48 protein-coding genes and 3 pseudogenes are annotated in these 57,027 nt (G+C 71.6%); 31 read left to right on the top strand and 20 right to left on the bottom strand.

The features are described from left to right. Positions 1–157: 157 nt before the first annotated feature. The 3 genes and pseudogenes from lepA to hemW all read left to right on the top strand — a co-directional run bounded on the left by lepA (position 158) and on the right by hemW (position 5,481). Positions 158–2,020, top strand: a complete 1,863-nt coding sequence (gene lepA / locus ADK55_RS24815; protein ID WP_053681997.1) for a translation elongation factor 4 — start codon at positions 158–160, stop codon at positions 2,018–2,020. 273 nt (positions 2,021–2,293) lie between these two features. Next, positions 2,294–4,169: pseudogene (locus tag ADK55_RS24810) on the top strand (AMP-dependent synthetase/ligase). Between the two features lie 79 nt (positions 4,170–4,248). Then, entirely contained in the window at positions 4,249–5,481 is a 1,233-nt protein-coding gene (hemW, locus tag ADK55_RS24805; protein ID WP_053681996.1) for a radical SAM family heme chaperone HemW, read from the top strand. A gap of 35 nt (positions 5,482–5,516) precedes the next feature. Here the strand turns inward: hemW and ADK55_RS24800 are convergent, their stop codons facing one another. After that, positions 5,517–6,314 (bottom strand): DUF3097 domain-containing protein, encoded by a 798-nt coding sequence (locus ADK55_RS24800; RefSeq protein WP_053681995.1) that lies wholly within the window; start codon positions 6,312–6,314, stop codon positions 5,517–5,519. 27 nt (positions 6,315–6,341) lie between these two features. Beyond that, positions 6,342–7,073, bottom strand: coding sequence for an MBL fold metallo-hydrolase (locus ADK55_RS24795; RefSeq protein ID WP_053681994.1), 732 nt, complete (start codon positions 7,071–7,073; stop codon positions 6,342–6,344). Positions 7,074–7,235: 162 nt separating this feature from the next. Here ADK55_RS24795 and hrcA point away from each other — a divergent pair, with 162 nt between their 5' ends. The 6 genes from hrcA (at position 7,236) to ADK55_RS24765 (ending at position 12,744) form a co-directional block, all read left to right on the top strand. Next, positions 7,236–8,252, top strand: a complete 1,017-nt coding sequence (gene hrcA, locus ADK55_RS24790; protein ID WP_053681993.1) for a heat-inducible transcriptional repressor HrcA — start codon at positions 7,236–7,238, stop codon at positions 8,250–8,252. Continuing rightward, the gene (gene dnaJ, locus ADK55_RS24785; RefSeq protein ID WP_053681992.1) at positions 8,253–9,389 is read left to right on the top strand and encodes a molecular chaperone DnaJ; all 1,137 of its coding nucleotides are present in this window, start codon (positions 8,253–8,255) and stop codon (positions 9,387–9,389) included. A 168-nt stretch (positions 9,390–9,557) separates the two neighbouring features. Continuing rightward, complete coding sequence (locus tag ADK55_RS24780) at positions 9,558–10,649, top strand: nitronate monooxygenase (RefSeq protein WP_053681991.1); 1,092 nt, start codon at positions 9,558–9,560, stop codon at positions 10,647–10,649. Continuing rightward, positions 10,646–11,389, top strand: a complete 744-nt coding sequence (locus ADK55_RS24775; RefSeq protein ID WP_053681990.1) for a 16S rRNA (uracil(1498)-N(3))-methyltransferase — start codon at positions 10,646–10,648, stop codon at positions 11,387–11,389. The genes ADK55_RS24780 and ADK55_RS24775 overlap by 4 nt, the downstream gene beginning before the upstream one ends. An 86-nt stretch (positions 11,390–11,475) precedes the next feature. Further along, a complete protein-coding gene (locus ADK55_RS24770; RefSeq protein WP_053681989.1) occupies positions 11,476–11,835 on the top strand; it encodes a histidine triad nucleotide-binding protein in 360 nt (119 codons plus the stop codon). A gap of 3 nt (positions 11,836–11,838) precedes the next feature. Then, entirely contained in the window at positions 11,839–12,744 is a 906-nt protein-coding gene (locus ADK55_RS24765; protein ID WP_053681988.1) for a ribonuclease Z, read from the top strand. Between the two features lie 11 nt (positions 12,745–12,755). Here ADK55_RS24765 and ADK55_RS24760 read toward each other — a convergent pair whose 3' ends face one another. After that, positions 12,756–14,132 carry an MFS transporter gene (locus ADK55_RS24760; RefSeq protein WP_234350225.1) on the bottom strand — a complete coding sequence of 459 codons (1,377 nt, stop codon included), beginning with the start codon at positions 14,130–14,132 and terminating at the stop codon, positions 12,756–12,758. 275 nt (positions 14,133–14,407) lie between these two features. Between ADK55_RS24760 and ADK55_RS24755 the strand changes: the two genes are divergently transcribed. The 6 genes from ADK55_RS24755 to ADK55_RS24730 all read left to right on the top strand — a co-directional run bounded on the left by ADK55_RS24755 (position 14,408) and on the right by ADK55_RS24730 (position 19,364). Beyond that, positions 14,408–15,472, top strand: a complete 1,065-nt coding sequence (locus ADK55_RS24755; protein WP_053681987.1) for a carbohydrate kinase family protein — start codon at positions 14,408–14,410, stop codon at positions 15,470–15,472. A 164-nt stretch (positions 15,473–15,636) separates the two neighbouring features. Further along, a complete protein-coding gene (locus ADK55_RS24750; RefSeq protein ID WP_053681986.1) occupies positions 15,637–16,689 on the top strand; it encodes a PhoH family protein in 1,053 nt (350 codons plus the stop codon). A 13-nt stretch (positions 16,690–16,702) separates the two neighbouring features. Further along, positions 16,703–17,200, top strand: coding sequence for an rRNA maturation RNase YbeY (gene ybeY / locus ADK55_RS24745; RefSeq protein WP_053681985.1), 498 nt, complete (start codon positions 16,703–16,705; stop codon positions 17,198–17,200). Continuing rightward, positions 17,197–18,510: a hemolysin family protein gene (locus ADK55_RS24740; protein ID WP_053681984.1), complete on the top strand. Its 1,314-nt coding sequence runs from the start codon at positions 17,197–17,199 to the stop codon at positions 18,508–18,510. Before ybeY ends, ADK55_RS24740 begins: the two co-directional genes overlap by 4 nt. Then, positions 18,507–18,860, top strand: a complete 354-nt coding sequence (locus ADK55_RS24735) for an MmcQ/YjbR family DNA-binding protein (RefSeq protein ID WP_053681983.1) — start codon at positions 18,507–18,509, stop codon at positions 18,858–18,860. The genes ADK55_RS24740 and ADK55_RS24735 overlap by 4 nt, the downstream gene beginning before the upstream one ends. A gap of 141 nt (positions 18,861–19,001) precedes the next feature. Further along, positions 19,002–19,364 carry a cytidine deaminase gene (locus tag ADK55_RS24730; RefSeq protein ID WP_053681982.1) on the top strand — a complete coding sequence of 121 codons (363 nt, stop codon included), beginning with the start codon at positions 19,002–19,004 and terminating at the stop codon, positions 19,362–19,364. Between the two features lie 73 nt (positions 19,365–19,437). Here the strand turns inward: ADK55_RS24730 and ADK55_RS24725 are convergent, their stop codons facing one another. After that, entirely contained in the window at positions 19,438–20,748 is a 1,311-nt protein-coding gene (locus ADK55_RS24725; RefSeq protein WP_053681981.1) for an MFS transporter, read from the bottom strand. Between the two features lie 70 nt (positions 20,749–20,818). Between ADK55_RS24725 and ADK55_RS24720 the strand changes: the two genes are divergently transcribed. From ADK55_RS24720 to era, 4 genes and pseudogenes are all read left to right on the top strand, one after another. Then, on the top strand, positions 20,819–21,904 hold the full coding sequence (locus tag ADK55_RS24720) for a GlxA family transcriptional regulator (RefSeq protein ID WP_078999359.1): 1,086 nt from the start codon (positions 20,819–20,821) through the stop codon (positions 21,902–21,904). Positions 21,905–21,982: 78 nt separating this feature from the next. After that, positions 21,983–23,374 (top strand): beta-xylosidase, encoded by a 1,392-nt coding sequence (locus ADK55_RS24715; RefSeq protein ID WP_053681980.1) that lies wholly within the window; start codon positions 21,983–21,985, stop codon positions 23,372–23,374. Then, positions 23,371–23,793 (top strand): annotated as a pseudogene (locus tag ADK55_RS40085) (WxL protein peptidoglycan domain-containing protein); the annotation flags it as partial. The gene ADK55_RS24715 and the pseudogene ADK55_RS40085, both read left to right, overlap by 4 nt. A gap of 498 nt (positions 23,794–24,291) precedes the next feature. Next, complete coding sequence (gene era, locus ADK55_RS40080; RefSeq protein WP_053682004.1) at positions 24,292–25,242, top strand: GTPase Era; 951 nt, start codon at positions 24,292–24,294, stop codon at positions 25,240–25,242. Between the two features lie 26 nt (positions 25,243–25,268). Here era and ADK55_RS24705 read toward each other — a convergent pair whose 3' ends face one another. The 4 genes from ADK55_RS24705 to ADK55_RS24690 form a co-directional block, all read right to left on the bottom strand. Beyond that, positions 25,269–25,937, bottom strand: coding sequence for an SAM-dependent methyltransferase (locus tag ADK55_RS24705; RefSeq protein WP_053681979.1), 669 nt, complete (start codon positions 25,935–25,937; stop codon positions 25,269–25,271). 189 nt (positions 25,938–26,126) lie between these two features. Beyond that, positions 26,127–26,939: a GNAT family N-acetyltransferase gene (locus tag ADK55_RS24700; protein WP_053681978.1), complete on the bottom strand. Its 813-nt coding sequence runs from the start codon at positions 26,937–26,939 to the stop codon at positions 26,127–26,129. 91 nt (positions 26,940–27,030) lie between these two features. Next, complete coding sequence (locus ADK55_RS24695) at positions 27,031–27,300, bottom strand: protealysin inhibitor emfourin (protein ID WP_053682003.1); 270 nt, start codon at positions 27,298–27,300, stop codon at positions 27,031–27,033. 82 nt (positions 27,301–27,382) lie between these two features. Continuing rightward, entirely contained in the window at positions 27,383–28,447 is a 1,065-nt protein-coding gene (locus ADK55_RS24690) for a M4 family metallopeptidase (RefSeq protein ID WP_053681977.1), read from the bottom strand. 365 nt (positions 28,448–28,812) lie between these two features. Between ADK55_RS24690 and leuA the strand changes: the two genes are divergently transcribed. The 6 genes from leuA (at position 28,813) to ADK55_RS24660 (ending at position 36,153) form a co-directional block, all read left to right on the top strand. After that, positions 28,813–30,576: a 2-isopropylmalate synthase gene (gene leuA / locus ADK55_RS24685; RefSeq protein ID WP_053681976.1), complete on the top strand. Its 1,764-nt coding sequence runs from the start codon at positions 28,813–28,815 to the stop codon at positions 30,574–30,576. Positions 30,577–30,969: 393 nt separating this feature from the next. Continuing rightward, on the top strand, positions 30,970–31,665 hold the full coding sequence (locus ADK55_RS24680; protein WP_053681975.1) for a TerB family tellurite resistance protein: 696 nt from the start codon (positions 30,970–30,972) through the stop codon (positions 31,663–31,665). 627 nt (positions 31,666–32,292) lie between these two features. Next, positions 32,293–33,870 carry a nucleobase:cation symporter-2 family protein gene (locus tag ADK55_RS24675; protein ID WP_234350224.1) on the top strand — a complete coding sequence of 526 codons (1,578 nt, stop codon included), beginning with the start codon at positions 32,293–32,295 and terminating at the stop codon, positions 33,868–33,870. Between the two features lie 121 nt (positions 33,871–33,991). Beyond that, entirely contained in the window at positions 33,992–34,738 is a 747-nt protein-coding gene (gene recO, locus ADK55_RS24670) for a DNA repair protein RecO (protein ID WP_053681973.1), read from the top strand. Positions 34,739–34,749: 11 nt separating this feature from the next. Then, positions 34,750–35,574 carry an isoprenyl transferase gene (locus ADK55_RS24665; RefSeq protein WP_053681972.1) on the top strand — a complete coding sequence of 275 codons (825 nt, stop codon included), beginning with the start codon at positions 34,750–34,752 and terminating at the stop codon, positions 35,572–35,574. Between the two features lie 27 nt (positions 35,575–35,601). Further along, positions 35,602–36,153 (top strand): YcxB family protein, encoded by a 552-nt coding sequence (locus ADK55_RS24660; protein WP_053681971.1) that lies wholly within the window; start codon positions 35,602–35,604, stop codon positions 36,151–36,153. On the opposite strand, the gene ADK55_RS24655 is transcribed toward ADK55_RS24660, so the two are convergent. From ADK55_RS24655 to ADK55_RS24640, 4 genes are read right to left on the bottom strand one after another with little or no spacing between them, the layout of a single operon-like run. Further along, complete coding sequence (locus ADK55_RS24655) at positions 36,150–36,581, bottom strand: Fur family transcriptional regulator (RefSeq protein WP_078999356.1); 432 nt, start codon at positions 36,579–36,581, stop codon at positions 36,150–36,152. The two genes, ADK55_RS24660 and ADK55_RS24655, sit on opposite strands and share 4 nt — an antisense overlap. Positions 36,582–36,632: 51 nt before the next feature. Then, a complete protein-coding gene (locus ADK55_RS24650) occupies positions 36,633–37,496 on the bottom strand; it encodes a metal ABC transporter permease (protein ID WP_078999354.1) in 864 nt (287 codons plus the stop codon). Continuing rightward, positions 37,496–38,287, bottom strand: a complete 792-nt coding sequence (locus ADK55_RS24645) for a metal ABC transporter ATP-binding protein (RefSeq protein ID WP_053681969.1) — start codon at positions 38,285–38,287, stop codon at positions 37,496–37,498. Before ADK55_RS24645 ends, ADK55_RS24650 begins: the two co-directional genes overlap by 1 nt. 29 nt (positions 38,288–38,316) lie before the next feature. Then, on the bottom strand, positions 38,317–39,309 hold the full coding sequence (locus tag ADK55_RS24640) for a metal ABC transporter substrate-binding protein (RefSeq protein ID WP_053681968.1): 993 nt from the start codon (positions 39,307–39,309) through the stop codon (positions 38,317–38,319). Between the two features lie 177 nt (positions 39,310–39,486). On the opposite strand from ADK55_RS24640, the gene ADK55_RS24635 reads away from it, so the two are divergent. Beyond that, positions 39,487–40,869 carry a glycine--tRNA ligase gene (locus ADK55_RS24635; protein WP_053681967.1) on the top strand — a complete coding sequence of 461 codons (1,383 nt, stop codon included), beginning with the start codon at positions 39,487–39,489 and terminating at the stop codon, positions 40,867–40,869. 116 nt (positions 40,870–40,985) lie between these two features. Here ADK55_RS24635 and ADK55_RS24630 read toward each other — a convergent pair whose 3' ends face one another. The 4 genes from ADK55_RS24630 to ADK55_RS24615 form a co-directional block, all read right to left on the bottom strand. Beyond that, the gene (locus tag ADK55_RS24630) at positions 40,986–41,708 is read right to left on the bottom strand and encodes a VC0807 family protein (RefSeq protein WP_053681966.1); all 723 of its coding nucleotides are present in this window, start codon (positions 41,706–41,708) and stop codon (positions 40,986–40,988) included. 242 nt (positions 41,709–41,950) lie between these two features. Further along, positions 41,951–42,544 (bottom strand): TetR family transcriptional regulator, encoded by a 594-nt coding sequence (locus ADK55_RS24625; RefSeq protein ID WP_053681965.1) that lies wholly within the window; start codon positions 42,542–42,544, stop codon positions 41,951–41,953. Between the two features lie 21 nt (positions 42,545–42,565). Next, positions 42,566–43,603: an aldo/keto reductase gene (locus tag ADK55_RS24620; protein ID WP_053681964.1), complete on the bottom strand. Its 1,038-nt coding sequence runs from the start codon at positions 43,601–43,603 to the stop codon at positions 42,566–42,568. Between the two features lie 96 nt (positions 43,604–43,699). Beyond that, positions 43,700–44,044 carry a DoxX family protein gene (locus ADK55_RS24615; protein WP_063839607.1) on the bottom strand — a complete coding sequence of 115 codons (345 nt, stop codon included), beginning with the start codon at positions 44,042–44,044 and terminating at the stop codon, positions 43,700–43,702. A gap of 90 nt (positions 44,045–44,134) precedes the next feature. On the opposite strand from ADK55_RS24615, the gene ADK55_RS24610 reads away from it, so the two are divergent. After that, positions 44,135–44,590: a MarR family winged helix-turn-helix transcriptional regulator gene (locus ADK55_RS24610; protein ID WP_053681962.1), complete on the top strand. Its 456-nt coding sequence runs from the start codon at positions 44,135–44,137 to the stop codon at positions 44,588–44,590. A gap of 148 nt (positions 44,591–44,738) precedes the next feature. On the opposite strand, the gene ADK55_RS24605 is transcribed toward ADK55_RS24610, so the two are convergent. Then, positions 44,739–46,178: an MFS transporter gene (locus ADK55_RS24605; protein ID WP_053681961.1), complete on the bottom strand. Its 1,440-nt coding sequence runs from the start codon at positions 46,176–46,178 to the stop codon at positions 44,739–44,741. A 51-nt stretch (positions 46,179–46,229) separates the two neighbouring features. Between ADK55_RS24605 and dusB the strand changes: the two genes are divergently transcribed. From dusB to ADK55_RS24590, 3 genes are all read left to right on the top strand, one after another. Beyond that, the gene (gene dusB, locus ADK55_RS24600; protein WP_053681960.1) at positions 46,230–47,372 is read left to right on the top strand and encodes a tRNA dihydrouridine synthase DusB; all 1,143 of its coding nucleotides are present in this window, start codon (positions 46,230–46,232) and stop codon (positions 47,370–47,372) included. 365 nt (positions 47,373–47,737) lie between these two features. Next, positions 47,738–50,446: a pyruvate, phosphate dikinase gene (gene ppdK, locus ADK55_RS24595; RefSeq protein WP_053681959.1), complete on the top strand. Its 2,709-nt coding sequence runs from the start codon at positions 47,738–47,740 to the stop codon at positions 50,444–50,446. A gap of 438 nt (positions 50,447–50,884) precedes the next feature. Beyond that, the gene (locus ADK55_RS24590) at positions 50,885–51,937 is read left to right on the top strand and encodes an ArsR/SmtB family transcription factor (RefSeq protein ID WP_078999349.1); all 1,053 of its coding nucleotides are present in this window, start codon (positions 50,885–50,887) and stop codon (positions 51,935–51,937) included. Between the two features lie 113 nt (positions 51,938–52,050). Here ADK55_RS24590 and ADK55_RS24585 read toward each other — a convergent pair whose 3' ends face one another. Further along, positions 52,051–53,211 carry an alkaline phosphatase PhoX gene (locus ADK55_RS24585; protein ID WP_053682000.1) on the bottom strand — a complete coding sequence of 387 codons (1,161 nt, stop codon included), beginning with the start codon at positions 53,209–53,211 and terminating at the stop codon, positions 52,051–52,053. Between the two features lie 341 nt (positions 53,212–53,552). Between ADK55_RS24585 and ADK55_RS24580 the strand changes: the two genes are divergently transcribed. Next, complete coding sequence (locus ADK55_RS24580; RefSeq protein ID WP_053681958.1) at positions 53,553–53,960, top strand: VOC family protein; 408 nt, start codon at positions 53,553–53,555, stop codon at positions 53,958–53,960. 153 nt (positions 53,961–54,113) lie between these two features. Here the strand turns inward: ADK55_RS24580 and nirD are convergent. Both nirD and nirB read right to left on the bottom strand, forming a co-directional pair. Continuing rightward, a pseudogene (nirD, locus tag ADK55_RS24575) lies at positions 54,114–54,428 on the bottom strand (nitrite reductase small subunit NirD); the annotation flags it as partial. Next, a complete protein-coding gene (nirB, locus tag ADK55_RS24570; protein ID WP_063839606.1) occupies positions 54,425–56,968 on the bottom strand; it encodes a nitrite reductase large subunit NirB in 2,544 nt (847 codons plus the stop codon). The pseudogene nirD and the gene nirB, both read right to left, overlap by 4 nt. Positions 56,969–57,027: the final 59 nt, after the last annotated feature.

Genomic DNA, 57,027 nt, shown 5'->3' with positions numbered 1-57,027 from the left:
TTGCGTCCCGAACAGCTTGAGGCCATACGAGACACAGCTGCTCAGGCTACCAGGCACGCTCCGGGCGGCCCAAACCGGTCGCATGCCCCCGTCCATGGGACCATGGAGCGTATATAGAGACGACTTCCCGACTGCGACCCGAGAATCAGGACACTGCGTGCCCGCGATCCCCAGCCACGTGCCCGAGCCGAGCCGTACCGACCCGGCGCTGATCCGCAATTTCTGCATCATCGCGCACATCGACCACGGCAAGTCGACGCTTGCCGACCGGATGCTCCAGCTCACCGGTGTGGTGGACTCGCGGCAGATGCGCGCCCAGTACCTCGACCGCATGGACATCGAGCGTGAGCGCGGCATCACGATCAAGTCCCAGGCGGTCCGTCTGCCCTGGGCCCCGAACACGGGCGAGGACGAGGGCAAGACCCACGTCCTCAACATGATCGACACCCCGGGGCACGTCGACTTCACCTACGAGGTCTCGCGCTCCCTCGCCGCCTGCGAGGGCACGGTCCTGCTCGTGGACGCCGCGCAGGGCATCGAGGCCCAGACCCTCGCCAACCTGTACCTGGCGATGGAGAAGGACCTCGCGATCGTCCCCGTGCTGAACAAGATCGACCTGCCGGCCGCCCAGCCGGAGAAGTTCGCCGAGGAGCTCGCGAACCTGGTCGGCTGCCAGCCCGAGGACGTGCTGCGGGTCTCCGCGAAGACCGGTCTCGGCGTGGACGCGCTGCTCGACAAGATCGTCGCCACGGTTCCGGCCCCGGTCGGTCCCAAGGACGCCCCCGCCCGCGCGATGATCTTCGACTCGGTCTACGACTCGTACCGCGGTGTCGTCACCTACGTGCGTGTCGTGGACGGTCAGCTCAACAAGCGCGAGCGCATCCGGATGATGTCCACCGGCGCGACCCACGAGCTGTTGGAGATCGGCGTCTCCTCCCCGGAGATGACCCCCTCCGACGGCATCGGCGTCGGCGAGGTCGGCTACATCATCACCGGCGTGAAGGACGTCCGTCAGTCCAAGGTCGGTGACACCATCACCAGCCTGCACAACGGCGCGACCGAGGCCCTCGGCGGCTACAAGGACCCGCGTCCGATGGTCTTCTCGGGCCTGTACCCGCTCGACGGTTCGGACTACCCCGACCTGCGCGAGGCCCTCGACAAGCTCCAGCTCAACGACGCCGCGCTCGTCTACGAGCCGGAGACCTCGGCGGCGCTGGGCTTCGGCTTCCGCGTGGGCTTCCTCGGCCTGCTGCACCTGGACGTGGTCCGCGAGCGCCTGGAGCGCGAGTTCGGCCTCGACCTGATCGCCACCGCGCCCAACGTGATCTACCGCGTCGTCCTGGAGGACGGCAAGGAGGTCAACGTCACCAACCCGAGCGAGTTCCCCGAGGGCAAGATCTCGGACGTGTTCGAGCCGGTCGTGCGGGCCACCCTGCTCGCGCCCTCCGAGTTCATCGGCGCGATCATGGAGCTCTGCCAGCAGCGCCGCGGCACGCTCCTCGGGATGGACTACCTCTCCGAGGACCGGGTCGAGATCCGCTACACGCTCCCTCTCGCGGAGATCGTGTTCGACTTCTTCGACCAGCTGAAGTCCAAGACGCGCGGTTACGCCTCCCTCGACTACGAGCCCACCGGCGAGCAGGCCTCCGGGCTGGTCAAGGTCGACATCCTGCTGCACGGCGACAAGGTCGACGCCTTCTCCGCCGTCACGCACAAGGACGCGGCCTACGCCTACGGCGTGCGCCTGGTCGCGAAGCTGCGCGAGCTCATCCCGCGCCAGGCCTTCGAGATCCCGATCCAGGCGGCCGTCGGCTCCCGCGTCATCGCCCGCGAGACCATCCGCGCCATCCGCAAGGACGTCCTCGCCAAGTGCTACGGCGGTGACATCTCCCGTAAGCGGAAGCTGCTGGAGAAGCAGAAGGAAGGCAAGAAGCGGATGAAGATGGTCGGCTCCGTGGAGGTCCCGCAGGAGGCCTTCATCGCCGTCCTCTCCAGCGACGAGTCCGGCAAGAAGAAGTAGCGGACGCCGGACGGGTGTAAAGGGCAGGTCAAGAAGCGCGCCTGTCCCATGTCGTGAGGAACGGGCCCACATGCATCCGCATGGGGGCCCGTTTCGTTATGAAGCGGCTGCTCGCCGCCTCTTACGCGCCGGGCGGGCGGCCTCTAGTCTGATCACTGCTTGATGGTTACTCGCCAGTCACAAACTCGCCAGCCGTAACGCGCAGGTCCCCACCCGCCCGTCCCAAGCGCCCCACGCCCACGCACTGCCGCGTGGACCGGTCCGGAGGATGTCGTGAGCGACACACAGACCTTGATCGAGAACCGCCCGCCCACCGTGGCGGCCCTCTTCCTTGAGCGCGTCGCGGCCACGCCGAACGCCGAGGCCTACCGCTATCCGGTCCCCGCGGCCGGCGGCTCGGGGGGCCCCGACGACTGGAAGTCGCTCAGCTGGGGGCAGGCGGCCGAGCGGGTGTTCGCCATCGCCGCCGGCCTCGCGGACCTCGGACTCCAGTCGGAGGACCGGGTCGCGCTCGCCTCCAACACCCGGGTCGAATGGATCCTGGCCGACCTCGGCGTGATGTGCGCCGGCGCCGCGACCACCACGATCTACCCGAGCACCAACGGCGAGGAGTCGGCGTTCATCCTGGCCGACTCCGAGAGCCGGGTGCTGATCGCCGAGGACGCCAAGCAGCTGGCCAAGGCCCGCGCCCCGCCTCGCCCACGTGGTGGTGCTGGAGGCGGAGGACGCGGTCGCGCACGAGAGCGACCCCGAGGGCTGGGTGCTCTCCCTCGCCGACCTGGAGGCGCGCGGCAAGGAGTACCTCGCCAAGCACCCCGAGGCGATCAAGGAGCGGATCGCGGCGATCACCGCCGACCAGCTCGCCACCCTGATCTACACCTCCGGCACCACCGGCCGCCCCAAGGGCGTGCGGCTGCCGCACGACAACTGGTCGTACATGGCCAAGGCCACCGTCGCGACCGGCATGATCAACTCGGACGACGTCCAGTACCTGTGGCTGCCGCTCGCGCACGTCTTCGGCAAGGTGCTGACCTCCGGCCAGATCGAGGTCGGCCACGTCACCGCCATCGACGGCCGGATCGACAAGATCATCGAGAACCTGCCGATCGTGCAGCCGACCTACATGGCCGCCGTTCCGCGCATCTTCGAGAAGGTCTACAACGGCGCCGCCGGCAAGGCGCGCGCCGCCGGCGGGGCCAAGTACAAGATCTTCAAGTGGGCGGCCGGCGTCGCCCGCGAGTACGCCAAGGTCAGCCAGGACAACTTCCGGCGCACCGGCAACGCGTCCGTCCCCCTCGGCCTCGCCACCCGCCACAAGGTCGCCGACGCGCTCGTCTACTCCAAGCTCCGCGACGCCTTCGGCGGAAAGCTGCGCGCCGCGATCTCCGGCTCCGCGGCCCTCGCCCCCGACATCGGCTACTTCTTCGCCGGCGCCGGCATCCACATCCTGGAGGGCTACGGCCTCACGGAGTCCAGCGCGGCCTCCTTCGTCAACCCCGGCGAGGCCTACCGCACCGGCACCGTTGGCAAGCCGCTCCCCGGCACCGAGGTCCGCATCGCCGACGACGGCGAGATCCTGCTGCGCGGCCCCGGGATCATGCAGGGCTACCACGGGCTGCCGGACAAGACCGCCGAGGTGCTGGAGGCCGACGGCTGGCTGCACACCGGCGACATCGGCGAGCTCTCCCCGGACGGCTTCCTGCGCATCACCGACCGCAAGAAGGACCTGATCAAGACCTCGGGCGGCAAGTACGTCGCCCCGGCCGAGATCGAGGGCCGGTTCAAGGCGATCTGCCCGTACGTCTCCAGCATCGTGGTGCACGGCGCCGACCGGAACTTCTGCTCCGCGCTGATCGCCCTGGACGGGCCCGCCATCCTGACCTGGGCCGCCGACCACGGCCTTGAGGGCAAGACGTACGCCGAGGTCGTGGCCGCGCCCGAGACGGTACGGCTCGTCGAGACCTACGTGCAGACCCTCAACGAGGGCCTCCAGCGTTGGCAGACGGTCAAGCAGTTCCGGCTGCTGCCCCGCGACCTCGACGTCGAGCACGGCGACCTCACCCCGAGCCTCAAGCTCAAGAGGCCGGTCGTGGAGCGAGAGTTCAAGTACCTCATCGACGAGATGTACGCGGGCTCGAACGAGGCGTGACCCCTGGCGGCCCGAGCCTCCGGGTCGGCCGCGGTCGCGGAGCGTAAACGACCTTCGGGCGGTGCGGGACAATGGGCTCATGCCTTCCGCACTGCCCGACGGTGAACCCATGCCCGAAGACGGCTCGCTGCCGTCGCACGCCCTGGCGGGTGCCGGCGAGCGGCCGCTCGGCTTCTACCTGCACGTCCCCTACTGCGCGACGCGCTGCGGGTACTGCGACTTCAACACCTACACGGCCACCGAGCTGCGGGGTACCGGTGGCGTGCTCGCCTCCCGCGAGAACTACGCCGACACCCTGATCGACGAGGTCAGGCTGGCGCGCAAGGTCCTCGGGGACGACCCGCGGGCCGTGCGCACCGTGTTCGTGGGCGGCGGCACGCCCACCCTGCTGCCCGCCGGGGACCTCGTGCGGATGCTCGGGGCGATCCGGGACGAGTTCGGATTGGCCGAGGACGCCGAGATCACCACCGAGGCCAACCCGGAGTCGGTGGACCCGCGGTACCTCGCGGAACTGCGCGCGGGCGGCTTCAACCGGGTCTCCTTCGGCATGCAGAGCGCCAAACAGCACGTCCTGAAGGTGCTCGACCGCACCCACACGCCGGGGCGCCCCGAGGCGTGCGTGGCGGAGGCGCGGGCGGCCGGCTTCGAGCACGTGAACCTCGACCTGATCTACGGCACGCCCGGCGAGTCCGACGAGGACTGGCGGGCCACGCTGGCGGCCGCGCTGGGGGCCGGTCCGGACCACGTCAGCGCCTACGCGCTGATCGTGGAGGAGGGCACGCAGCTGGCCCGGCGGATCCGTCGCGGCGAGGTCCCGATGACGGACGACGACGTGCACGCCGACCGGTACCTGATCGCCGACTCGGTGATGGCCGAGGCCGGCTACTCCTGGTACGAGGTGTCGAACTGGGCGACCTCCGAGGCCGGGCGCTGCCTGCACAACGAGCTGTACTGGCGCGGCGCCGACTGGTGGGGGGCCGGCCCCGGCGCCCACTCGCACGTGGGCGGGGTGCGCTGGTGGAACGTGAAGCACCCCGGCGCCTACGCCGCGGCGCTGGCCGAGGGCCGCTCCCCGGGCGCGGGCAGGGAACTCCTGTCGGACGAGGACCGGCGCGTCGAGCGGATCCTGCTGGAGCTGCGGCTCGTGGACGGCGTCCCGCTGTCGCTGCTGGCCCCCGCGGGCCTGGCGGCGTCCCGACGCGCCCTGGCGGACGGACTGCTCGCCCCCGGCCCGTACGAGGCCGGGAGCGCCGTGCTGACCCTGCGGGGGCGGCTGCTGGCCGACGCGGTCGTCCGCGACCTGGTGGACTAGGGCCGGCCCAGGGCGTCCGCGGCCGTCCGGCCCCGTCAGGCGGTGACGTGGTCGATCAGGTGCTCCACCGCGCCCAGCAGGGTCGGCTCCAGATCGCGGTACGAGGTCACCTTGGACAGGATGTGCTGCCAGGCGGCGCCCGTGTTCGGCGGCCAGCCCAGCGCCCGGCAGACGCCCGTCTTCCAGTCCTCCCCGCGCGGGATCACCGGCCAGGCCGCGATGCCCAGGGCGGACGGTTTCACCGCCTGCCAGACGTCCACGTAGGGATGGCCCACGATCAGGACGTGCGCAGAGGTGACCTCGGCGGCGATCCGCGACTCCTTCGAACCCGGCACCAGGTGGTCCACCAGGACCCCCAACCGGGCGTCCGCGGCCGGCGCGAAGTCCGCCACGATCGTCGGCAGGTCGTCGATGCCCTCCAGGTACTCCACGACCACGCCCTCGATGCGCAGGTCGTCGCCCCAGACCCGCTCCACCAGCTCGGCGTCGTGGCGGCCCTCGACGTAGATCCGGCCCGCCCGGGCCACCCGGGCCCGGGCCCCGGGGACCGCGAGCGAGCCCGAGGCCGTACGGGCCGGGGCGGTCGGGGCGCGGGACGGGCGGGTCAGGGTGACGACCGCCCCGTCCAGCAGGAAGCCGCGGGGCTCCAGCGGGAACACCCGCCGCTTGCCGAAGCGGTCCTCCAGGGTCACCGTGCCGGCCTCGCAGGCCACCACGGCGCCGCAGAAGTCCGTACCGGCCACCTCGACCACCAGGTCGCGGTCCGCCGACACCTCGGGCACGGCCTTGGCGCGCTTCCACGGCGGGGTCAGGTCGGGGGAGTACTCACGCATCCGGCGACCGTACGAGAGAGCCCGGGCTCACGCCGTCGACACGCCGAACCTCGTTGCCAGTGTGTCGCGTTGCGCACGGACGAAGGCCGCGTCGACCACCGCTCCGTGACCCGGCACGTACAGTGCGTCGTCGCCGCCCAGCGAGAGCAGCCGGTCCAGGGCCGCCGGCCACTGGCCGGGCACCGCGTCCGAGCCGGCCTGGGGTTCGCCCGACTCCTCGACCAGGTCCCCGCAGAAGACGACCTCCCGTTCGCCCGGCACGAAGACCGCCAGGTCGTGCTGGGAGTGCGCGGGCCCGAGGTTCGCGAGCAGCACCTGCACGGCGCCCAGGTCCAGCGTCCGTTCGCCCGACACCGGGTGCCCCGGCGCCACGACCAGGTCGGCGGCCTCCTCGGCCTCCGCCGCGTCCAGACCCTGCGCGGTCGCGCTGTACCGCAGCTCCTCGCGGCCGGTGGGCGTCGACAGCACCTTGTCCAGGCCGACCGCGCCGAGGAACTCGGCGCCCGTGAAGGCGGAGCCACCCAGAACGTGGTCGAAATGTCCGTGCGTGAATGCGATATGGGTCACGTGCCGGCCGGTGAGCCGCTCCGCTTCGGCCCGCACCCGCGCACCCTCGCGCACGCACGAACCGGGGTCGACGAGGAGGACCGAATCGTCGCCCACCACCAGCCCCACGGTGCAGTCCCACACCGGCAGTCGACGGCGTCCGACCCGTCCGGTCAGCCGTTCCCAGCCCGCCTCTTCCCATCGCACGTCCATGCCGCGACGCTACCCTGGCGGGCCGCCCTTGCCTCCCGCGTACCACCCGGCCGTACACTGACCGGGGGATCTCTGGCACTCGAATGCGCAGAGTGCCAACAAGGCCCGCAACGGGACCGACCGACGACCGAAGACGACCGACCGCATCTGGAGGTGTGCGCGATGCTCAGCGAACGCAGACTCGAGGTGCTGCGCGCCATCGTCCAGGACTACGTCGGGACGGAGGAGCCGGTCGGCTCCAAGGCGCTCACCGAGCGGCACCGGCTCGGCGTCTCGCCCGCCACCGTGCGCAACGACATGGCGCTGCTGGAGGACGAGGGCTACATCGCCCAGCCCCACACCAGCGCCGGTCGGATCCCCACCGACAAGGGTTACCGGCTCTTCGTGGACAAGCTGGCGGGGGTCAAACCGCTGTCCACGCCGGAGCGGCGGGCCATCCAGAACTTCCTCGACGGCGCCGTCGACCTCGACGACGTCGTGGGGCGCACCGTACGGCTGCTCGCGCAGCTCACCCGGCAGGTGGCCGTGGTGCAGTACCCGTCGCTGACCCGTTCCACCGTCCGGCACGTCGAGCTGCTGTCGTTGGCGCCCGCGCGCCTGATGCTCGTGTTGATCACGGACACCGGGCGGGTCGAGCAGCGGCTGGTCGACTGCCAGACGCCCTTCGGGGAGACCTCGCTCGCCGACCTGCGGGCGCGGCTCAACAGCCGGGTGGTCGGCCGTCGGTTCACCGACGTGCCGCCGCTGGTACAGGACCTTCCGGAGTCCTTCGAGACCGAGGACCGGGCGACGGTCAAGGCCGTCCTCGACACCCTTCTCGAAACGCTCGTGGAGGAGGCGGAGGAGCGGCTGATGATCGGCGGCACCGCCAACCTCACACGGTTCGGACATGACTTTCCCCTGACGATCAGGCCGGTGCTCGAGGCGCTGGAGGAGCAGGTCGTGCTCCTCAAGCTGCTGGGCGAGGCCAACGAGTCGGGGATGGCCGTGAAGATCGGGCATGAGAATGCCTACGAGGGACTGAACTCCACGTCCGTCGTCTCGGTCGGCTACGGTTCGGGCGGCGAAGCAGTCGCCAAACTCGGCGTGGTCGGACCGACCCGCATGGACTACCCCGGAACGATGGGAGCGGTACGCGCAGTGGCACGTTACGTCGGACAGATCCTGGCGGAGTCGTAAGTGGCCACGGACTACTACGCCGTTCTCGGCGTGCGCCGCGACGCATCGCAGGACGAGATCAAGAAGGCCTTCCGTCGCCTCGCCCGCGAACTCCACCCGGACGTGAATCCGGACCCGAAGACGCAGGAGCGCTTCAAGGAGATCAACGCGGCCTACGAGGTGCTCTCGGACCCGCAGAAGAAGCAGGTCTACGACCTCGGCGGCGACCCGCTGTCCTCCTCGGGCGGCGGCGGCGCGGGCGGATTCGGGGCGGGTGGCTTCGGCAACTTCTCCGACATCATGGACGCCTTCTTCGGCCAGTCCCAGCAGCGCGGACCGCGCTCGCGGACCCGCCGCGGCCAGGACGCCATGATCCGCCTCGACCTGGAACTGGACGAGGCGGCCTTCGGGACGACCAAGGACATCCAGGTCGACACGGCCGTGGTCTGCACGACCTGCTCCGGTGAGGGCGCCGCCCCCGGCACCTCGGCGCAGACGTGTGACATGTGTCGCGGTCGCGGCGAGGTCTCACAGGTCACCCGGTCCTTCCTGGGCCAGGTCATGACCTCGCGACCCTGCCCGCAGTGTCAGGGCTTCGGCACCGTGGTCCCCACCCCGTGCCCCGAGTGCGCGGGCGACGGCCGGGTGCGGTCCCGCCGCAGCCTCACGGTCAAGATCCCCGCCGGTGTCGAGAACGGCACCCGCATCCAGCTCGCGGGCGAAGGCGAGGTCGGCCCCGGCGGCGGCCCCGCCGGCGACCTGTACGTGGAGATCCACGAGCTGCCGCACCCGACCTTCCAGCGGCGCGGGGACGACCTGCACTGCACGGTCACCCTCCCCATGACGGCGGCGGCCCTGGGCACCAAATGCCCGCTGGAGACGCTGGACGGCCTGGAGGAGATCGACATCCGGCCCGGCACCGGCTCCGGGCAGGCGATCCCGCTGCACGGGCGCGGCGTCACGCACCTGCGCGGCGGCGGGCGCGGCGACCTGATCGTCCACGTCGAGGTCACCACCCCCGGCAAGCTGGACGCCCAGCAGGAGGAACTGCTGCGCCAGCTCGCGAAGCTGCGCGGCGAGGAGCGGCCGATGGGCCAGTTCGCGCCGGGCCAGCAGGGTCTGTTCAGTCGCCTGAAGGACGCGTTCAACGGCCGCTGACCGGCCGCCCGCACCCTCTCGCACGAGCCCGATCCGGGGATGTCCCGGGTCGGGCTCGATGCCGTGCGGGGCGGGGCGCGACACGGGGTCGAGCGACTTCGCAGGCGGACTATGCCAGGCGAATGCGATGATTCGGCCCGGTGCGCGGGACGTGGCACGATGCAGTCCATGCCCTCCTCGCCGAACGGTCTCACCCCCTACCCGATCGTGCAGGCGCCCATGGCGGGCGGCGCCTCCTGTCCGCCGCTGGCCGCCGCCGTGTGCGAGGCGGGCGGGCTGGGCTTCCTGGCCGGCGGCTACAAGACCGCCGACGGGATGTACCAGGAGATCAAGCGGCTGCGCGCGCTCACCCGACGTCCGTTCGGCGTCAACCTCTTCATGCCGCAGACCGGCTACGTGGACCCGGCCGCGATCGAGACGTACCGGGGACAGCTCGCCGGCGAGGCCAACTGGTACGAGGTGTCGCTCGCCGAGGAGGACATCATCGGCACCTCCGACGACGGCTACGAGGCCAAGCTGGCCATCCTCGTCGAGGACCCCGTCCCCGTCGTCTCGTTCACCTTCGGCTGCCCACCCGCCACCGTCTGCGCCCGGCTGCGCGAGGCCGGCACGTACACCGTCGTCACGGTGACCTCGGTGGAGGAGGCGCGGGCCGCCGAGGCGGCGGGAGCCGACGCCGTCTGCGTCCAGGGCGTCGAGGCGGGCGGCCACCAGGGCACGCACCGCGACGACCCCGAGATCGACGGCACGGCCGGGGTCGGACTGCTCGTGCTGGTCGCCCGGGTACGGGAGGCCGTGGCCCTCCCGATCATCGCGGCGGGCGGGCTGATGCGCGGCGCGCAGGTCGCGGCGGTGCTCGCGGCGGGCGCGGAGGCGGCCCAGCTCGGCACGGCCTTCCTGGCGTGTCCGGAGTCGGGGGCGCACCCCCTGCACAAGAAGGCGCTGACGAACCCGCTCTTCCCGCACACGGAACTCACCCGAGCCTTCTCGGGCCGGCCCGCGCGGGGCCTGGTCAACCGCTTCATGCGGGAACACGGCCCGTACGCCCCGGCCGCCTACCCGCAGGTCCACCACCTGACCTCGGGCCTGCGCAAGGCGGCGGCCGCCGCCGGGGACCCGCAGGGCATGGCCCTGTGGGCGGGCCAGGGCCACCGGCTGGCGCGGACGCTGCCGGCCGGGGAGCTGACGGAGCTGCTCGCGGCCGAACTGGCCGAGGCGCAGAGCGCGTTGAAGGTGTTGCAGATGAGGAGAGCATCATGACGGCCCCCGTGTTCGTGGTCGAAGAGGTCCCCGCGGGGCCGGAGTTCACCCTGGAGGGCCCCGAGGGCCGGCACGCGGTGTCGGTCAAGCGGCTCAACCCCGGCGAGGCGGTGGTCCTCACGGACGGCCGGGGCCGCTGGGCCGACGCCGTCGTGAAGGCGGCCGAGGGCAAGGACCGCCTCGTCGTGTCCGTGTCCGGGGCCTTCGAGGAGCCGGCGCCCGCCGTCCGGATCACCGTCGTGCAGGCGCTGCCGAAGGGCGACCGGGGCGAGGTCGCCGTGGAGACCATGACCGAGACCGGCGTCGACGCGATCGTGCCCTGGCAGGCCTCGCGCTGCATCACCCAGTGGCGCGGCGACCGGGGCGCCAAGTCCCTCGCCAAGTGGCGCAACACGGCCCGGGAGGCGGGCAAGCAGTCCCGCCGGGTCAGCTTCCCGGAGGTGGCCGAGGCCCTCTCCACGAAGCAGGTGGCGGCGCTGCTCGCCGAGGCCGACCTGGCCGTGGTCCTGCACGAGGACCGGGACGCCCCGTCCGGAGCCCTGGCGACGGCCGAACTGCCCTCGTCCGGGTCCGTCGTCGTGGTCGTCGGCCCCGAGGGCGGGGTCTCCCCGGAGGAACTCGCGGCCTTCGCGGAAGCCGGCGCCCTGCCGTTCCGGCTGGGGCCCTCCGTGCTGCGCACCTCCACCGCCGGCACCGCCGCGGTCGCTGTCCTGCTGGCCCGCACGGGACGCTGGGGCTGACCGGGCCGCGCCACAAACCCCTGGCCGGGGCGCGGGCGCCGGCGGATACGATGCCGGGACCGATCACCTTCACGGGAGGCTCAGCAATGGCCGGGGAACCCCAGGCGGACTGCCTGTTCTGCAAGATCGTCGCGGGCGACATCCCGGCGACCGTCGTCCGGGAGACCGAGACGACCGTCGCCTTCCGGGACATCAGCCCGAAGGCGCCCACGCACGTGCTCGTCATCCCCAAGGTGCACTACCCCGACGCCGCCACCCTCGCGGCCGCCGAGCCGGGTGTCGCCGCCGACGTGCTGCGCGAGGCCGGTCGGGTCGCCGCGGACGAGAAGATCGACGACCAGGGCTACCGCGTCGTCTTCAACACCGGCGCCGGCGCCGGGCAGACCGTCTTCCACGCGCACGCGCACGTCCTCGGCGGCCGCGGCCTCGAGTGGCCCCCCGGATAAGCCGTGTCCGTAAGAGAGTTCGTGGTGCTGGGCACCGCCAGCCAGGTGCCCACCCGAAGCCGCAACCACAACGGCTACCTGCTGCGCTGGGACGGCGAGGGCATCCTCTTCGACCCGGGCGAGGGCACCCAGCGCCAGATGCTGCGCGCCGGGGTGGCCGCGCACGACATCAACCGGATCTGCGTCACCCACTTCCACGGTGACCACAGCCTCGGCCTGGCCGGGGTGATCCAGCGGATCAACCTCGACCGGGTTCCGCACCCGGTCACCGCGCACTACCCGGCCTCGGGGCAGAAGTTCTTCGACCGGCTCCGATACGCCACCGCCTACCGCGAGACCGTCCCGCTCCGCGAGGAACCGGTGTCCGCCGACGGGACGTTGGCGCGCGAGGCCGCGTACGCCCTGGAGGCGCGACTGCTCTCGCACCCGGTGGAGGCCTTCGGCTACCGGCTCGTCGAGCAGGACGGGCGCCGCATGGTGCCGGGGCTGCTCGCGGAACGCGGGATCAAGGGGCCGGACGTGGGCCGGCTGCTGCGCGAGGGGGAGTTGAACGGCGTCACCCTGGACGACGTCAGCGAGCACAGGCCCGGGCAGCGGTTCGCCTTCGTCATGGACACCCGGCTCTGCGAGGGCGTGTACGCGCTCGCGGAGGGCTGCGACATGCTCGTCATCGAGTCGACCTTCCTCGACGAGGACGAGCGACTCGCCACCGACCACGGCCACCTGACCGCCGGTCAGGCCGCCCGGGTGGCACGCGACGCGGGCGTCCGGCACCTGGTGCTGACGCACTTCTCGCAGCGCTACTCCGACCCGACCGAGTTCGAGCGACAGGCCCGCGCGGCCGGCTACACGGGCGAACTGACGATCGCCGCCGACCTCGTACGGGTACCGGTGCCCAAGCGGAGCTAGCAGGAGACGGCTCAGACGCGCGCCCTGTCCTCGGTCCGGGCACGGGCGCGCCGGGCCGCGGGGGAGAGCAGCAGCACTCTGCGGGGCATTCGGCGCACGGGGCGCACCGAGATCTCGGCGACCTCCAGCTCCGGAGCGCCGACCCGGGGCACCGCGCCCGTCGGGGCGCCCGCGCTCGCGGCCAGCACGGCCGCCGGCGCGCCGCCGCGGCGTCGGACCGACCCCGGCACCAGCGGGCGGCCGCCCGCGTGCAGCGCCACGGCGGTCATCGGCCAGGCCACCGCCAGCAGCAGGGCGCCCAGGATCAGACCCATGCCGGGGAAGCCGAGGGCCTCGGCGAGCAGGCTGCCGGTGACGGGTCCGCAGGCCACCCCGAGGGAGGAGGCGGAGCCGGCCAGCACCGCCCACCGGCCGCGCGGGTCCAGGGCCGCCGCCAGACCGATGACGTACGAGAGGACCACCGGGTAGAAGGCGTTCCAGAGGATCTCCCCGGCCGCGAAGCCGCCCAGGCCCCGAGCGGAGGTGGCCGCCACCACGCAGCAGGCGATCACCGCGGTGCCCGCGCCGATCGGGACGGCCCGGCCCCACCGGGAGCCGAGGGCGGAGGCGGCCGTGACGCCGACCAGGCCGGCGCCCAGCGCCGTGGCGAAGACCATGCCGAGGGTGACCTCGGACAGGCCCGCCTGCTCGGCGCCGATCCGGCCGCTGACCCCCCACAGCGAGTTCTGGGCGAGCGACCACAGCAGCAGGCCGCCCGCCAGGACCACCCCGGCGCGCGGGTAGGGAAGGCGCCCGGAGGTCCGTACGGCGGGGCCGGCGCCGGCCGGGCCGCCGAGCCGGGAGGTCGCGGGCCAGACCGCCGCGGCGACCAGCGCTATGGCCGCGAACGGCAGCCCGTGTCCGAGCAGGTCGCCGCCGAACCGGGGCAGCGTCAGGTAGAGCGCGCCCGCGGTCGCCGACACCGACAGCAGTCCGAGGGCGGAGGTGCGGTGCGGATCGCGCGTCCCGGCGATCCCGGAGGCGGCCACGGCGGTCGCCGTCCCGGAGCCGAAGCCGCCGACCACGGCGCCCACCACGACCAGGGGCAGCAGGGAGGTCGACGCCGCGGTTCCGTAGCCCGCGACGGCGAGCAGCAGCCCGAGCCGGGCCAGGGCGCGGGGCCCGTGGTGGGGGATGCGGGAGGCCAGGGTGAACCCGGCGCCGGCGGATCCGAGCAGCAGGGCCGAGCCGATCAGACCGGCCTGGGCGGGACTCAGCGGAAGGTACGCGTCGAGCCGGCCGACCACGGTCGGGAGGAGGTAGGGCGCCGCGTATCCGGCTGTGAAAAGGGCCACCAGGGGCCAGGCGGCGGGGTGCGCGGACGAGGGCGCGGGGGAGGTGATCGACACGGGTGTTTCCGTTGCTGCGCAGCTGGAACGAGGGTTCCGGAGAGTGGGCGGTGCACCTGTTTATCAAGCGCTCGACGGTCGACAGAAGAGCCACCCGGTGGTGATGTGCGTCACACTGGGGTTTGCGTCTGCCGAACCGGGGCAGGGGTCGCTGCTTTCCACCTCAAGCCGACTTGCAGAAACGACTCTTCGACACATCCACGAGACTTCGATCCGCACACGCACGAAACGGGGAGCACACCGTGACCAGTCGGGACAGCCGCATCAGCCGACCCATGAAACTGGACCCGCTCGGTCCGGTGCGGGATCCCCAAGAACCGGGCTGCGACGTCTTCCTGACGGGAACGGTCTTCCTCGACATCATCTTCACCGGCCTCGACTCCGCCCCGGTCCGCGGCACGGAATCCTGGGCGCGCGGCATGGGCTCCAGCCCCGGCGGCGTCGCCAACATGGCCGCCGCGCTCGCCCGGCTCGGCCTGCGGACCTCGCTCGCCGCCGCCTTCGGGGACGACCACTACGGCGAGTACTGCTGGGACGCGCTCGAACAGGGCGAGGGCATCGACCTGTCGATGTCCCACACCCTCCCCGGCTGGCACAGCCCCGTCACCGTCTCGATGGCGTACGAGGGCGAGCGCACGATGGTCTCCCACGGCCACGAGGCCCCGCCCCCGGCGGGCCCCGACCCCTTCCCCCTGTGCCCGCCGCGCGCCCGCGCGGCCGTGGCCTCGCTGGCACCGGGCCGGGTCGAGCCGTGGGTCGCCGAGGCGGCCCGGCAGGGCTCCCTGGTCTTCGCCGACGTGGGCTGGGACGAGAGCGGGCGGTGGGACCTGGGGGCACTGGCCGACCTGGAGCACTGCGAGGCCTTCCTGCCGAACGCGGGCGAGGCGATGCGCTACACCCGCACCGACTGTCCGCGCGCGGCGGCCCGGGCGCTGGCCGAGAAGGTGCCGCTGGCCGTGGTGACCATGGGCGCGGAGGGCTCGTACGCGGTCGACGGAAGGACCGGGGAGACGGCCGAGGTCCCGGCGATCGTCGTGGACGCGCTGGACCCGACGGGCGCCGGCGACGTGTACGTGGCGGGGTTCGTGACGGGCACCCTCGCGGAGTGGCCGCTCGTGGACCGGCTGGCCTTCGCGGGGCTGACGGCGGCCCTGTCGGTCCAGGAGTTCGGCGGCTCCCTGTCGGCCCCCGGATGGCCGGAGGTCGCGCACTGGTGGCAGACGGCCCCGGCCGAGCTGCGGGGCCGGTACGCCTTCCTGGAGGAGCTGGTCCCGTCCGGGACGACACCGGGACCGAGGCGCCGCGCGGTCCCCACGATCGGCTTCCGGCACCCGGTCTAGGCGCAGGTCGCCCCGCGCCCCGTCCGGCGCGCCCCGACGGGCCGGGACGCGTGCGGGAAAACCTCTCGGGGAAGCGGCGGTGGAGTCGTACCCTTGGTAGTCCGGTGGTCGACGACCCGAGCGACCCCTCAGTGGGAGGTATGCGCAGGCCACAGTGCCGGCCCATGACTCAGACACCGACAGCCCGCACCCCCGCGCCGGGCCAGGCGCGCGCCCACTTCACCGTTCCGGCCACCCATCCCATGGTGACCGTGCTCGGATCGGGCGACGCCCTGTTGCGCGTGATCGAGAAGGCCTTCCCGAAGGCCGACATCCATGTTCGGGGCAATCAGGTCAGCGCGATCGGCGACGCGGCGGAAGTCGCGCTGGTCCAGCGCCTGTTCGACGAGATGATGCTGGTGCTCCGCACCGGGCAGTCGATGACGGAGGACGCAGTGGAGCGCTCGATCGCCATGCTCAAGGCGAACGGCAACGGCAAGGGCGGCGCCGGGGACGAGACACCCGCCGAGGTGCTCACCCAGAACATCCTGTCCAGCCGCGGCCGGACCATCCGTCCCAAGACCCTCAATCAGAAGCGGTACGTGGACGCGATCGACAAGAACACGATCGTGTTCGGCATCGGTCCCGCGGGCACCGGCAAGACCTACCTGGCCATGGCCAAGGCGGTCCAGGCCCTGCAGTCGAAGCAGGTCAGCAGGATCATCCTGACCCGCCCCGCCGTCGAGGCGGGCGAGCGGCTCGGCTTCCTGCCGGGCACGTTGTTCGACAAGATCGACCCGTACCTGCGCCCGCTCTACGACGCGCTGCACGACATGATCGACCCGGATTCGATTCCGCGGCTCATGGCGGCCGGGACCATCGAGGTGGCACCCCTGGCCTACATGCGGGGAAGGACCCTGAATGAGGCGTTCGTGGTGCTCGACGAGGCGCAGAACACCACCACCGAGCAGATGAAGATGTTCCTGACCCGGCTCGGCTTCGACTCGAAGATCGTCGTCACCGGCGACGTGACCCAGGTCGACCTCCCGGGCGGGGCCAAGAGCGGTCTGCGTCAGGTGCAGGACATCCTGGAAGGGGTGCCGGACATCCACTTCTCGCGGCTCACGTCCGAGGATGTCGTCCGGCACAAGCTGGTCGGCCGTATCGTCGACGCGTACGAGAAGTACGACGACAGCCGGGACTCCACACAGACCCGGAACGGCTACCAGCGGAAGTAGAACCCAGCGCACCATGTCGATCGACGTCAACAACGAGTCCGGAATCGAGGTCGACGAGCAGGCGATCCTCGACATCGCCCGCTACGCGCTCGCCCGGATGAGGATCCACCCGCTGTCCGAGCTGTCCGTCATCGTCGTCGACGAGGCGGCGATGGAGCAGCTCCACATCCAGTGGATGGACCTGCCCGGACCCACCGACGTCATGTCCTTCCCGATGGACGAACTCCGTCCGCCGGCGAAGGACGACGAGGAGCCGCCGCAGGGGCTCCTCGGCGACATCGTCCTGTGTCCCGAGGTGGCCAAGCGGCAGGGCGAGGAAGCGCCGACGCGGCACTCCATGGACGAGGAGCTCGGGCTCCTGACCGTCCACGGGGTGCTGCACCTGCTCGGGTACGACCACGAGGAGCCGGACGAGAAGGCCGAGATGTTCGGCCTCCAGGCGGCCATCGTCGACGGCTGGCGCGGTGAGCGCGGCCTGACCGGTCCGTCACCCGCGCCCACCGTCTCGTGAACGCCGCCCAACTCATCACCGGCGCGGTCCTGCTGGTCGTGGTCGCCTGGTTCGCGGCGTGCGCCGAGTCCGGGATCGCCCGCATCTCCGCCTTCCGGGCCGAGCAGGCCGTACGGGAGGGGCGGCGCGGCAGCGCGAAGCTCCTCCAGGTCTCCGCCGACCCCACCCGCTACCTCAACGTGGCGCTGCTGGTGCGGGTGACCTGCGAGATGGCGGCGGGCGTGCTCGTCACGTACGTCTGCCTCGACGAGTTCGGCGACACCTGGACCGCGCTGCTCGTGGCCATCGGGGTCATGGTGCTGGTGTCGTTCGTCGCCGTGGGGGTGTCGCCGCGCACCATCGGCCGGCAGCACCCGCTGAACACGGCGACGGCGGCCGCGTACGTCCTCGTGCCGCTGGCCCGGGTCATGGGCCCGATCCCGCAGCTCCTCATCCTCATCGGCAACGCGCTCACGCCCGGGAAGGGCTTCCGCAAGGGGCCGTTCGCCTCCGAGGCCGAACTGCGGGCCATGGTGGACCTGGCGGAGAAGGAATCCCTGATCGAGGACGACGAGCGCCGCATGGTGCACCAGGTCTTCGAACTCGGGGACACCCTGGTGCGCGAGGTGATGGTGCCGCGCACGGACCTGATCTGCATCGAGCGGTACAAGACGATCCGTCAGGCGACCACGCTGGCGCTGCGGTCCGGGTTCTCGCGCATCCCGGTGACCGGGGAGAACGAGGACGACATCGTCGGGATCGTCTACCTCAAGGACCTCGTCCGCAAGACGCACATCAGCCGTGAGGCGGAGTCCGACCTGGTGTCGACGGCGATGCGGCCGGCGGTGTTCGTGCCCGACACGAAGAACGCCGGTGACCTGCTGCGCGAGATGCAGTCGGTGCGCAACCACGTGGCCGTCGTCATCGACGAGTACGGCGGTACGGCGGGCATCGTCACCATCGAGGACATCCTCGAGGAGATCGTCGGCGAGATCACCGACGAGTACGACCGGGAGCTGCCGCCCGTCGAGGACCTGGGCGAGGACCGCTACCGGGTCACGGCCCGGCTCGACATCACCGACCTCGGCGAGCTGTTCGGCGTCGAGGCCTTCGACGACGAGGACGTGGAGACGGTCGGCGGACTGCTGGCCAAGGCGCTGGGCCGGGTACCGATCACCGGCGCCTCGGCGATCGTGGACCTGCCCGAACCGGACGGGCGACCCCTGCGGTTGACGGCCGAGTCCCCGGCGGGTCGGCGGAACAAGATCGTGACGGTGCTGGTGGAGCCGGTGGTCGCGGCGGCCGGCGAGGGCGAGGAGGGCTCGGAGTGACGCCGGAGCAACTGCGGGCGTTCTGCCTGGACTTCAACGAGGCCGTGGAGGAGTTCCCCTTCACCCCCGAGACCTCGGTGTTCAAGGTGCTGGGGAAGGTGTTCGCGCTGTCGGCGCTGGGCGCCTCTCCGTTGAAGATCAACCTGAAGTGCGATCCGGACCTCGCGGTGCGGCTGCGGGTCGATCACGAGGCGATCGTGCCGGGTTGGCACATGAACAAGCGGCACTGGAACACGGTGACGGTGGGCGGGCTGCCGGATGCGATGGTCCGGGAGCTGGTGGAGGACTCGTACGACCTCGTGGTCGCCGGGCTGCCGAAGGCGGAGCGGCTGCGGCTCGACCGGCCGTGACGCGCGGCGCCGGTGCCGCGCGACGTCCTCGAAGTGCGGCGGGCGGACGCCCGGTCCGGTCCGAGGCGTCGGGGGCGTCAGGGAGAGCGCCTCGGCGGGGTCGTCGCACGGCCCGTCGAGGCGCTCCATATGCTTTCGCCCATGACCGAGAGCACCGGGAACACCGGGATCGACCCCGAGGACCAGAAGATCATCACGCTGGCGCGCAGCGCCCGCGCCCGCAACGGGGTGCCCGAGGGGGCGGCGGTCCGGGACGAGACGGGTCGTACGTACGTCGCCGGTACCGTGGACCTGGACTCCCTCAAGTTGAGCGCGCTCCAGACGGCCGTCGCCATGGCCGTGGCCAGCGGGGCGCGGTCCCTGGAGGCCGCGGCCGTGGTCAGCGCGGCCGACGCCCCGTCCGACGCCGATCGCGCCGCGGTCGGCGACCTCGGCGGCCCCGACACCCCGGTCCTCCTCGCGGCCCCGGACGGCACCCTCAGGTCCACGACCCCGGCCGGCTGAGGCCCGGGGGAGCGTCCGCCGCGTTCCCGACGTCCGCCGGGCCGGGCCGCGCCCGGTCGGCGGCACGGGACGCTCAGGCCGTGGCCGTGGTCACGGCGGGCCGGCGGCGGATGACCATCGCCATCAGCGCTGCCATCGCGCACAGGCCGCCCGAGGCGTACCAGACCAGGTCGTACGAGCCGAAGGCGTCGCGGGCCAGGCCGCCCAGGAAGGCCACCACGGCCGCGCCCACCTGGTGCGAGGCCAGGACCCAGCCGAAGACGATCGCGCCGTCCTCCCCGAACTGCTCGCGGCACAGCGCGATGGTCGGCGGGACGGTGGCGACCCAGTCCAGGCCGTAGAAGATGATGAAGAAGATCATCGGCGGGTGAATGGACGGGGCCAGCAGCATCGGCAGGAACATCAGTGAGATCCCGCGCAGGGCGTAGTACACGGCCAGCAGGCGGCGCGCCTCGAAGCGGTCGGTGAACCAGCCCGAGGCGATCGTGCCGACCACGTCGAACACGCCGATCACCGCCAGTAGCCCGGCGGCGGCCGTCACCGGCATGCCGTGGTCGTGGGCCGCCGGCACGAAGTGGGTCCGCACCAGGCCGTTCGTGGAGGCGCCGCAGATCGCGAAGGTGCCGGCCAGCAGCCAGAAGGGGCCGGTGCGGGCCGCCTTGAACAGCACCGTCAGCGCCCGGCGCGCGGCTCCGGGGACCGGGGCGGGCTTCTCCACGTACGCGCCCCCGTACGGCGCGAGGCTCACGTCCGCGGGATGGTCGCGCAGCAGCAGCCAGACGAACGGGACGACCACCAGCGCCGCGAGCGAGACCGTGACCGCCGCCGGCCGCCACCCGTGGTGCTCGACCAGCCAGGACAGCAGCGGCAGGAAGATCAGCTGACCGGACGCCCCGGCCGCGGTCAGGATGCCCGTGACGAGCCCGCGCCGGGCGGTGAACCAGCGGTTGGTGACGGTCGCCGCGAAGGCCAGCGCCATCGAGCCGCTGCCCAGGCCCACCAGCACGCCCCAGAACAGGATCAGTTGCCAGGACTCGGTCATCCAGAGCGTGGCCACGGTGCCGCCGGATATGACCAGCAGGGCGACGGCGACCACCTTGCGGATGCCGAAGCGGTCCATCAGGGCCGCCGCGAAGGGCGCGGTGAGCCCGTAGAGGGCGAGGTTCACCGAGACGGCGAGGCCGATCGTGCCGCGCGACCAGTCGAACTCCTCGTGCAACGGCTCGATGAGCAGGCCGGGCAGGGAAGCGGAGGCGGCGGCGCCGATGATCGTCACGAAGGCGACGGCCGCCGCGAACCAGGCGCGGTGCACGCGCGCCGGCTTCCGCGGGGTGGCGGGCGCGGGGGCGGGTGTGGATGCGGGGGTGGAGGCTGTCTGCGTCACGCAGTCAGCTTCCGGCCCGCGGGCGCCGCCCGATAGTGGCCTGAACGACATGCTTCGCTACGATCGGGCCATGGAGCCCCGCGCGCACCGTGTCGTCGTCCTCGCCCTGGCCGGGCTGCTGCCCTTCGAGCTCGGCATCCCGCACCGGATCTTCGGGTACGCCAAGAATCCGGCCGGGCGGCCCTTCTACGAGACCCTCACCTGCGCGCTCCGCCCCGGACCGGTCGCCACGGACGCCGACTTCGCGGTCTCCGTCGAGCACGGCCCGGAGCTGCTGGCCACCGCCGACACGGTGGTGGTGCCCGCCTCGTACGAGCTGGGGCCGGTGTACGAGGAGGGCCGGCTGACCGCGGCGCTCGGCGCGGCGCTCGGCCACATCCGACCCGGCACCCGGCTGGTGTCCATCTGCACGGGGGGCTATGTCCTCGCCGCCGGCGGGTACCTCGACGGCCGCCGGGCGACCACCCACTGGGCCTCCGCCGAGCACTTCCAGCGGCTCTTCCCGGCCGTGCGGGTCGACCCCGGCGTGCTCTACACGGATGACGGGGACGTGCTGACCTCCGCCGGGGTCGCCGCCGGCATCGACCTGTGCCTGCACATCGTGCGCCGTGACCACGGCGCGGCCGTGACCAACGAGGTGGCCCGGCGGACCGTCGTACCGCCCCACCGGAACGGCGGGCAGGCGCAGTTCATCGAACGTCCGGTCCCCGAAACGCAGTCGGCCAGTACCACGGCGGCGCGCGCCTGGGTGCTCGACCGGTTGCACGAACCGATCCGGTTGAGCGACCTGGCCCGGCAGGAGTCCATGTCGGTGCGGACGTTCACGCGCCGCTTCCGGGAGGAGTCCGGGGTCAGCCCGGGGGAGTGGATCGTCGGGCAGCGGGTGGAGCGCGCCCGGCGGCTGTTGGAGCGCACGGAACTGGCGATGGAGCAGGTGGCGCGGGAGGTGGGCTTCGGGACGGCGCAGTCGCTGCGCAAGCACGTGCAGGCGGCGTTGGGGGTGAGCCCGACGGCGTACCGGCGCACGTTCCGGGCCTCGGGCGCCCCGGTGGGGTCGGTCGCGTCCGTCGGGTCCGTCGGGTCGGTTGGCCCGGGCGGGTCGGGCACTCTCCCATCTTCTGATGGGTCATCAGTTGCTGCCGGTTCCGCGCATTGACTTCTCCCGCCGCCCGCTCGTGAATTGACCCCCTGCCGGGGCGACGGAACGCGGGCGACGGAACGCGGGGGGCGGACAGTGCGAGCAGGACGGGCGGGACGGGCCGGGGCGCGCGACAGACGGTGGGCGGCGGCCGTCGCCGTGAGCGGCGGTGTGGTGGTCCTGCTGGCCGCCACGACCGGCGGAGCGCCGGCCGCCGAGGGGGAGCCGCCGCCCCCGGGACAGGTGGAGTTCCCCACGCACTGCCTCCCGCCCCAGGAGGCCGGGCTGCCGCCCGCCGACGGGCCGACGACGGCCCGGATCAGCGTCGACGACCCCGCCCCGAAGGTCGGCGACACCGTCACCGTGACGTACCGGATCGCCGCGACCCCCGCCGTGAACCCCGTCGCGAGCGAACTGCCCGCCGATGTGGTGACCCCCACCGGGCGGATCGTGCTCGCGGGCGCGCAGAGCGGCGAGGTGACCGTGGTGGGCGTCCGACGCAACGACCCGGTGCCGCCGGGCGCGGCCCTGCCGGGCGTGACCATGACCGGGACCTTCACCGTCACCGCGCCCGGCGAGATCACCCTCGCCCCGGGCGGCTACACCCTGCACACCGGCCACCTCGCGGACCTGGACACCGCGTGCACCGCGGCCGGCGCCGCCCCCGTGTCCGAGCGCCTCACGGCCACCCCGCTGCCGACGGCCAACCTGCGCGCGCTCACGCTGGGGACGGCGTACGGGAAGCCGGGTGCGCGGGTCGCCGTCACCGGCTCCGGCTTCGCCCCGGGGGCGGCCGTCACGGTGGCGGGCCGGACCGGCGCCGCCGAGACCGCCGACCGGGTGGCCGCCACCGCCGACGAGCGGGGCGTGGTCCGGGCCGAGCTGCCGGTCACCGACAAGGGGACCACGGGCGTGGTCGCGTACGAGGGCACGGTGTGGTCGGCACAGGGCGGAACGGGGCCGGCCGCCTACACGGTGATCGAACCCGCCACGGTGGTCGAACCCGCCACGGTGGTCGACGCCGCGCCGCCCTCGCGGGGCACCCGGAAGGTGACGGCGGTCGTCGAGCCGGGCGCGCTGGCCATGACCCAGGCGGGGGAGTCCGTGACGCTCGGCGCGGTCCCGTACGGGGACGGCGGGGCGGCGGGCGGCCGGATCGGCACCGTCACCGTCGAGGACGCGCGCGGCGGCCCGGCGGGCTGGTCGCTCGTCGGCAGGGTCACCGACTTCGCGGGACCGGGCGGGGTCCGGATCCCGGGCGCCTCCCTGACGTGGACCCCGCGGTGCGTCGCGGCGGCCGGGAGTCCGAGCGCCTGTCGGGCGGGCAGCGCGGGCACGGTCGGCCCGGAGGGGGCCGTGCTGGCCTCCACGGCGGACGGCGCGCCGGCGGGCGGGACCTTCACGGTGGACGCCGGGGTGGAACTGCGCGTCCCGCCCTACACCCCGCCGGGGGCGTACACGGCCGTCCTGACGCTGACCCTGTCGTGACACGGTCGGCCACCTGGCGGCGGCTCCCCGTCGCCCTCGTCGTCGCGGGCCTCGCCTGGCTCGCCGGCGCCGGACCGGCGACGGCCGCCGACAACGGCCGGTGGTCCGTGCTCCCCGCCGCCAACACCGTCGGACAGCGCCCGTACTTCTACCTCGCGGCCGCCCCCGGCACGGTCGCCCGGGACACCGTCACCGTCGCCAACCGCACCGACCGCCCCCGCACCTTCCGGCTCTACGCCGCCGACGCCTACAACACCGCCCGCGACGGCGGCTTCGCGGTCCGCGGCCCCGACGAGCCGCGCCGCGCCACCGCCGCCTGGACCGCGCTCGCGCGGGAGCGGGTGACCGTGCCGGCCAGGGGATCGGTCGACGTCGGGTTCACCGTCACCGTCCCCGACCGGGCCGAGCCGGGGGACCACCCCGGCGCCGTCGTGGCCCTGGAGGAGGGCCCCGCCGGCGCGGGCTCCGGCATCGACGTGCGGCAGGCGGTCGCGGCCCGCCTCCACCTCCGGGTCACCGGGCCGACCGCGCCCGCCCTCGCCGTCCGGGACGTCCGGGTCGGTGGGGGCGACGGACGCGCCGAGGTCGCGTACACGCTCCAGAACCGGGGCAATGTCACCCTCCGCCCCCGCGCCGCCCTCACCGTTTCCGGGGCCTTCGGTCGCACCTTGTCGCAGCGGACCCTCACCGGCCTGCCGGCCGAGCTGCTGCCGGGGCAGGACGTGCGGCTGAGCAGCAGGTGGGACGGCCCGCCGGCCCTGGAGTGGACCCGGCTGACGATCCGGGCGCAGGCCCCGGGGGCCACCGCCGAGGGCGCCGTCGAACATGCCGCGCACCCCCTTCTGACCACCCTCCTGGCGGGCGCTTCGACCGTCCTGGCGGTGGGCTGGTCGGCGCTGGGAGCCGCATCGGGGAGAATGGCCCGTATGAGCGATCGTTCCCCCGAGCCCACCGCCCCGCACCGCGCGGGCTTCGCATGCTTCGTCGGCCGCCCCAACGCGGGGAAGTCGACCCTGACCAACGCGCTCGTGGGCACCAAGGTCGCGATCACCTCCAACCGGCCGCAGACCACGCGCCACACGGTCCGCGGCATCGTGCACCGCCCGGACGCCCAGCTGGTGCTGGTCGACACCCCCGGCCTGCACAAGCCGCGCACCCTGCTCGGCGAGCGCCTCAACGACGTCGTCCGCTCCACCTGGGCCGAGGTCGACGTCATCGGCTTCTGCCTGCCGGCCGACCAGAAGCTCGGCCCCGGCGACAAGTTCATCGCGAAGGAACTCGCGGGGATCAAGAAGACCCCCAAGATCGCCATCGTGACGAAGACCGACCTGGTCGAGTCCAAGCAGCTCGCCGAACAGCTCCTGGCCATCCACCAGCTCGCCGCCGAGCTCGGCTTCGAGTGGGCCGAGATCGTCCCGGTCTCGGCCGTCGGGGACAGCCAGGTCCAGTTGCTGGCCGACCTGATCGCGCCGCTGCTGCCCGAGAGCCCGCCGCTGTACCCGGAGGGCGACCTCACCGACGAGCCCGAGATGGTGATGGTCGCGGAACTGATCCGCGAGGCCGCGCTGGAAGGCGTACGGGACGAGCTCCCGCACTCCATCGCCGTCGTCGTCGAGGAGATGATCCCCCGGGAGAACCGCCCGGCGGACCGCCCGCTGCTGGACATCCACGCGAACGTCTACATCGAGCGGCCCAGCCAGAAGGGCATCATCATCGGCCCGAAGGGCTCCCGCCTGAAGGAGGTCGGGATGAAGTCGCGCAAGCACATCGAGGCGCTGCTCGGCACCCCGGTCTTCCTCGACCTGCACGTGAAGGTCGCCAAGGACTGGCAGCGCGACCCCAAGCAGCTCCGCAAGCTCGGCTTCTGACCTCCGTCAGGGCGAGAACAGACGAACTAGGGCAGCCGGCGGACCTTCACCGCGTTGTCCAACCGGGTCCCGGGCCGGCCGTCAGGCCGGTTCTGGACCCGTTCGTACTCCTCGGCCAGCAGCACCTCCCAGGCGCCGTCCGGCAGCTCCAGGTCCGCGACGACCTCGGCGGGCGTCGGGAAGCGCACGCCCTCGACCGGCGGCTCCTGCCAGGGCGCCCAGCCCGCGTGGCCGACGATCAGCAGGACTCCGCCGGGGGCCACGGCGGCGGCGGCCCGGCGCAGGATCCGCTCGCGCGGGAACTCCCCGTACGAGTGCAGGAAGCAGGCGGAGACCAGGTCGTACGCGCCGGCGGGGAACGAGTGCGCGAAGTCGTGGCGCTGCCACTCCACCCGGTCGCCGACGCCGGCGTCCGCCGCGTGCGAGGCCGCGCGCTCCAGGGCCACCCCGGAGATGTCGGTCGCGGTCACCCGCCAGCCCTGCCGGGCCAGCCAGACGGCGTCGCCGCCCTCGCCACAACCGAGGTCCAGGGCCAGGCCGGGGGCGAGGTCCCCCGCCTCGCGGACCAGGGCGGCGTTGGCCTCGCCGCTCCAGATCCGGTCGTTCTCCCGGTAGCGGCCGTCCCAGAACTCCTCGCCCGTGACACCGGGCTCCGGGGTGGGCGGCTGGGTGTGGGTGTGCGCGTGGTCGGACACGGGAACCTCGGTCTCTCGCGGTCTCACGGGGAAGGGCACGGGCCAGGCCCCGAGCTCCGGGCGCCTGTGTCGCCGATGCTCCGCCCGGGCACCCCGAAGCGCCAAGAACTCTTGCCGTTTCGGCAACCGCGCGGCCGTACGGGGGCATCCGCCGCGCCGCGCCCGACTCCCGCCGGCCGAGCCCGAGGGCTACTCCGCGGGTGCGACGGGCTCCGCGATGAGGGCGGTGGCCACGCGGCGGAAGCCGATCCGGCCGTATATCCGGGCGACGTCCTCGTCTCCCGCGGACAGGAACACCGTCCGGGCCCCGCCCGCCAACGCCTGCTCGACCAGGGCCGCCGTCACCGCGAGGGCCAGGCCCTGCCGGCGCGCCGCCGGGAGGGTGCCGACGCCGACGACCTCGGCGACGTCGCCGACCGGGATGTACTGGCCCGAGCAGAGCACCACGCCGTCCCGCACGGCCGCGGCCATCCCCGTGCCGCCCGAGGCGAGCTGGTTCGAGAGCCGCGCGCGGCGCGGTTCCACCGTCGGATCCGTGAGCGCCGCCGCCAGTTCGGTCGGCCCGGCCTCGCCCAGCGCCGTGCCCGGGGCCGCGAACGCCAGCATCGGCACCGTCACCGCGGCCGCCAGCAGGGGGTCGTCCGCGCCGAGGACCCGTACGTCCGGATGGGCCGGGGTCGGCCGCACGGACTCCAGCACCATCAGCGGGTGGGAGCCGACGCGCAGTCCCGCCGCCTCCACCGCGGCCCGCAACGAGGGGCTGTTTTCGGCCACCCATTCGAAGGCCTCGGGCACCTTCAGCTCCCGTTGGCGGGCGAGCACCCGCTCCACATCGGCCGCGGAGGCCTCGGGTCCGCCGAGCGTGGGCCGCGCGTAGTACGGCCACCCCTCGCCCTCCCGCACGAACAGGGTGAGCGGCCCGAAGTCCTCGGCCCGGGCCCCGCCCACGCGCGGGACCGTGTCGTAATACCGCTCAAGGGCGGAAAGCATCTCTGTGGTCATCCGCCAATCCAAGCAAAGCGCCTGCTCGCGGGCCTCCCAATTACCGCAGGATGACCTACCGAGGGATGACCGCAGGCGCCCGAGGGGTGGCCTACGCGCCCTCCTTCAGCACCCGCGAGATCAGATCGCGTTGGGCGTCCGACAGGTACGGCTCCGCGCAGGACACCGTCCGCCCGTCCACCGTGATCCGGTACGAGAAGCCGTCCCGCACCCGGTCCGGCCCGTGCCCCGACGGCCCCGGCAGCAGGGCCTGCCGGGCCAGGTCGACCCACTCGTCCTCGTCGGGCCGGCCCGAGGTGTCCACCTCGGCCCGGCGCTCGATGCCCGCGAAACCGCCCGTCCGCACCACCAGAATCCGCATGACCGCCTTCATACCCCGAATCGGCCGCCGGGGCCGCCTCTTTCGGATCCGGCCCCGACCGACAGGATCCGAAAGAGACGGCCTACCCCAGGCCGACCGTCGACCACGCCTTCTGGAGCGCCTGGTGCTCGGGGCCGCCGTCCCCGTGGCGCGCGACGGCCGCAGCCGTCGACAGCCGGGCGAAGTCCGCGAACTGCGCGTCCGGGGCGAGTTCGCCGCCGGTGAGGGTGTCGTACCAGATCTGCCCGGCCCGCTCCCAGGCCTTGCCGCCCAGCTCGGTCGCCACGATGTAGAAGGCGTGGTTCGGGATGCCGGAGTTGATGTGCACGCCGCCGTTGTCGCTGTGCGTGCTGACGTAGTCGTCCATGGACGCCGGCTGCGGGTCCTTGCCGAGCTCGTCGTCGTCGTACGCCGTTCCGGGTGCCTTCATCGAGCGTAGGGCGACCCCGCTGACCTGGGGGCCCAGCAGTCCCGCGCCGATCAGCCAGTCCGCCTGGTCCGCCGTCTGCTCCAGCGACCACTGCTTGATCAGGGAGCCGAAGACGTCGGACATCGACTCGTTCAGGGCTCCCGACTGGCCCCGGTACTCCAGGTTGGCCGTGTACTGGGTGACGCCGTGGGTCAGTTCGTGGCCGATCACGTCCACCGAGACCGTGAAGTCGAGGAAGAGGTCCCCGTCCCCGTCGCCGAAGACCATCTGGCGGCCGTCCCAGAAGGCGTTGTTGTAGTCCTCGTCGTAGTGCACGGTGGCGTCCAGGGGCAGCCCCGAGTCGTCGATCGAGCGCCTGCCGAAGCCCTTCAGGAAGAGGTCGTACGTGGCTCCCAGTCCGGCGTACGCGCGGTTCACGGTGGCGTCCCGCGTCGGAGCGTCGCCCTCCCCGCGCACCTTCTTCCCGGGGAGCCGGGTGCGGTGCAGCGCGTCGTACACCGTGCGGCGCGGTTCGTCGGACACGGGCGCGCCGAGCGCCGGGGCGATGCCCCGGACGGTGGTGACCCGGCGCCGGGTGCGCAGCAGGGAGTCGCGTTCGAGGGTGCGCTGCGCGGTGTCGGCGCGACGGGTGTTCTCGGATCGGGCGATGCGGTCGAGGAGGTGGGGCGGGACCACCGTGCAGAAGACGGGGTGCGCGGGTTGGCGAGTGGCGTCCATGCGGGAAATGTGGCAGCGCGTGATGAGCCTGTCACTAGCAGCGAGCATGATTCATTCGGTTGTCTGAAAGCGCCCGCGTCGAGTTGACGGTTCGACCGGACCTGGCGGCCAGGAAAGAGCTTTACCTCACAAACAGTGCAAATCGGACCACCCGGTCTTGCATACTGAAACAGGTCCTCGCATCACGGCGCGGCTCGGCTAGGCTCGATCCATCATGCGTTTCGGGCTGCTTCTCCTTAGCTGCCGCGGCGAGGGTCTGTAGTCGTAGGCCGGCCCCCTCCCCGCGGAGTTTGGTGTCGCGGTTTTGCGACCGCCCGTCGGCCGTCCCAGCGAACTACACGCGGACACGCGAGGAGCCCTACGCCATGAGTCAGCAGCCTTTTGTCGGTCGCCCCACGCCCATCACGAACGCGACCCACACCCAGCGCCCCTCCGGGATGCCGGTCCACAAGTACGGCTTCTACGAGCAGGTCGAGATCCCGGACCGCACCTGGCCGAACGCCCGCGTCACCAAGGCCCCCCGCTGGCTGTCCACCGACCTGCGCGACGGCAACCAGTCGCTGATCGACCCGATGACCCCCGCCCGCAAGCGCGAGATGTTCGACCTGCTGGTGCGCATGGGCTACAAGGAGATCGAGGTCGGCTTCCCGTCCTCCGGCGAGACCGACTTCAACTTCGTGCGCTCCATCATCGAAGAGGGCGCGATCCCGGACGACGTCACCATCTCCGTACTGACCCAGGCCCGCGAGGACCTGATCGAGCGGACCGTGGAGTCCCTGGTCGGCGCCCGGCGCGCGACCGTCCACCTGTACAACGCGACCGCCCCCACCTTCCGCCGCGTGGTCTTCCGCGGCTCGAAGGAGCAGATCAAGCAGATCGCCGTCGACGGCACCCGCCTGGTCATGGAGTACGCGGAGAAGCTGCTGGGCCCGGAGACCACCTTCGGCTACCAGTACAGCCCCGAGATCTTCACCGACACCGAGCTGGACTTCGCCCTGGAGGTCTGCGAGGCCGTCTGCGACGTCTGGCAGCCGGGTGAGGGCCGCGAGATCATCCTGAACCTGCCCGCCACCGTGGAGCGTTCGACGCCGTCCACGCACGCGGACCGCTTCGAGTGGATGGCCCGCAACCTGACCCGCCGCGAGCACATCTGCATCTCCGTGCACCCCCACAACGACCGCGGCACCGCCGTCGCCGCCGCCGAGCTGGCCCTGATGGCCGGCGCCGACCGCATCGAGGGCTGCCTGTTCGGGCAGGGCGAGCGCACCGGCAACGTCGACCTGATCACCCTGGGCATGAACCTGTTCTCCCAGGGCATCGACCCGCAGATCGACTTCTCGCAGATCGACGAGATCCGACGCACCAGCGAGTACTGCAACCAGATGGAGGTCCACCCGCGCCACCCCTACGCGGGCGACCTGGTCTACACCGCCTTTTCCGGCTCCCACCAGGACGCCATCAAGAAGGGCTTCGACGCGATGGAGGCCGACGCGGCCGCCGCCGGCAAGACGGTCGACGACATCGAGTGGGCGGTCCCCTACCTGCCCATCGACCCCAAGGACGTCGGCCGTTCCTACGAGGCGGTCATCCGCGTCAACTCGCAGTCCGGCAAGGGCGGCATCGCCTACGTCCTGAAGAACGACCACAAGCTGGACCTGCCGCGCCGCATGCAGATCGAGTTCTCCCGGATCATCCAGGCCAAGACCGACGCCGAGGGCGGCGAGGTCACGCCGAAGGCGATCTGGGACGTGTTCTCCGACGAGTACCTGCCGAACCCGGAGAACCCGTGGGGCCGCATCCAGCTGCGCTCCGGCTCCACGGCCACCGACAAGGACGGCACGGACACGCTGACCGTCGAGGCCGTCGTGGACGGCGTCGACGCCGTGCTGACCGGCACCGGCAACGGCCCGATCTCGGCCTTCTTCGACGCCCTGGCCGGCATCGGCATCGACGCCCGCCTGCTGGACTACACCGAGCACACGATGAGCGAGGGCGCCTCCGCCGTGGCCGCCTCGTACATCGAGTGCGCGATCGACGGCCGCGTCCTGTGGGGCATCGGCACCGACGCCAACACCACCCGCGCCTCCCTGAAGGCCGTCATCTCCGCCGTCAACCGCGCGGGCCGCTGACCCTCCCCGCTCCGTCCGCAACCCCGCCGCTCCACCCGGAGCGGCGGGGTTGCGGACGTCCCGGCCGAGCGGGACGTCACCGGCGTGACCTCCGCGCCGCTCCGTCCGGATGGTGCGGGCGGCCACGGCGTTGACGCGGATCGCGCCCGCCGCGCGATCCTGCGCGAACCGCCCCGCGGGGCCGACAACCCCCGCGCCGCCAGGCCAAACGCCGCCCGGGCGGGCCGGAATCGGGCAGACGGAGATCGGCCAAGTCCCGGATCCGGGGGATGTTGTCTTGTCACACGACTGACGCATCCTCACCGATGTGGCTAACATCACGCCAACCCGGGCGATGGTGCCAGGGGGTCCCGCCCGTGCCCGAAGGCCACGGGGGAGTTACGGAGGTGCGACGTGCTGCCAGCTCGGGATGGGGACGGCCGGAAGCTGACGGCCTGGGGCATCCGGACCACCTGGAGCACCGTGGGCGACGGGGAGTTCTACTGCCCCGGCTGCGGGGGTGACCGCAACTACCGCCGTCGCACCGGCCGCCGCAGGTTCACCGTCCTCGGGGTCCCGCTGCTGCCGCGCGGCCACGCCGGGCCCGTCGTCGAATGCCAGGCCTGCCGGGACCGCTACGACGCCGACGTGCTGGACCACCTGACCACCACCCGCTTCTCGTCGATGCTCCGGGACGCGGTCCACACGGTGACCCTCGCCGTGCTGGCGGCGGGCGGGACCGCCTCCCAGAGCGCACTGGAGGCCGCCGTGTCGGCCGTACGGTCCGCCGGGTTCCAGGACTGTACCGAGGAGCAGTTGGAGTCCCTGGTGGACGCCCTGGCCGCCGACGAGGGCCGATTGGGCCTGTACGACGGCCCGGAGTGCCGCGGGGCCGCGCTGTCGATCGAACTCCACGAGACCCTGGAACCCCTGGCCCCGCACCTGGCCGGCCCGGGCCGCGCCTCGCTGCTGCTCCAGGGCGCGCGGGTCGCCCTCGCCGACGGGCCGTACACCCCGGCCGAGCGCGAGGTGCTGGCCACCGTGGGCGCCGCGCTGCGGATGGACACGGACGAGGTGGCACGACTGCTGTCGGCGGTCCGGGCCCCGTAGCCCGACCGGCCCGGCCGGGTCCGTTCTGATCCGTCCCGTTTCGACCCTGCCCGCGTTCGCGCCCGGACGCCGTGCGTCCCACCCGCCCCGATCGCATCCGAAACCGGCCGCCGCGCCCCTCCTCGACGTAACGATCCGGCCTCGCGGGGCCGAACCGGAGCGCCGCGCGATCCGCGCCGAGGGACGGAACCGGCCCCTCCGCGAGCGGGACGCGGGCCCGCCCGATGGCTGGATCCATGCGCTCTGCCATGCCGTGCCGAACACCGGCGAAGGCGGTCCGCGCAGGTCATCGGCGCCGACTTCGCGCGAGCGCAGTGCGTGCCCGGTGCCGGACCCGGCCTTCGCGGCCCCGCGGCCATAGCCGCCCCTCGCACCTTCCCGCCAGTGGCGGAACCTCCAGATCGGCGACCCCGGAACGTCAACACTTTGTAGAAGTCGACGATATCTGTGAGCGCCCCCACAGGCGTTCAATTCCGGTCACACGACGAGACGCCGCCGGTAACACAGCGGGGCTTCGATGCACGTGAATTCACTGACATCCCGGCGGACCAACGGGTTCGCGACCCACTCCGGCCAGGGATGACCAGATCTCCTCTCGTTACCTACCTATCGAAGGGCAAGGCAGAGATGGCACGTGTCGCCGCCCGGCTTTCCGTCAACGGAGAGCAGAGCTCGCACCCGGTCGACGAGGTGCTCCCCCTCCCCAAGCTGGCGCTGTACGGCTTCCAGCACGTACTCGCCTTCTACGCCGGTGCGGTGATCGTTCCGATCCTCGTCGGCAGCGCGCTCAAGCTCAGTCCCGAGCAACTGGTCTACCTGATCAACGCGGACCTCTTCACCTGCGGCATAGCCTCGATCATCCAGGCCTGGGGCATAGGGCGGATCGGCGCCCGACTGCCGATCATCCAGGGCGTCACCTTCACCGCCGTCTCCCCGATGATCGCCATCGGCCTGGGCGCGGGCGGTGGCACGGCGGCCCTGCTGGTGATCTACGGAGCCGTCATCACGGCCGGCATCGCCACCTTCGCCTTCGCGTGGATGCCCGCACGCGTCTTCCGTGTCGTGATGTCGCTCTTCCCGCCGGTGGTGACCGGCACGGTGATCACCATCCTCGGCATCGTCCTGCTCCCGGTCGCGCTCAAGGACGTGGTCGGTGGCGCCCCGCTCGTCGGCGACGGCGGGGACCCGAAGCAACTCGCCTACGCGGTCGGCACCATGCTCTTCGTCCTCGTGATGATGCGCCTCGGCCGCCCCTTCGTCTCCAGCATCGCGGTCCTGCTCGGCCTGGTCGGCGGCACGCTCGTCGCCTTCGCCCTCGGCGACGCCAAGTTCGCGGCCGTCGGCCAGTCCGACTGGATCGGCGTCACCACGCCCTTCCACTTCGGCGCCCCGAAGTTCGAGTGGTTCCCGATCCTCCTCATGCTGATCGTCATGCTGATCACGATGGTCGAGACGACCGGTGACACCTACGCGGTCGGCGAGATCGTCGGCAAGGACATCGACAGCGAGACCGTCGCCCGGGCGCTGCGGGCCGACGGCGCGGCCACCGCGATCGGCGGTCTGCTGAACTCCTTCCCGTACGTGGCCTTCGCCGAGAACGTCGGACTGGTCCGGGTCACCAAGGTCAAGAGCCGGTTCGTGGTCGTCGCGGCGGGCGTGATCATGATCATCCTGGGTCTGCTGCCCAAGGCCGCGGCGGTCGTCGCCGCGATCCCGCCCGGGGTCCTCGGCGGCGCCGCCACCGTGATGTTCGGCATGGTCGCCCTCGCCGGCATCCAGACCCTCGGCAAGGTGGACCTCAAGGAGGAGAAGAACGCCCTGATCGTCGGCGTCGCCCTCGCCTTCGCGCTCTTCCCGGCGACCGTCCCGGCCTTCTTCGAGAAGCACATGAGCGTGGACCTCGCCTCGCTCCTCAACAGCGGTGTGACACTCGGCGCCACGGCCGCGATCTTGATGAACCTGCTCTTCAACGGCCTGGGCAAGGGCGATCCGCACGCCGACCCGCAGGCCGCCCCCGCCGCCGCCCCGGAGGTCGTGCTGCCCGCCCAGGCGGACGCACCGGTCGCCCTCGCGGCCGCGCACAAGGCCGACGGGTCGGACGGGTCGGATGAATCGAACGCGACGGACGGGTCGGACAAGGCGGACAAGGCGGCCGTGAGGGACCCGGCCGGCACGACGGACGGCGCGGCGACGCCCGCGGGCTGATCCTCCCGAGGCGTGACGGCCCCGCGCCCGGACCCCGGTCCGGCGCGGGGTCTCGCCGTTCCCGCGCGGGTCCTCGTGCAGGCGTCCCCGCCCGGGTCCCCGTACAGGCGACAATGGGGCCATGAGTCTGTTCCGCGACGACGGCATCGTGCTGCGCACCCAGAAGCTGGGTGAGGCGGACCGCATCATCACGCTCCTCACCCGGGGCCACGGCCGGGTGCGGGCCGTCGCCCGCGGCGTACGGCGCACGAAGTCGAAGTTCGGGGCCGGGCTGGAACCTTTCTCCCACGCCGACGTGCAGTTCTTCGCCCGGGGCAGCGAACTGATCGGCCGCAGCCTGCCGCTCTGCACCCAGACCGAGATCATCGCCCCCTACGGCAACGGCATCGTCACCGACTACGCCCGCTACACCGCCGGCACCGCGATGCTGGAGACCGCCGAACGCTTCGCCGAGAACGAGGGCGAACCGGCCGTACAGCAGTACCTCCTCCTCGTCGGCGGACTGCGCACCCTCTCGCGCGGCGAGCACGAACCCCACCTCATCCTCGACGCCTTCCTGCTGCGCTCCCTCGCCGTCAACGGCTACGCGCCCAGCTTCGACGACTGCGCGAAGTGCGGGATCCACGGCCCCAACCGGCACTTCTCCGTCGCCGCGGGCGGGGTCATATGCGGAGACTGCCGCGTACCCGGCAGCGTCGTACCCTCGTCTGAGGCCATCGCTCTGCTCAGCGCGCTGCTGACGGGCGACTGGGGTCACGCGGACGCCTGCGAGGCGCGTCACGTGCGGGAGGGCAGCGGGCTGGTCTCGGCCTATTTGCACTGGCATCTGGAGCGCGGGCTACGCTCCCTGCGATACGTCGAGAAATAGGAGCTGGACACATGGCACGACGCGGGATTCTGGGACGCTCTCGCCGGGAGTACAAGGTTCCCGAGCCGCACCCGTCCGGTGCGCGCCCGCCGAAGATCCCCGGCGAGCTGGTCCCGAACCACGTGGCCGTGGTCATGGACGGCAACGGCCGGTGGGCCAAGGAGCGCGGACTGCCGCGCACCGAGGGCCACAAGGTCGGCGAGGGCGTCGTCCTCGACGTGCTCAAGGGCTGCCTGGAGATGGGAGTCAAGAACCTCTCCCTGTACGCCTTCTCGACGGAGAACTGGAAGCGCTCGCCCGACGAGGTCCGCTTCCTCATGAACTTCAACCGCGACGTCATCCGCCGCCGCCGCGACGAGATGAACGAACTCGGCATCCGCATCCGCTGGGTCGGCCGCATGCCCAAGATGTGGAAGTCGGTCGTCCAGGAACTCCAGGTCGCCCAGGAACAGACCGTCGACAACGACGCGATGACCCTGTACTTCTGCGTCAACTACGGCGGCCGCGCGGAGATCGCGGACGCGGCGCAGGCCATCGCCCGTGACGTCGCGGCCGGCAGGCTCGACCCGTCGAAGGTCAACGAGAAGACCTTCGCGAAGTACATGTACTACCCGGACATGCCGGACGTGGACCTCTTCCTGCGCCCGAGCGGCGAGCAGCGGACCTCCAACTACCTGCTCTGGCAGAGCGCCTACGCCGAGATGGTGTTCCAGGACGTGCTGTGGCCGGACTTCGACCGCCGGAACCTGTGGGCCGCCTGCCTGGAGTACGCCCAGCGCGACCGCCGCTTCGGCGGCGCCGTGCCGAACCAGGGGGAGCCGGGCGCCTCCGCCTGACCGGATGCCGCCGATAGGCTCCCTGTCATGAACACGGATACGGAGCCCTCGGCGCAGCCGGACGGGCAGGCGGTCGAGCTGGTCTACCTGATGACCAGGGCCGACATCGTGCAGGCCCTGCGCACGCGGGACGCGCACACGGCCTCGGGACGCCGCGCCCGGTGGGCGTTCCCCCTGGGCGGACTGATGGGTGTGGGGTTCGGCGCCCTGGCCGTGGCGGAGGGGGACGGGGTCCTCGGCAGGCCCCTGTTCTTCTTCGTCGGCGGCGCGTTCCTGTGGGCCCTGGTGTTGTTCGGTCCGCAGCTCCAGGCGCGGGCCTTCGGCGGACTGCTGGACAAGGCGGGGGAGGCCCGGGTCGTCGTCGACGCTTCAGGCGTGCACGTGACGACTGCCGACACCCGGACGCACATCGGCTGGGCGGCCCAGCCGCGGTACACGGAGACGGCCGGGATGTTCCTTCTGCTCAGCGACGACAAGCGGGCTGCGGCCATGACCATGCTGCCCAAGCGGGGCGCTTCCGATCCCGCCGACATCGACCGCCTGCGGGCCGTGCTGGACCGGAACCTGCGCCGGATCTAACCGGCCGCGGCAGCGCAGTCGGCGCAGGTGCCGAAGATCTCCACGGTGTGGGCGACGTTCACGTAGCCGTGCTCGGCCGCGATGGACTCCGCCCACTTCTCCACGGCCGGACCCTCCACCTCGACCGCCTTGCCGCACTTGCGGCAGACCAGGTGGTGGTGGTGATCGCCGGTGGAGCAGCGGCGGTAGACGGACTCGCCGTCGCTGGTGCGCAGCACGTCGACCTCGCCCGCGTCGGCGAGCGACTGCAGGGTGCGGTACACGGTGGTCAGGCCCACGGAATCGCCGCGGTGCTTGAGCATGTCGTGGAGTTCCTGGGCGCTGCGGAACTCGTCCACCTCGTCCAGTGCCGCAGCCACGGCCGCCCGCTGCCGGGTGGATCGCCCTCGTACTGGCGCGGTATTCATCTCGCCAGGCGCAGTCGCCACCGGTTCCTCCTCGTTTCGGCCTCGGCCCATTGTGCCAGGCGGCCGAGACTCCTAGACCTTCACATCGTCGCGCGTACAGACCTCCTCGGCGCTCCGGGCGGCCTTGGCCCGGCGCCGGGCCAGGGGGGTGGAAAGGGCCGTCATCACCATGAAGACGGCGATGGCGAGCAGCACGATCATGGCGCCGGAGGGCGCCTCGACGTAGTACGTGGCGGCCGTGCCCGTCAGGGCGACGGTGACGCTGATCGCGATGGCCAGGCCCAGCGTCGTGGCGAAACCGCGGGTCATGCGCTGTGCGGCCGCGACCGGGATCACCATCATGGCGCTGACCAGGAGCAGGCCGACGATCCGCATCGCGACGGTGACGGTGACGGCCGCGGTGATCGCGATCAGCAGGTTCAGCGCGCGCACCGGCAGCCCGGTGACCCGGGCGAACTCCTCGTCCTGGCAGACGGCGAACAACTGCCGGCGCAGGCCGATCGTGACGGCGAGAACGAAGGCGGCCAGGATCACCATGGCGATGACGTCCTCGGACGCGACCGTGGTGATCGAACCGAACATCGACCCGAGCAGCATGGTCGTGGACCCGCCGCCCAAGTTGATGATCATGACTCCGCCGGCCAGGCCGCCGTAGAACAGCATCGCGAGCGCGACGTCGCCGCTGGTCCGGCCGCGGGAGCGGATCAACTCCATGCCGACGGCGCCGACGACCGCGACGAGGGTGGCCATCCACACGGGACTGGTGTGGAGGACGAAGCCCAACGCGACGCCGGTCATGGCGACGTGGCCGAGGCCGTCACCCATGACGGCCTGGCGGCGCTGGACGAGGTACGTGCCGATGGCGGGGGCGGTCAGGCCGACCAGACCGGCCGCGATCAGCGCCCGCACCATGAAGGGGTAGGTCAGGAGGTCCATCAGCTCAGCAGTCCCGTCCGGAGGGGCTCGGCGTCGTGCGCCGCGTGGGGGTGTACGTGGTCGTGGCCGGGGAGGGCGTGCTGGCCCACGGCCTCCGGGGGCGGGCCGTCGTGCATCACGCAGCCGTCGCGCAGGACGACGGCCCGGTCGATCAGCGGCTCCAGCGGGCCCAGCTCGTGCAGGACGAGCAGGATGGTCGTCCCGGCCTCCACCTGGTGCCGCAGGGCGTTCGCGAGGACCTCCTGGTTCGCCAGGTCCACGCCGGCCATCGGCTCGTCCATGATCAGCAGTTCGGGTTCCACGGCGAGTGCCCGGGCTATGAGCACGCGCTGGTGCTGGCCGCCGGAGAGGGCGTTGATCGAGGCGTCGGCGTACGCGTCCATGTCGACCAGGGCCAGTGCCCGCTCGACGGCGGTCCGGTCGGCCTTGCGCAGCACCCCGAAGCGGGAGCGGGCGAGGCGGCCGGCGGAGACGATCTCCCGGACGGTGGCCGGGACGCCTGCGGCGGCCGTGGTGCGCTGCGGGACGTAGCCGATGCGGGACCACTGGCGGAAGCGCCGGAACTCGGTTCCGAAGAGGGACAGCTCGCCGTCGGTCAGCGGGACCTGGCCGACCACGGCGCGTACGGCCGTGGACTTCCCGGAGCCGTTGGCGCCGAGCAGGGCGACGACCTCACCGCGCCGGACGGTGAGGTCGATCCCGCGCAGCACGGGGCGCGAGCCGAGCGAGGCCGTGGCCCCGCGCAGGGATATGACGGGCTGGTCCGTTGTCTGACCCGACGTGGACTGCATGGCTCGCGCCTCCGTTGCTGCTGCTGTCATCACTTGGCTCCGAGGGCCTTCTGGAGGTTCTTCAGGTTCGACCGCATGACCTCGAAGTAGTCAGCGCCCTGGGACTTGTCGGTGATTCCCTCGAGCGGGTCGAGGACGTCGGTCTTCAGGCCGGTGTCCTTCGCGAGGGCCTTGGCCGTCTTGTCGCCCGCCAGCGTCTCGAAGAACACGGTGGTCACCTTGTCCTTGGCCGCGACGCCCTGGAGATCCTTCATGCGGGCCGGGCTGGGCTCGGACTCGGGGTCGATGCCGGAGATGCCCTCCTGGTCGAGCCCGTAGCGCTCGGCGAGGTAGCCGAAGGCGGCGTGGGTGGTGATGAAGGTCCTGGAGGCCGTGGTCTTCAGGCCGTCCTTGAAATCGGTGTCCAGGGAACCCAGTTCGGTGACCAGCGTCGCGGTGTTCTTCTCGTAGTCCGCCGCGTGAGCGGGGTCGGCCTTCCCCAGCGCCGCGCCGACGCCCTTGGCGATCTGCGCGTACTTGGCGGGGTCGAGCCAGACGTGCGGGTCCTTGCCGGCGCCGCCGTGGTCGTGGTCGTGCTCCTCGCCCTCGGCGGCGTGGTCGCCGCCCTCGGCCGCGTGGTCGTGGTCGTCGTGCCCGGAGGCGGCGTGCGCCTCCAACTCGGTGAGGGTGCCGGCGTCGACGACGTTCTTCACGCCGGACTGGGCGACGGCCTTGTCCACGGCGGGTTGCAGCGTCTTGAGGTAGAGGATCACGTCGGATTCGCCGAGTCGGCCCGTCTGCTTGGGCGTGATCTCCAGATCGTGCGGTTCGACACCCGGCTTGGTCAGGGTGGTGACCGTCACGTGCTCCTTGCCGATCCGCTCGGCGAGGAACTGCATGGGGTAGAACGACGCCGTCACGGCGAGCTTGCCGTCCGTGTTGCCTCCGGCGGCACTGGCTCCGGAGCAGGCGGTGAGGGCCGTCGCGCCGAGGGCGACGGCGCCGGCGAGGGATGCGGCGGGTATGAGGCGTCGTACGTTCATGACATCCATTTTCATCAAAGATGGAAACGATTGTCAAAAACCCTGGTGGGGGGAGGCCGGGGGAGCCGCCGCGGGGCCGCCGGAGGGCCGGGGAAGGGCATCCCGATTTGAAAGGGGGGGTGCGGGCGCCGGTAACCTAAAGGCTTCGCCGTTCGTCCTCGTAATGAAGAGAGCACCGTGGCCGCCGACAAGATCGAAACCATCGTCAGCCTGAGCAAGCGCCGTGGCTTCGTTTTCCCGTGCAGTGAGATCTACGGCGGCTCCAAGGCCGCCTGGGACTACGGCCCGCTCGGTGTCGAGCTGAAGGAGAACATCAAGCGCCAGTGGTGGAAGGCCATGGTCACCGGGCGTGAGGACATCGTCGGTATCGACTCCTCCGTGATTCTGGCCCCCGAGGTGTGGGTGGCCTCCGGCCACGTCGCCACCTTCTCGGACCCGCTGACCGAGTGCACCTCCTGTCACAAGCGTCACCGCGCGGACCACCTGGAGGAGGCGTACGAGGCCAAGCACGGCCGCGTGCCCGCCAACGGTCTTGCCGACATCAACTGCCCCAACTGCGGCGTGAAGGGCCAGTTCACCGAGCCCAAGCAGTTCTCGGGCATGCTGGAGACCCACCTGGGCCCGACCCAGGACACCGGCTCCAAGGCGTACCTGCGCCCGGAGACCGCCCAGGGCATCTTCACCAACTTCGCCCAGGTGCAGACGACTTCCCGCAAGAAGCCCCCCTTCGGCATCGCGCAGATGGGCAAGTCCTTCCGCAACGAGATCACCCCCGGCAACTTCATCTTCCGCACGCGCGAGTTCGAGCAGATGGAGATGGAGTTCTTCGTCAAGCCGGGCGAGGACGAGCAGTGGCAGGAGTACTGGATGCAGGAGCGGTGGAACTGGTACCGCGACCTCGGCATCCGCGAGGAGAACATCCGCTGGTATGACCACCCGAAGGAGAAGCTGTCCCACTACTCGAAGCGCACCGCCGACATCGAGTACCGCTTCAACTTCGGTGGCAATGAGTTCTCCGAGCTCGAAGGCGTGGCCAACCGCACCGACTTCGACCTCAAGGCCCACTCCGCCGCCTCCGGCCAGGACCTCGTCTACTTCGACCAGGAGAGCAAGGAGCGCTACACCCCGTACGTCATCGAGCCGGCGGCCGGTGTCAACCGCGCCATGCTCGCCTTCATGCTCGACGCGTACAACGAGGACGAGGCCCCGAACGCCAAGGGCGTCATGGAGAAGCGCGCCGTGATGCGCCTCGACCCGCGCCTGGCCCCGATCAAGGTCGCCGTCCTGCCGCTGTCCCGCAACGCGCAGCTGTCGCCGAAGGCCAAGGGCCTCGCCGCCGACCTGCGCAAGTTCTGGAACATCGAGTTCGACGACGCGGGCGCCATCGGCCGTCGTTACCGTCGCCAGGACGAGATCGGCACGCCGTTCTGCGTCACCGTCGACTTCGACACCCTCGACGACAACGCGGTGACCGTGCGCGAGCGCGACACCATGAAGCAGGAGCGCGTCTCCCTGGACCAGATCCAGAGCTACCTCGGCAGCCGTCTGCTCGGCTGCTAGTCGGCGGTTGCCGGTCGGCGGCCTCGCCGTCACGGCTTCGCCGGAATGCCGGTGGCCCGGTGCGCGTCGCGCACCGGGCCACCGGCATTCCGGCCCCCTGTGGCGGGGGCGCCTCCTCAGGCCTGTGCGGTCCCGGCGTGCTGCGCGGCCGCGGCCGTCTCCGCGGCGCGCCGTTCGCCCTCCGCCTGTGAACGCTTGCCGTAGAGGGCGGTCCAGACGCCCAGCAGGCCGAGCACCGCGTAGAGCATGACGGGGCTGAGGACCACCATCGTGTCGGTGTCGAGCGCGTAGGTCAGGGCGATGCGGACCCCGGCCTCGACCAGGTAGGCCAAGCCCCACACCGTGGTCATCACGATCATGGTCCGACGGAAGCCCTCGTACTGCCACAGGCCGTTCCACCAGGCCGTGCTCTCCGGAGTACCGTCCGTGGCGAACTTGCGGCCGAAGTAGAACATCAGCGGCCTCGGTGCGAGCAGGGTGACGAGGCAGAGCAACCCGAACAACCCCGTCACCCCCGAGTCCTTGATCAGCAGGGCCCGCGCCGAGTGCGCGCCGATCAGCGAGACGACCGCCGTGATCACCAGGAAGACCAGGGTGACGATCGCGAACTCGTCGACCTTGCGGCGCCAGGCCAGGTGGATGGCGCTGTCGAGGACGGGCCACGCACTGCTGATCAGCAGCGCGTCGAACTCCCTCCAGCCGTGGTCGTGCAACTGGTTGTAGGTGATGATCGGCGCGACCACGTTGAGCCCGATGGTCAGAATCCAGCCGAGCGCCGCGGCGCCGCCCGACCGCGCGGGTGGTGCGGGGCGGGTGCCCTGCGGTGGTGGAGCGGACATGCTTCCCCCTGAGAAGTACCTGACGGTGTCTCGGGGAACGTAGGGCAGGGCCGCGCCCGGTGACAGGGGTCTCCGACTCAAATGATCACCAAGTCGAACGGAGCGACCTGCTCCGCATCGACGACGCCGGCCGCATCGGAAGCAGTCGGACGGTCGCCGGTCGCCGGTCGCCGGTCGCCGGTTGTCGGTCGTCGGTCGTCGGTCGTCGATCTGCGGTCGGGGACCCGGGGGAGGGCGTCGGGTCAGGCGCGCAGACCCCGGATGACGAGCGAGGTGACCGCCTCGAACTCCGGGAGGATGGTCGGGGAGAGCCAGTCGGCGGCGTACTGCGGGTCATGGAACCGGCCCGTGGCGTCGAAGACGGCCCGCGCCGCGGCCGGCACGTCGGGTGCGGCCAGGGTTCCGGCCTCGACCCCGTCGGCGATGATCCGGACCAACTGCTCGATCAGCTCGCTCAGATGCCGGTCCACCACGCCGCTGTTCTCGGCGAGCAGCACGGTGTACGTCGCGAACAGCTCCGGGTCGGCTCCCGCCTTCTTGCGCTTGGCCTCGAAGAGGGCCTCCAACCACGCCTCCAGCTTGGAGGGTGCCGTCTCGGCGGGGGCCGAGGCGATCTCCTCCAGCATCACGATGCTCTTGGCGAGCCAGCGGTCCGTGACCGCCTCGCGCAGCGCCGCCTTCGACGGGAAGTGGCGGTACACGCTGCCGTGACTGACGCCCAGCGCGCGCGCCACGTCCACCACGGTCGCCTTGGTGGGGCCGAAGCGACGCAACACGTCCTCGGTGGTTTCGAGGATGCGCTCGGGAGTCAGGGGTTCGGCAGCAGCGGGGGGCATGAGGACGACCGTACAGCCGGCTCAGTGCTCACTGTCGAGGTGGGCCATCTGGGCCTCCGGGTATCGATCGCCGGCCGCCGCCCCGACCGGGACCGCCTCCTCGATGGCGGTGAGGTCGGCGGAGGTCAGCTCCACGTCGAGCGCGCCCAGTGCCTCGTCGAGGCGGTCCCGGCGGCGGGCGCCGACCAGCGGCACGATGTCCTCCCCGCGCGCGAGCACCCAGGCGATGGCGATCTGGGCGACGCTCACGCCCTTGCTGTCGGCGACCTTGCGCAGGGCGTCCACCAGGTCGAGGTTCCGGTCGAGGTTGTCGCCCTGGAAGCGGGGGCTCATCCCGCGGAAGTCGCCGGGGGCCAGCGCCCGGTCGCGGCCGAAGTGGCCGCTGATCAGGCCTCGGGAGAGCACCCCGTACGCGGTGACTCCGATGCCCAGCTCGCGGGCGGTCGGCAGGATCTCCTCCTCGATGCCCCGGGAGATCAGCGAGTACTCGATCTGGAGGTCCGAGATCGGTGCGACGGCGGCGGCCCGGCGCAGGGTCTCCGCGCCGACCTCCGAGAGGCCGATGTGCCGCACGTGTCCGGCCTGGACGGCCTCCGCGATGGCACCGACCGTCTCCTCGATGGGGACGTCCGGGTCCACGCGGGCGATCCGGTAGACGTCGACGTGGTCCCGGCCGAGCCGCTGGAGGGAGTAGGCGAGGAAGTTCCGGACGGCGTCGGGCCGGCCGTCGTACCCGGCGAAGCCGCCCTCGACCGTGCGCAGCGCGCCGAACTTCACGCTCGTCAGCGCCTGCTCGCGGGCTGCGGCCGGTGCGGTGCGCAGCGCCTCGTTGATCAGCAGTTCGTTGTGGCCCATGCCGTAGAAGTCGCCGGTGTCGAGCAGGGTGACGCCCGCGTCCAGGGCGGCGTGGATGGTCGCGATCGACTCGCTCCGGTCGGCCTCGCCGTACAGGGCGGACATGCCCATGCAGCCCAGCCCCAGCGGGAAGACGGAGGGGCCGGTGGTGCCGAGGCGGCGGGGGGTGCGGGGAGTGCGGGGGGCGTTCTGGTGAGTGGTCATGGAAAGAGAATGGCATGACGGGTGACAGATTTCAATATCTGTCACTCGTCAGCGTGAAGGGGTGTTGGATTCGGATCGGGGTGGGGTGGGGGTGGGTCAGGAGGCGAGGCGCAGCGCCAGGGCCGCCGCCGAGAGCAGCGCGAGGACGGCTGCCGGGGCGAGATCGAAGTCCTTGACGCGCAGGTGGCTCACGACCGCGCCGATGAAGTAGAGGGTCACTCCGGCGGCGGCGGTCACGCCGAGGGGTGCCACCCACATGCCCGCGACCAGCCCCACCGCACCGGCGGCCTTCAGTGCGGCCAGGACCGGCAGCAGGGAGTCCGGCACCGCCACCTTTCGCATGTTCGCGAGGATCGTCTCGTTGCGCCGGAGGGTGAGGGTCGCCGAAGCGGCGAGGACGAGGGCGAGCAGGCCGGCGACGGCGACGTAGGCGATGAACATGATGCACTCCAACGGTCGAATGTGTAGAACCATTGAATAGCATCAACGATCTGATGATCGCAATCATTTCATGAGCGCTACGATGTGGGCATGACGGCAGCACAGGACGCCCCGAACCCGCCGCAGCGGCTGGGCCTGCTTCTCGCCTGGCACGGATCGGTCACCCAGACCCGCATGAAGAAGGCGCTCAGCACGGCCGGGCTCACCCCCAGACACGCCATGACGCTCATGCACCTGGAGAGCGGCCCCATCGGCCAGCGGGCGCTCGCGGCCCGGCTGGAGGTGGACCCGAGCGTGCTCGTCGGGATCCTGAACGACCTGGAGCGCGACGGGCTGGTGGAACGCCGCCGCGACCCGGCCGACCGCCGCCGCCACAACGTGGCCATCACGGCCGCCGGCTCGGTCGCCCTCGGCGAGACCAACGCGGCCCTCGACGCCGTCGAGCTGGGCCTGTTCTCCGGCCTGTCCGGGGCCGACCAGGAAACCCTGCGCGCGCTCCTGGCCCGGATCGACTCGCACGCCGACGACTTCGAGTGCGGGGAATAGCCTCCCGGGCACCCGCCGTGCGGCAGAACCCGAAAGAGGCGCGGCAGGACCCGAAAGAGACGGGCCAGGACCCGAAAGAGACGGGCCAGGACCCGAAAGAGACGGGCCAGGACCCGAAACAGGCGGGCCGGGACCCGAAAGAGACGGGCTAGGAGACCCGCGAACCGATGTCGCGGCTCGGGGCCTCCAGGGTGCTCGCCGTGCGCAGGGCCGTCGCGCGGGCCCAGGGGCCGGTGGTCAGGAGGCCGACCGCGAGGACGGACACGCCGCAGAGCGTGATGATCCACCAGGCGGGCCGGGTCGCCTCCACGAAGCTCGCGCCGCCCGAGGTGCCCGCCGCCAGGACCGCGCCGATCACGGCGACGCCCAGGGTGGCCCCGGTCTGTCGGCTGGTGGAGGCCACCGCCGCCGCCACGCCCGCCTGGGCGCGCGGCATCCCGGAGACGGCCGCGTTGGTGATCGGCACGTTGACCATGCCGAAGCCGAGGCCGAAGAGCACGTAACCGGCGAACATCAGCGGGGTCGAGGTCTCGGCCGAGAACGCCGCGAAGAGCAGCCCGCTCGCCGCCATCGTCACGCCGGCGATCCCCAGCGGCAGCCGCGGCCCGGAGCGGGCCAGGAGCCGCCCGGACACGGGCGCGCAGAGGAAGGCCATCGCGGCCATCGGCAGCATGTACAGCCCCGCGCCGAGGGCGTCGAGCTCGCGCACGTCCTGGAGGTAGAGGGTGTTCAGGAAGAGGAACCCGGACATGGCGGCGAAGGCGCTCACCGCGATCACCGTCGCTCCGCTGAACGGGGCGCTGCGGAAGAACCGGGGGTCGATCAGCGGCTCCGCCCGGCGGCTCTCGTGCAGCAGCAGCCACACCAGGGTGACCGCGGCGGTCAGCGCGCAGCCGATGACCAGCGGCGAGGTCCAGCCGGCGGCCGGGGCCTCGATGATCCCGTACGTCACCGAACCCAGCAGCGCCATGACGAGGAGCTGGCCCACCGGGTCCGGGCGGCGCGCGTGCTCGGCCCGGGACTCGGGGACGTAGCGCAGGGTCAGGACGAGGGCGAGCAATCCGATCGGCAGGTTGAGCCAGAAGATGGAGCGCCAGCCGACGGAGTCCACGAGCAGCCCGCCGATCAGCGGGCCGGCGGCCATCGAGATGCCGACGACGGCGCCCCACACGCCGATGGCGCGGGCTCGTTCCTTCGGGTCCGTGAAGGTGTTGGTGATGATCGACATGGCGACCGGGTTGAGCATCGAGCCGCCCACGGCCTGGAGCATGCGGAAGACGATGAGCCATTCCAGGCTCGGCGCGAGCGAGCACAGCAGGGAGCCCGCGGTGAAGAGCACCAGCCCGAGGGCGAAGATCCTGCGGCGCCCGAGCCGGTCCCCGGTGGACCCCGCCAGCATCAGCAGCGAGGCCAGCACGAGGGTGTACGCGTCGATCGTCCACTGCATCCCCGCGACCGAGGCGTCCAGGTCGTGCCGGATGGCGGGCAGGGCGACGTTGAGGACGGTGGTGTCGAGACTGACGATGAGGAGGCTCATGCAGCAGATCGCCAAGACGAGAGTGCGCCGCCTGGGGCTCAAGTCACGCATGCTGCCGATAGTACGACTAACTAACGACATGCGTGATGCGACAATGGGCGGATGACCACGCTTCCTCCGCCTCTCGCGATCGGCCCGCACACCGTGCAGCCCCCGGTGGTGCTCGCGCCGATGGCCGGCATCACCAATGCCCCGTTCCGTACCCTCTGCCGCGAGTTCTCGGGCGGCAAGGGGCTGTTCGTGAGCGAGATGATCACGACCCGCGCCCTGGTCGAGCGCAACGACAAGACCATGCAGCTGATCCACTTCGACGAGACCGAGAAACCTCGCTCGATTCAGCTGTACGGGGTGGACCCCGTCACGGTCGGCAAGGCCGTCCGCATGATCGTCGAAGAGGACCGGGCCGACCACATCGACCTCAACTTCGGCTGCCCCGTCCCCAAGGTCACCCGCAAGGGCGGCGGCTCCGCCCTCCCGTACAAGCGCAACCTGCTGCGCGCGATCCTGCGCGAGGCCGTCGCGGGGGCCGGGGACCTGCCCGTCACGATGAAGATGCGCAAGGGCATCAACGACGACCACCTCACCTACCTCGACGCCGGTCGGATCGCCGTCGAGGAGGGGGTGACCGCCATCGCCCTGCATGGCCGCACCACGGCCCAGCACTACGGCGGCACCGCCGACTGGGACGCCATCGCGCGGCTCAAGGAGCACGTGCCGGAGATCCCGGTCCTCGGCAACGGCGACATCTGGTGCGCCGAGGACGCGCTGCGCATGGTGCGCGAGACCGGCTGCGACGGCGTGGTCGTCGGGCGCGGCTGCCTGGGGCGGCCGTGGCTGTTCAACGACCTGGTGGCGGCCTTCGAGGGGCGCCCCGAGGACTTCCACAAACCGACGCTGCGCGAGGTCGCGACCACCATGCTCCGGCATGCCCAGCTGCTGGGGGAGTGGATCGGCGACGAGGCGCGCGGGGTGATCGACTTCCGTAAGCACGTGGCCTGGTACCTCAAGGGCTTCGCCGTCGGATCCGAGATGCGGGGCAAGCTCGCGGTCACGTCTTCCCTGGCCGAGCTGGGTGCTCATCTGAGCGAGCTGGATCTGGATCAAGGTTGGCCCGAGAGTGCCGACGGTCCGCGCGGTCGGACGTCCGGAAACAACCGAGTTGTCCTGCCCGAGGGCTGGTTGAACGATCCTTACGACTGCGCCGGCGTCGGCGAGGAAGCCGAGCTGGACACTTCCGGAGGCTGACAAATCGCCCTCCGCGTCGCGTGATATACGCCACGCATGGGGTAGGTTTCGCTCAGATGAGCACGGAAGTCACGGGTAAGACTTTCAAAGGGTGGCACTGGGTGCCACCCTTTGTTCGTTCAACTCTTGAACGCAAATGGATCGATGATCGCTCATCGGAGCGTGATCAAGCCCCATTCGACCCCTCTGCCTTCGGGACTCGAACGTACTTCCTGCTTTCGCATTACTCATCGGTTACTTTCGAATGGCTGGCGCACGGGTGGTTACGGCCGCATGACGACCAAGTGGACGTACCCAGAAGCCTTCGATCTGGGTATGTTCCTGGCCGTCAGGGCAGCCATCGAGTCCTCGAGGAGTCGAGACCCGTGTCGGAAAACAAAGATCAGAAGCTCGTCTACGACTTCACCGAGGGCAACCGGGACCTCAAGGACCTTCTCGGCGGCAAGGGAGCCAACCTCGCCGAGATGACCAACCTCGGTCTGCCGGTCCCCCCCGGCTTCACCATCACCACCGAGGCCTGCAAGGTCTACCTCGAAAGCGGCGAGGCCCCGGCCGAGCTGCGCGACGAGGTCAGCGCGCACCTCGCCGCCCTCGAAGCGAAGATGGGCAAGAAGCTCGGTCAGTCGGACGACCCGCTGCTGGTCTCCGTGCGCTCCGGCGCGAAGTTCTCGATGCCCGGCATGATGGACACCGTCCTGAACATCGGTCTCTCCGACGACTCCGTGACCGGCCTCGCCTCCCAGTCCGGCGACGAGCGCTTCGCGTGGGACTCGTACCGCCGCCTCATCCAGATGTTCGGCAAGACCGTCCTGGGCGTCGAGGGCGAGCTGTTCGAGGACGCGCTGGAGGCCGCCAAGGCCGCCAAGAAGGTCACCGTCGACACCGACCTCGACGCCGCCGACCTGAAGAAGCTCGTCAAGCAGTTCAAGAAGATCGTCGCGAGCGAGGCCGGCCGCGAGTTCCCGCAGGACCCCCGCGAGCAGATGGACCTCGCCGTCGAGGCGGTCTTCGACTCCTGGAACACCGACCGTGCCAAGCTCTACCGCCGCCAGGAGCGCATCCCCGGCGACCTGGGCACCGCGGTCAACATCTGCTCCATGGTCTTCGGCAACCTGGGCCCCGACTCCGGCACCGGCGTCGCCTTCACCCGCGACCCGGCCAGCGGCCACCAGGGCGTCTACGGCGACTACCTGCAGAACGCCCAGGGCGAGGACGTCGTCGCGGGCATCCGCAACACCGTCCCGCTGGCGGACCTGGAGGGCATCGACAAGGCCTCCTACGACCAGCTCATGACGATCATGGAGACGCTGGAGACCCACTACAAGGATCTCTGCGACATCGAGTTCACCATCGAGCGCGGCCAGCTGTGGATGCTCCAGACCCGCGTCGGCAAGCGCACCGCCGGCGCCGCCTTCCGCATCGCCACCCAGCTCGTGGACCAGGGCCTGATCGACGAGGCCGAGGCCCTCCAGCGCGTCACCGGCCACCAGCTCGCGCAGCTGATGTTCCCGCGCTTCGACGAGGACGCCAAGACCACCCTGCTGGGCCGCGGCATCGCCGCCTCCCCGGGCGCGGCCGTCGGCAAGGCCGTCTTCGACTCGTACACGGCCGTCAAGTGGTCCCGCTCGGGCGAGAAGGTCATCCTGATCCGCCGCGAGACCAACCCGGACGACCTGGACGGCATGATCGCCTCCGAGGGCATCCTGACCTCGCGCGGCGGCAAGACCTCGCACGCCGCCGTCGTGGCCCGCGGCATGGGCAAGACCTGTGTCTGCGGCGCCGAGGAACTCGACGTCGACACCAAGCGCCGTCGGATGACGGTCGGCGACACGGTCATCGAAGAGGGCGACGTCGTCTCCATCGACGGCTCCACCGGCAAGGTCTACCTCGGTGAGGTACCCGTCGTACCGTCCCCGGTCGTCGAGTACTTCGAGGGCCGCATGCACGCCGGCGCCGACGACGCCGACGAGCTGGTCGCCGCCGTACACCGGATCATGGCGTACGCGGACCGCGTCCGCCGGCTGCGGGTGCGCGCCAACGCCGACAACGCCGAGGACGCGCTGCGCGCCCGCCGCTTCGGCGCCCAGGGCATCGGCCTGTGCCGCACCGAGCACATGTTCCTCGGCGAGCGCCGTGAACTGGTGGAGCGACTGATCCTCGCGGACACCGACGGCGAACGCGAAGAGGCACTCAGTGCCCTGCTGCCGCTGCAGAAGAAGGACTTCGTCGAGCTGTTCGAGGCGATGGACGGCCTGCCCGTCACCGTCCGCCTCCTGGACCCGCCGCTGCACGAGTTCCTGCCCGACATCACCGAGCTGTCGGTCCGCGTCGCCCTCGCCGAGTCCCGCAAGGACGCCAACGAGAACGACCTGCGCCTGCTCCAGGCCGTGCACAAGCTGCACGAGCAGAACCCGATGCTGGGCTTGCGCGGTGTCCGCCTCGGCCTGGTCATCCCGGGTCTGTTCAAGATGCAGGTCCGGGCCATCGCCGAGGCCGCCGCCGAGCGCAAGAACGCCAAGGGCGACCCGCGCGCCGAGATCATGGTCCCGCTCGTCGGCACCGTCCAGGAACTGGAGATCGTCCGCGACGAGGCCGACCAGGTCATCGCCGAGGTCGAGGCCGCCACCGGCACCCGCCTCAAGCTGAGCATCGGCACCATGATCGAGCTGCCGCGCGCCGCGCTGACCGCCGGTCAGATCGCCGAGGCCGCGCAGTTCTTCTCCTTCGGCACGAACGACCTGACCCAGACGGTGTGGGGCTTCTCCCGCGACGACGTCGAGGCCAGCTTCTTCACCGCCTACCTGGAGAAGGGCATCTTCGGGGTCTCGCCCTTCGAGACCATCGACAAGGACGGCGTGGGCGCGCTGGTCCGCAGCGCCGTCGAGGCCGGCCGGGCCACCCGCCCCGACCTCAAGCTCGGCGTCTGCGGCGAGCACGGCGGCGACCCCGAGTCGGTGCACTTCTTCCACGAGGTCGGCCTGGACTACGTCTCCTGCTCGCCGTTCCGGATCCCGGTGGCGCGCCTGGAAGCGGGCCGCGCGGCCGCCGAGTCCAAGGGCTCGGACAGCCGCTGAGCCCTCCCTGAGCCGGGTTCCGGAACGGCACGGTCGGGCACGAACCCTTCCGAGTCGAACCGGTTCCCAAGGCCGCGCCCGTCCCCGGGATTCCTGACCACCGGGGCCGGGCGCGGCCTGCTTTCGCACCACGCATATTCACCGGGCCTTTACGGCACCAGGCGGTGGACGGATCCCCACCCGTCCACCGCCTGCCGCCTATCCGCCGGACACGTCGGCGCTTCCCGGTGCGACCGACCGCCAGGCCCCGCAAAGCCCCCCACGGCCTTCACGGAGCGTTTCGGTCGCACTGGAGTGTGCCCGGCGGAGTACAGGATTTCGGTTGTCACGCCCCCGCCGAAAGGGGTTTCAACTGTGGCCGAAAGGGCGTGGTGACCACGTGTGACGGCATGCATACTCATGGGGCGGGGGGATTGCGGTTGCACAGGTGGGGGTTCGGTGCTTCGTATCCATTTCACGGGAGTGGACCTCGCACGCGTACGGATGGCAGCACGTCCCGATGCGTTGTGGGAAACGATTCTCAGTTTTCACCGTTTAAGGGACCGGCGCGATGCCCGGCTGTTCGGTGAATGGCGTACGGAAACCCGGAGCCGGTTGAATGGTGAAACAAGGCTCCTCGGCGCGCTGATACCGGGGCGCGGTTATTTCCCGGATTTCCTGACTCCGGTAGAGGGTCAGTACGGGTGGGACGTGGGCCTCGACGCGCTGCGCGGGATCCGTCCCGAACGCATGCGACGGGAGCTGACGCTGCTGGGCACGGGAGCCGGCTTCGGGGCGGCCTTCGGCATGCCCTCTGGGGTGAGCGACGGCGCCGACACGATGGTCCCGCGACGCCTGCGGGAGTTCATGGACGGCGGCACCAAGCACCTGCCGAGGCTCCTGGCGGAGCTGCGCGGATACCACCGGGCGGCCGTCGAGCCGTACTGGACGCACATCCAGGCGCAGATCGAGGCCGAGCGGGCCGCCCGGGGCCGGGACCTGCTGGACGGCGGCGCGGACGAGCTGCTGGCCTCGCTGCCGCCGATGCTGCGCTGGCGCGCCCCGGTCCTGGAGTGCGACTACCCCGTGGACCGGGACGTGCGGCTGCGGGGGCGCGGGCTGCTGCTCCAGCCGTCCTTCTTCTGCCGGCGCACGGCGGTGACCCTGCAGGATCCGGAACTGCCGCCGGTGCTCGTCTACCCGGCGGCGGCCCAGCTCGCCTCGACGACACCCGGGGGCGAGGTCACCCGGCCGGTGGAGGAGCACCGCCAGCGCACCCTGGGCAAGCTGGTCGGACACACCCGCTCGGTGGTGCTGCGGGCCATCGGCGACGGCGCCACCACGAGTGAGCTGGCCCGCCGGGCCGGGGTCTCCCTGGCCTCGGCGAGCCAGCACGCCTGTGTGATGCGCGAGGCGGGCCTGGTCACCACCCTGCGCCGGGGCAACGCCGTGCTGCACACGGTGACGCCGCTGGGCGCGGCCCTGCTCAAGGGCGGGGCCGTGGCGTCCTGAGGCCCGGTACGGCCGGACCGGCCGGGTTCGCGCCCGGCCGGTGGCCGCTCCGGTTCCGTGCGGGGGCCGGAGCCCCGCACGGGACCGGAGGAGTCCGCTGCGGGGCCCGGGCCCTACACGCGGAAGGGGCCCGAGACCTCGTAGGTGATGCCGCCGGCGGAGCTGCCGCTCGTGCCGCGCTGGCTGCTGAAGTACAGGCGGTCGCCCGCGGGGGAGAAGGCCGGGCCGGTGATCTCCGAGGAGGACTGGCCGGTGATCCGCAGGAAGGGGGCCACCACGTCGTCCGGGGTGATCACGCAGATGTCCATGCTGCCGCCGTCCTCGGCCACGTACAGATCGCCGTAGGAGGACCCGGTGACGTTGTCCACGCCGGTCAGCGGGGCCGCCCCGCCGGGGACCAGCGAGTCGTCGTAGGTCAACTCGTAGGTGCCGGCGGCGAGGTTCAACCGCCAGACCCGGTTGTCGCCCTTGGTGGTGAACCAGACCGTGTCGTTCGCGTAGTGGCAGCCCTCGCCGCCGTTGAACTTCTTGGCGCCGGAGACCTGGCTGCGGGTGACGGTCGGGGAGCCGTCCGGGTCGGGGACGGTGGCCCAGGTGAAGGAGCCGGAGGTGGCGCTGCCGGCCTTCAGGACCTGGAGGGTGCCGGCGGTGAGGTCGCCCCAGGTGGTGGGGACGAAGCGGTAGAAGCAGCCGTTCGTCTCGTCCTCGGTCAGGTAGATCACCTTGCGGACGGGGTCGGCGGCGGCCGCCTCGTGCTTGAAGCGGCCCAGCGCGGGCCGCTGGACGGAGGCGTTGATCCCGTACGGGTCGGTCTCGTACACGAAGCCGCGGTCGACCTCCTCGCAGGACAGCCAGGTGTTCCAGGGGGTCTTGCCGCCGGCGCAGTTCTGCCGGGTGCCGGAGAGGATCCGGTGGGCGCCGGTGACGGTGCCGGAGGCGTTGAACCGCACGGCGCTCGCGCCGCCACTCGGGTTGATCTCCGAGTTCGACACGTAGATCCAGCCGGTGCCGTCGGCGAAGCAGGCGCCGCCGTCGGGTGCCTGGTGCCAGGTGTACGAGGTGCCGCCGACGGCCTGCCCGGAGCGGGCGACGACGCGGCTGGTGAAACCGGCGGGCAGCATGATGCCGTTGGCGTCGGCCGCGCCGAGCGCCCCGTAGGGTCCGGCGCCGGGCTGGGCGGGGGCGGCGTAGGCGGCCCCGCGCGTCAGTGTGCCGGCGAACGCGGCGGCCGAGGAGCCGATGACGGCGCCGCGCAGGAAGGTACGACGTTCCACGGTCACTCCTGGGGGAGACGGGCCTCGTCGTCCGGGTGGGCGGCGAGGTCGCACGCGTCGAGGAACCTAGGGGTGCCGAGTTGACGTGACGTCAATTCCTCATGACGCGGGAGCGACCTGCGCGAGGTCAATCCCCCGACCGGGACCTCCGGGGCTCGGCGCCGCCGCCGACCGCGGGTCCGCCCGCGACGGCGCCCCGGCCGGCCGGCCCGCGCCCGCGTGCCCCGTAAGAGAATCCCGGAAAGTTTTCGCCGGGACCGATGAGTTTCCGCGCCCCCCGCGGTCTATCCCTCGAACGCAACGGAAACCGCTGCGGCACCCGCGAGAGAAGAGAGACCGAGATGTCCTCCACCATGATCTTCGTCAACCTGCCGGTCAAGGACCTCGACGCCAGCAAGGCCTTCTGGGGCAAGCTCGGCTACTCCTTCAACGCCCAGTTCAGCGACGAGAACTGCGCCTCGATGGTCATCAGCGACACGATCGTCGCGATGCTCCTCACCGAGGCCCGCTTCAAGGACTTCACCCACAAGGCCATCACCGACACCTCCACCAGCACCGAGGTGCTGCTGTGTCTGAACGCCGAGAGCCGTGCCGCCGTGGACGAGCTCGTCGACGGGGCCCTCGGCGCGGGCGCCACCGAGCCGCGCGCCGCCCAGGACCACGGCATCATGTACGGCCGCGCCTTCGAGGACCTCGACGGCCACACCTGGGAGATCATGTGGATGGACCCGGCGATGATCCAGGGCTGAACCTCAGACGGAGACCGTGACGCTCTCGGCCGACAGCGCGAACGCGCCGTCGGACGCGGTGGGCACGGAGGTCGCGTGCGCCTCGGCGCTCGCCGGCGTCGCGGAGGTCGCAGGAGTCGCGGAGGTCGCAGGGTTCGCGGAGGTCGCGGTGGTCCGCACCGGGTAGGTCCGGACCGCCACCTCCTCGTCGTCCAGGCAGCGCCCCGATTCCAGGTCGAAACGCTGCTTCAACAGGGGCGACGCCACGAACGCCCTGCCCCGCGCGCACCCCACCAGCCCCCGCGACAGCACGTGCGCGCCGGTGAAGGGGTCCTGGTTGCCGATGGCGTACGGGCGTCCCGCGCGGTCGACGAACACCGCGGCCTGACTGCCGTCGGGCAGCAGCGCCGCGACGCCGCGCCCCGGCACGAGCGAGGACAGTTCGCACACGGCGAGCCAGCGATCGTCCAGCCTCAGTTCCACGGTCATCGGGTGCCTCCCACGGGCTCCAGGGTCAGGATCGCCAGGTCGGGCTTGACCTGGTCGCGTTCGGGTACGAAGCGCACCGTCGGGTCGGGGGCGCCGGGCGCGTTGACGAAGGACACGAACCGGCCCAGCCGCTCCGGGTCCTGGAGCGTCTCGGCCCATTCGTCGCGGTAGTGCGCGACGTGGTCGGCCATCAGGTCCTCCAACTCGGCGCACAGCCCGAGCGAGTCGTGCACGACGACGTCCCGCAGGTGGTCGAGGCCGCCCTCCAGCCGCTCCAGCCAGGTGGAGGTGCGCTCCAGCCGGTCGGCCGTGCGGATGTAGAACATCAGGAACCGGTCGATGAGCCGGACGAGTTCGGCGTCGGACAGGTCCTGGGCCAGCAGGTCGGCGTGGCGCGGGGTGGCCCCGCCGTTGCCGCCGACGTAGAGGTTCCAGCCGCTCGCGGTGGCGATGACCCCGAAGTCCTTGCTCTGGGCCTCCGCGCACTCGCGGGCGCAGCCGGACACCGCCGACTTCAGCTTGTGCGGGGCGCGCAGGCCCCGGTAGCGCAGCTCCAGGTCGATGGCCATCCGGACGCTGTCCTGCACCCCGTAGCGGCACCAGGTCTGTCCGACGCAGGACTTCACCGTCCGCAGGGCCTTGCCGTAGGCGTGCCCCGACTCGAAGCCCGCGTCCACCAGCCGCGCCCAGATCCGCGGGAGCTGGTCCACGCTCGCCCCGAAGAGGTCGATGCGCTGACCGCCGGTGATCTTCGTGTAGAGGCCGAAGTCGCGGGCCACCTCGCCGATCACGATCAGCTTGTCGGGGGTGATCTCCCCGCCGGGGATGCGCGGGACGACCGAGTAGGAGCCGTTGCGCTGGAGGTTCGCCAGGAAGTGGTCGTTGGTGTCCTGGAGGGCGGCCTGCTCGCCGTCGAGGACGTAGCCGCTCGCGCCGAGCGTCGGGGCCAGGGAGGCGATGATCGACCCGATGGTCGGCTTGCAGATCTCGCAGCCGTCCCCACCCCGGGCGGCCTCGCGGCCGTGGGCGTCCAGGATCTCCCGGTACGAGGTCAGCCGGCGGGTGCGGACGATCTCGTACAACTCGGCGCGGCTGAACGGGAAGCAGCCGCACAGTCCCTTGTCGGTGGCGGCCGGCAGCAGCTGTCCGATGACCTTGAGGCAACTGCCGCAGCCGGTGCCCGCCTTGGTGCACTTCTTGACCTCGGGCAGGTCGGCGCAGGCGGTGATGGCCTGCTTCGTGACGTTGTGGCAGGAGCAGATCACCGCGCTGTCCGGGAGCGCCGACGGGCCGAGCGCGACGGGCCCGCCGACTCCCGCCGGCAGCACCAACTGCTCGGGGGTGACGGGCGGCACGCTGCCGGTGAGCGGGCGCAGCAGCCCGTACGCGTCCGCGTCCCCGACCAGGACCCCGCCGAGCAGCACCCCGTCGGGGGCGACGACCAGCTTCTTGTAGACGCCCGACCGGGCGTCGGAGTAGACGACGTCGAGGCAGCCCGGGGTGGTGCCGTGCGCGTCACCGAACGAGGCCACGTCCACGCCGAGCAGCTTGAGCTTGGTGGACAGGTCGGCGCCGGTGAACTCCTTCTCCCGGCCGAGCAGGTCGTCGGCGGCCGTCTCGGCCATCTCGTAGCCGGGGGCCACCAGTCCGTAGACCCGGCCGTCGGAGGCCAGCGCGCACTCGCCGATGGCGTAGACGCGCGGGTCGGAGGTGCGGCAGCGGGCGTCGACGCCGATCCCGCCGCGCTCCCCGACGGTCAGCCCGCTGTCACGGGCGAGCTGGTCGCGGGGGCGGACCCCGGCGGAGAAGACCACCAGTTCCGTGTCCACGGTGGACCCGTCGGACAGCCTCATGCCGGTGACCGAGCCGTCCTCGCCGGTGAGCACCTCCTGGGTGCCGACGCCGGTGTGCACCGTCAGCCCCATGTTCTCGATGGTGCGCAGCAGCGCCCCGCCTCCGCCGTCGTCGATCTGCACGGGCATCAGGCGCGGGGCGAACTCCACGATGCGGGTGACCAGCCCCAGACCCTGGAGGGCCCCCGCGGCCTCCAGTCCGAGGAGCCCGCCGCCGACGACCGCGCCCGCGGTACGGGTCCTCGCGTACTCCTCGATGGCCAACAGGTCCTCGATGGTGCGGTACACGAAGCAGCCGGGGGCGTCCTTGCCGGGCACGGGCGGCACGAAGGGGAAGCTGCCGGTCGCCAGGACGAGCACGTCGTACGGGAACACCCGGCCCGAGCGGGACACCACGGTGCGGGCCTCGCGGTCGATGCGCTCGGCCGGGTCGCCGAGGTGCAGGTCGATGCCGTGCTCGGCCATGAACCCGTCCGGGACCATCGACAGGTCCTCGGCGGTGCTGCCGGAGAAGTACGAGGTCAGGTGGACCCGGTCGTAGGCGGGCCGGGGCTCCTCGCAGAGCACGGTGACGCGGTGCGTGGCCGTCGCCCCGCGTTCGGCGAGGGCCTCCAGGTACCGCTGGCCGACCATGCCGTGGCCGATGAGCACGATGGCGGGGGTGGGCGTGGGCGTGGCTGCGGCCATGATCAGGAGCCTCCGTCGTCGAGGGGCGGGTCGAGGGGCGGGTCGGCGGGCGGGGCGGT

This window comes from Streptomyces sp. WM4235, assembly GCF_001279725.1.
Lineage (GTDB): Bacteria > Actinomycetota > Actinomycetes > Streptomycetales > Streptomycetaceae > Streptomyces.
Note: the sequence above shows the minus strand (reverse complement) of the source record. Positions and strands in the feature narration are given on the sequence as shown.

Bases quoted from the DNA above. Each gene is read 5' to 3' on its own strand.
- hemW (WP_053681996.1), top strand. From the start codon at position 4,249: ATGCCTTCCGCACTGCCCGACGGTGAACCCATGCCCGAAGACGGCTCG.
- ADK55_RS24800 (WP_053681995.1), bottom strand. From the start codon at position 6,314: ATGCGTGAGTACTCCCCCGACCTGACCCCGCCGTGGAAGCGCGCCAAG.
- ADK55_RS24795 (WP_053681994.1), bottom strand. From the start codon at position 7,073: ATGGACGTGCGATGGGAAGAGGCGGGCTGGGAACGGCTGACCGGACGG.
- hrcA (WP_053681993.1), top strand. From the start codon at position 7,236: ATGCTCAGCGAACGCAGACTCGAGGTGCTGCGCGCCATCGTCCAGGAC.
- ADK55_RS24780 (WP_053681991.1), top strand. From the start codon at position 9,558: ATGCCCTCCTCGCCGAACGGTCTCACCCCCTACCCGATCGTGCAGGCG.
- ADK55_RS24775 (WP_053681990.1), top strand. From the start codon at position 10,646: ATGACGGCCCCCGTGTTCGTGGTCGAAGAGGTCCCCGCGGGGCCGGAG.
- ADK55_RS24770 (WP_053681989.1), top strand. From the start codon at position 11,476: ATGGCCGGGGAACCCCAGGCGGACTGCCTGTTCTGCAAGATCGTCGCG.
- ADK55_RS24755 (WP_053681987.1), top strand. From the start codon at position 14,408: ATGAAACTGGACCCGCTCGGTCCGGTGCGGGATCCCCAAGAACCGGGC.
- ADK55_RS24750 (WP_053681986.1), top strand. From the start codon at position 15,637: ATGACTCAGACACCGACAGCCCGCACCCCCGCGCCGGGCCAGGCGCGC.
- ybeY (WP_053681985.1), top strand. From the start codon at position 16,703: ATGTCGATCGACGTCAACAACGAGTCCGGAATCGAGGTCGACGAGCAG.
- ADK55_RS24730 (WP_053681982.1), top strand. From the start codon at position 19,002: ATGACCGAGAGCACCGGGAACACCGGGATCGACCCCGAGGACCAGAAG.
- ADK55_RS24720 (WP_078999359.1), top strand. From the start codon at position 20,819: ATGGAGCCCCGCGCGCACCGTGTCGTCGTCCTCGCCCTGGCCGGGCTG.
- era (WP_053682004.1), top strand. From the start codon at position 24,292: ATGGCCCGTATGAGCGATCGTTCCCCCGAGCCCACCGCCCCGCACCGC.
- ADK55_RS24700 (WP_053681978.1), bottom strand. From the start codon at position 26,939: ATGACCACAGAGATGCTTTCCGCCCTTGAGCGGTATTACGACACGGTC.
- ADK55_RS24695 (WP_053682003.1), bottom strand. From the start codon at position 27,300: ATGCGGATTCTGGTGGTGCGGACGGGCGGTTTCGCGGGCATCGAGCGC.
- ADK55_RS24690 (WP_053681977.1), bottom strand. From the start codon at position 28,447: ATGGACGCCACTCGCCAACCCGCGCACCCCGTCTTCTGCACGGTGGTC.
- leuA (WP_053681976.1), top strand. From the start codon at position 28,813: ATGAGTCAGCAGCCTTTTGTCGGTCGCCCCACGCCCATCACGAACGCG.
- ADK55_RS24675 (WP_234350224.1), top strand. From the start codon at position 32,293: ATGGCACGTGTCGCCGCCCGGCTTTCCGTCAACGGAGAGCAGAGCTCG.
- recO (WP_053681973.1), top strand. From the start codon at position 33,992: ATGAGTCTGTTCCGCGACGACGGCATCGTGCTGCGCACCCAGAAGCTG.
- ADK55_RS24665 (WP_053681972.1), top strand. From the start codon at position 34,750: ATGGCACGACGCGGGATTCTGGGACGCTCTCGCCGGGAGTACAAGGTT.
- ADK55_RS24660 (WP_053681971.1), top strand. From the start codon at position 35,602: ATGAACACGGATACGGAGCCCTCGGCGCAGCCGGACGGGCAGGCGGTC.
- ADK55_RS24650 (WP_078999354.1), bottom strand. From the start codon at position 37,496: ATGGACCTCCTGACCTACCCCTTCATGGTGCGGGCGCTGATCGCGGCC.
- ADK55_RS24645 (WP_053681969.1), bottom strand. From the start codon at position 38,287: ATGCAGTCCACGTCGGGTCAGACAACGGACCAGCCCGTCATATCCCTG.
- ADK55_RS24640 (WP_053681968.1), bottom strand. From the start codon at position 39,309: ATGAACGTACGACGCCTCATACCCGCCGCATCCCTCGCCGGCGCCGTC.
- ADK55_RS24630 (WP_053681966.1), bottom strand. From the start codon at position 41,708: ATGTCCGCTCCACCACCGCAGGGCACCCGCCCCGCACCACCCGCGCGG.
- ADK55_RS24625 (WP_053681965.1), bottom strand. From the start codon at position 42,544: ATGCCCCCCGCTGCTGCCGAACCCCTGACTCCCGAGCGCATCCTCGAA.
- ADK55_RS24620 (WP_053681964.1), bottom strand. From the start codon at position 43,603: ATGACCACTCACCAGAACGCCCCCCGCACTCCCCGCACCCCCCGCCGC.
- ADK55_RS24615 (WP_063839607.1), bottom strand. From the start codon at position 44,044: ATGTTCATCGCCTACGTCGCCGTCGCCGGCCTGCTCGCCCTCGTCCTC.
- ADK55_RS24610 (WP_053681962.1), top strand. From the start codon at position 44,135: ATGACGGCAGCACAGGACGCCCCGAACCCGCCGCAGCGGCTGGGCCTG.
- ADK55_RS24605 (WP_053681961.1), bottom strand. From the start codon at position 46,178: ATGCGTGACTTGAGCCCCAGGCGGCGCACTCTCGTCTTGGCGATCTGC.
- dusB (WP_053681960.1), top strand. From the start codon at position 46,230: ATGACCACGCTTCCTCCGCCTCTCGCGATCGGCCCGCACACCGTGCAG.
- ADK55_RS24580 (WP_053681958.1), top strand. From the start codon at position 53,553: ATGTCCTCCACCATGATCTTCGTCAACCTGCCGGTCAAGGACCTCGAC.
- nirB (WP_063839606.1), bottom strand. From the start codon at position 56,968: ATGGCCGCAGCCACGCCCACGCCCACCCCCGCCATCGTGCTCATCGGC.